The sequence below is a fragment of the Actinosynnema sp. NPDC002837 genome (assembly GCF_040295345.1).
In the GTDB taxonomy this organism is placed as follows: domain Bacteria; phylum Actinomycetota; class Actinomycetes; order Mycobacteriales; family Pseudonocardiaceae; genus Actinosynnema.
Genome location: NZ_JBEOVG010000048.1, coordinates 1 through 55089, shown reverse-complemented (window position 1 = coordinate 55089; position 55089 = coordinate 1). Strand labels below are relative to the sequence as shown.

At 71.6% G+C, this 55089-nt stretch carries 62 protein-coding genes and 1 pseudogene (1 of these 63 only partly in view); 13 read left to right on the top strand and 50 right to left on the bottom strand.

Annotated elements, in window-relative coordinates; genetic code table 11:
- The 18 genes from nuoN to ABTZ99_RS27865 form a co-directional block, all read right to left on the bottom strand.
- On the bottom strand, positions 1–533 hold the beginning of the coding sequence (gene nuoN, locus ABTZ99_RS27950; protein WP_498776433.1) for an NADH-quinone oxidoreductase subunit NuoN. It extends 1039 nt beyond the left edge of the window; 533 of the gene's 1572 nt are visible here — the first part of the coding sequence; its start codon is at positions 531–533; the stop codon falls past the left edge of the window.
- A gap of 1 nt (position 534) precedes the next feature.
- Entirely contained in the window at positions 535–2097 is a 1563-nt protein-coding gene (locus ABTZ99_RS27945; protein WP_498776431.1) for an NADH-quinone oxidoreductase subunit M, read from the bottom strand.
- Positions 2094–4028: an NADH-quinone oxidoreductase subunit L gene (nuoL, locus tag ABTZ99_RS27940; protein ID WP_498776429.1), complete on the bottom strand. Its 1935-nt coding sequence runs from the start codon at positions 4026–4028 to the stop codon at positions 2094–2096. The genes ABTZ99_RS27945 and nuoL overlap by 4 nt, the downstream gene beginning before the upstream one ends.
- A gap of 10 nt (positions 4029–4038) precedes the next feature.
- Entirely contained in the window at positions 4039–4338 is a 300-nt protein-coding gene (gene nuoK, locus ABTZ99_RS27935) for an NADH-quinone oxidoreductase subunit NuoK (protein ID WP_053715303.1), read from the bottom strand.
- Entirely contained in the window at positions 4335–5177 is an 843-nt protein-coding gene (locus tag ABTZ99_RS27930) for an NADH-quinone oxidoreductase subunit J (RefSeq protein ID WP_498776427.1), read from the bottom strand. Before ABTZ99_RS27930 ends, nuoK begins: the two co-directional genes overlap by 4 nt.
- A complete protein-coding gene (gene nuoI, locus ABTZ99_RS27925) occupies positions 5174–5740 on the bottom strand; it encodes an NADH-quinone oxidoreductase subunit NuoI (RefSeq protein ID WP_499615255.1) in 567 nt (188 codons plus the stop codon). The genes ABTZ99_RS27930 and nuoI overlap by 4 nt, the downstream gene beginning before the upstream one ends.
- Positions 5727–7058, bottom strand: a complete 1332-nt coding sequence (gene nuoH / locus ABTZ99_RS27920) for an NADH-quinone oxidoreductase subunit NuoH (RefSeq protein ID WP_498776423.1) — start codon at positions 7056–7058, stop codon at positions 5727–5729. The genes nuoI and nuoH overlap by 14 nt, the downstream gene beginning before the upstream one ends.
- Positions 7055–9568, bottom strand: coding sequence for an NADH-quinone oxidoreductase subunit G (locus ABTZ99_RS27915; RefSeq protein WP_499615251.1), 2514 nt, complete (start codon positions 9566–9568; stop codon positions 7055–7057). The genes nuoH and ABTZ99_RS27915 overlap by 4 nt, the downstream gene beginning before the upstream one ends.
- Complete coding sequence (nuoF, locus tag ABTZ99_RS27910; protein ID WP_498776419.1) at positions 9565–10863, bottom strand: NADH-quinone oxidoreductase subunit NuoF; 1299 nt, start codon at positions 10861–10863, stop codon at positions 9565–9567. The genes ABTZ99_RS27915 and nuoF overlap by 4 nt, the downstream gene beginning before the upstream one ends.
- Before the next feature lie 14 nt (positions 10864–10877).
- On the bottom strand, positions 10878–11600 hold the full coding sequence (gene nuoE, locus ABTZ99_RS27905; RefSeq protein ID WP_499615247.1) for an NADH-quinone oxidoreductase subunit NuoE: 723 nt from the start codon (positions 11598–11600) through the stop codon (positions 10878–10880).
- Entirely contained in the window at positions 11597–13000 is a 1404-nt protein-coding gene (locus ABTZ99_RS27900) for an NADH-quinone oxidoreductase subunit D (RefSeq protein ID WP_498776415.1), read from the bottom strand. The genes nuoE and ABTZ99_RS27900 overlap by 4 nt, the downstream gene beginning before the upstream one ends.
- Positions 12997–13695 (bottom strand): NADH-quinone oxidoreductase subunit C, encoded by a 699-nt coding sequence (locus ABTZ99_RS27895; protein WP_498776596.1) that lies wholly within the window; start codon positions 13693–13695, stop codon positions 12997–12999. The genes ABTZ99_RS27900 and ABTZ99_RS27895 overlap by 4 nt, the downstream gene beginning before the upstream one ends.
- 125 nt (positions 13696–13820) lie before the next feature.
- Positions 13821–14369 carry a NuoB/complex I 20 kDa subunit family protein gene (locus ABTZ99_RS27890; RefSeq protein WP_498776413.1) on the bottom strand — a complete coding sequence of 183 codons (549 nt, stop codon included), beginning with the start codon at positions 14367–14369 and terminating at the stop codon, positions 13821–13823.
- A gap of 11 nt (positions 14370–14380) precedes the next feature.
- A complete protein-coding gene (locus ABTZ99_RS27885) occupies positions 14381–14746 on the bottom strand; it encodes an NADH-quinone oxidoreductase subunit A (RefSeq protein WP_053715312.1) in 366 nt (121 codons plus the stop codon).
- Between the two features lie 345 nt (positions 14747–15091).
- A complete protein-coding gene (locus ABTZ99_RS27880) occupies positions 15092–16369 on the bottom strand; it encodes a geranylgeranyl reductase family protein (RefSeq protein ID WP_499615243.1) in 1278 nt (425 codons plus the stop codon).
- Between the two features lie 78 nt (positions 16370–16447).
- Positions 16448–17152, bottom strand: coding sequence for a demethylmenaquinone methyltransferase (locus ABTZ99_RS27875; protein WP_499615240.1), 705 nt, complete (start codon positions 17150–17152; stop codon positions 16448–16450).
- A 65-nt stretch (positions 17153–17217) separates the two neighbouring features.
- Positions 17218–18384 carry a glycosyltransferase family 4 protein gene (locus ABTZ99_RS27870; RefSeq protein WP_499615237.1) on the bottom strand — a complete coding sequence of 389 codons (1167 nt, stop codon included), beginning with the start codon at positions 18382–18384 and terminating at the stop codon, positions 17218–17220.
- Positions 18385–18431: 47 nt separating this feature from the next.
- Entirely contained in the window at positions 18432–19535 is a 1104-nt protein-coding gene (locus ABTZ99_RS27865; protein ID WP_499615234.1) for a glycosyltransferase family 4 protein, read from the bottom strand.
- Positions 19536–19679: 144 nt separating this feature from the next.
- Here ABTZ99_RS27865 and ABTZ99_RS27860 point away from each other — a divergent pair, with 144 nt between their 5' ends.
- The gene (locus ABTZ99_RS27860) at positions 19680–20507 is read left to right on the top strand and encodes an inositol monophosphatase family protein (protein ID WP_498776403.1); all 828 of its coding nucleotides are present in this window, start codon (positions 19680–19682) and stop codon (positions 20505–20507) included.
- A 167-nt stretch (positions 20508–20674) separates the two neighbouring features.
- On the opposite strand, the gene ABTZ99_RS27855 is transcribed toward ABTZ99_RS27860, so the two are convergent.
- The 7 genes from ABTZ99_RS27855 to ABTZ99_RS27825 form a co-directional block, all read right to left on the bottom strand.
- On the bottom strand, positions 20675–21289 hold the full coding sequence (locus ABTZ99_RS27855) for a hypothetical protein (protein WP_499615231.1): 615 nt from the start codon (positions 21287–21289) through the stop codon (positions 20675–20677).
- Positions 21290–21306: 17 nt separating this feature from the next.
- Positions 21307–22341, bottom strand: coding sequence for a 1,2-phenylacetyl-CoA epoxidase subunit PaaE (gene paaE / locus ABTZ99_RS27850; RefSeq protein WP_498776399.1), 1035 nt, complete (start codon positions 22339–22341; stop codon positions 21307–21309).
- Positions 22341–22832 carry a 1,2-phenylacetyl-CoA epoxidase subunit PaaD gene (gene paaD, locus ABTZ99_RS27845; RefSeq protein WP_498776397.1) on the bottom strand — a complete coding sequence of 164 codons (492 nt, stop codon included), beginning with the start codon at positions 22830–22832 and terminating at the stop codon, positions 22341–22343. Before paaD ends, paaE begins: the two co-directional genes overlap by 1 nt.
- Positions 22829–23716, bottom strand: coding sequence for a 1,2-phenylacetyl-CoA epoxidase subunit PaaC (paaC, locus tag ABTZ99_RS27840; protein WP_499615228.1), 888 nt, complete (start codon positions 23714–23716; stop codon positions 22829–22831). Before paaC ends, paaD begins: the two co-directional genes overlap by 4 nt.
- A gap of 63 nt (positions 23717–23779) precedes the next feature.
- Positions 23780–24064, bottom strand: coding sequence for a 1,2-phenylacetyl-CoA epoxidase subunit PaaB (paaB, locus tag ABTZ99_RS27835; RefSeq protein WP_053715320.1), 285 nt, complete (start codon positions 24062–24064; stop codon positions 23780–23782).
- Positions 24061–24996 carry a 1,2-phenylacetyl-CoA epoxidase subunit PaaA gene (gene paaA, locus ABTZ99_RS27830; RefSeq protein ID WP_498776393.1) on the bottom strand — a complete coding sequence of 312 codons (936 nt, stop codon included), beginning with the start codon at positions 24994–24996 and terminating at the stop codon, positions 24061–24063. The genes paaB and paaA overlap by 4 nt, the downstream gene beginning before the upstream one ends.
- Before the next feature lie 42 nt (positions 24997–25038).
- On the bottom strand, positions 25039–25488 hold the full coding sequence (locus tag ABTZ99_RS27825) for a DUF3592 domain-containing protein (protein WP_498776391.1): 450 nt from the start codon (positions 25486–25488) through the stop codon (positions 25039–25041).
- A gap of 63 nt (positions 25489–25551) precedes the next feature.
- Between ABTZ99_RS27825 and ABTZ99_RS27820 the strand changes: the two genes are divergently transcribed.
- Positions 25552–26781 carry an isochorismate synthase gene (locus tag ABTZ99_RS27820; protein ID WP_498776389.1) on the top strand — a complete coding sequence of 410 codons (1230 nt, stop codon included), beginning with the start codon at positions 25552–25554 and terminating at the stop codon, positions 26779–26781.
- A 5-nt stretch (positions 26782–26786) separates the two neighbouring features.
- Here the strand turns inward: ABTZ99_RS27820 and ABTZ99_RS27815 are convergent, their stop codons facing one another.
- From ABTZ99_RS27815 to ABTZ99_RS27805, 3 genes and pseudogenes are all read right to left on the bottom strand, one after another.
- Positions 26787–26981, bottom strand: coding sequence for a DUF397 domain-containing protein (locus ABTZ99_RS27815; RefSeq protein ID WP_498776387.1), 195 nt, complete (start codon positions 26979–26981; stop codon positions 26787–26789).
- On the bottom strand, positions 26962–27591 hold the full coding sequence (locus ABTZ99_RS27810; protein ID WP_499615275.1) for a DUF5753 domain-containing protein: 630 nt from the start codon (positions 27589–27591) through the stop codon (positions 26962–26964). Before ABTZ99_RS27810 ends, ABTZ99_RS27815 begins: the two co-directional genes overlap by 20 nt.
- A gap of 66 nt (positions 27592–27657) precedes the next feature.
- A pseudogene (locus tag ABTZ99_RS27805) lies at positions 27658–27774 on the bottom strand (helix-turn-helix domain-containing protein); the annotation flags it as partial.
- A gap of 35 nt (positions 27775–27809) precedes the next feature.
- Between ABTZ99_RS27805 and ABTZ99_RS27800 the strand changes: the two are divergent.
- Positions 27810–28028 (top strand): hypothetical protein, encoded by a 219-nt coding sequence (locus tag ABTZ99_RS27800; RefSeq protein WP_498776383.1) that lies wholly within the window; start codon positions 27810–27812, stop codon positions 28026–28028.
- A 64-nt stretch (positions 28029–28092) separates the two neighbouring features.
- On the opposite strand, the gene ABTZ99_RS27795 is transcribed toward ABTZ99_RS27800, so the two are convergent.
- Positions 28093–29589, bottom strand: coding sequence for a M1 family metallopeptidase (locus ABTZ99_RS27795; protein WP_498776381.1), 1497 nt, complete (start codon positions 29587–29589; stop codon positions 28093–28095).
- Between the two features lie 56 nt (positions 29590–29645).
- Positions 29646–31268, bottom strand: coding sequence for a 2-succinyl-5-enolpyruvyl-6-hydroxy-3-cyclohexene-1-carboxylic-acid synthase (gene menD / locus ABTZ99_RS27790; RefSeq protein WP_498776379.1), 1623 nt, complete (start codon positions 31266–31268; stop codon positions 29646–29648).
- Positions 31269–31363: 95 nt separating this feature from the next.
- On the opposite strand from menD, the gene ABTZ99_RS27785 reads away from it, so the two are divergent.
- From ABTZ99_RS27785 to ABTZ99_RS27770, 4 genes are all read left to right on the top strand, one after another.
- Complete coding sequence (locus ABTZ99_RS27785; protein WP_498776377.1) at positions 31364–32275, top strand: 1,4-dihydroxy-2-naphthoyl-CoA synthase; 912 nt, start codon at positions 31364–31366, stop codon at positions 32273–32275.
- Positions 32275–33339: an o-succinylbenzoate--CoA ligase gene (menE, locus tag ABTZ99_RS27780; RefSeq protein ID WP_499615221.1), complete on the top strand. Its 1065-nt coding sequence runs from the start codon at positions 32275–32277 to the stop codon at positions 33337–33339. The genes ABTZ99_RS27785 and menE overlap by 1 nt, the downstream gene beginning before the upstream one ends.
- A 127-nt stretch (positions 33340–33466) precedes the next feature.
- Positions 33467–34663: a DUF8814 domain-containing protein gene (locus tag ABTZ99_RS27775; protein WP_498776373.1), complete on the top strand. Its 1197-nt coding sequence runs from the start codon at positions 33467–33469 to the stop codon at positions 34661–34663.
- A 54-nt stretch (positions 34664–34717) separates the two neighbouring features.
- Positions 34718–35590: a 1,4-dihydroxy-2-naphthoate polyprenyltransferase gene (locus tag ABTZ99_RS27770; protein ID WP_498776371.1), complete on the top strand. Its 873-nt coding sequence runs from the start codon at positions 34718–34720 to the stop codon at positions 35588–35590.
- Between the two features lie 152 nt (positions 35591–35742).
- Here ABTZ99_RS27770 and ABTZ99_RS27765 read toward each other — a convergent pair whose 3' ends face one another.
- Together ABTZ99_RS27765 and cds1 are read right to left on the bottom strand one after the other, a co-directional pair.
- Entirely contained in the window at positions 35743–36141 is a 399-nt protein-coding gene (locus tag ABTZ99_RS27765) for a hypothetical protein (RefSeq protein ID WP_499615218.1), read from the bottom strand.
- A gap of 74 nt (positions 36142–36215) precedes the next feature.
- Positions 36216–37265 (bottom strand): L-cysteine desulfhydrase Cds1, encoded by a 1050-nt coding sequence (gene cds1 / locus ABTZ99_RS27760; protein WP_498776367.1) that lies wholly within the window; start codon positions 37263–37265, stop codon positions 36216–36218.
- A gap of 68 nt (positions 37266–37333) precedes the next feature.
- On the opposite strand from cds1, the gene ABTZ99_RS27755 reads away from it, so the two are divergent.
- Positions 37334–38326 carry an ADP-ribosylglycohydrolase family protein gene (locus tag ABTZ99_RS27755; protein WP_498776365.1) on the top strand — a complete coding sequence of 331 codons (993 nt, stop codon included), beginning with the start codon at positions 37334–37336 and terminating at the stop codon, positions 38324–38326.
- A gap of 33 nt (positions 38327–38359) precedes the next feature.
- On the opposite strand, the gene ABTZ99_RS27750 is transcribed toward ABTZ99_RS27755, so the two are convergent.
- Positions 38360–39361: an aldo/keto reductase gene (locus ABTZ99_RS27750; RefSeq protein ID WP_499615215.1), complete on the bottom strand. Its 1002-nt coding sequence runs from the start codon at positions 39359–39361 to the stop codon at positions 38360–38362.
- Positions 39362–39511: 150 nt separating this feature from the next.
- On the opposite strand from ABTZ99_RS27750, the gene ABTZ99_RS27745 reads away from it, so the two are divergent.
- Both ABTZ99_RS27745 and ABTZ99_RS27740 read left to right on the top strand, forming a co-directional pair.
- Entirely contained in the window at positions 39512–39829 is a 318-nt protein-coding gene (locus ABTZ99_RS27745; RefSeq protein ID WP_498776361.1) for a PadR family transcriptional regulator, read from the top strand.
- On the top strand, positions 39826–40137 hold the full coding sequence (locus ABTZ99_RS27740; RefSeq protein WP_499615211.1) for a hypothetical protein: 312 nt from the start codon (positions 39826–39828) through the stop codon (positions 40135–40137). Before ABTZ99_RS27745 ends, ABTZ99_RS27740 begins: the two co-directional genes overlap by 4 nt.
- Before the next feature lie 4 nt (positions 40138–40141).
- Here ABTZ99_RS27740 and ABTZ99_RS27735 read toward each other — a convergent pair whose 3' ends face one another.
- Together ABTZ99_RS27735 and ABTZ99_RS27730 are read right to left on the bottom strand one after the other, a co-directional pair.
- Positions 40142–40399 carry a DUF4229 domain-containing protein gene (locus ABTZ99_RS27735; RefSeq protein WP_498776357.1) on the bottom strand — a complete coding sequence of 86 codons (258 nt, stop codon included), beginning with the start codon at positions 40397–40399 and terminating at the stop codon, positions 40142–40144.
- Between the two features lie 11 nt (positions 40400–40410).
- Entirely contained in the window at positions 40411–40878 is a 468-nt protein-coding gene (locus tag ABTZ99_RS27730; protein WP_073886017.1) for an Lrp/AsnC family transcriptional regulator, read from the bottom strand.
- A gap of 149 nt (positions 40879–41027) precedes the next feature.
- Between ABTZ99_RS27730 and ABTZ99_RS27725 the strand changes: the two genes are divergently transcribed.
- Together ABTZ99_RS27725 and ABTZ99_RS27720 are read left to right on the top strand one after the other, a co-directional pair.
- Positions 41028–41246: a BldC family transcriptional regulator gene (locus ABTZ99_RS27725; RefSeq protein WP_241828460.1), complete on the top strand. Its 219-nt coding sequence runs from the start codon at positions 41028–41030 to the stop codon at positions 41244–41246.
- 52 nt (positions 41247–41298) lie between these two features.
- On the top strand, positions 41299–41478 hold the full coding sequence (locus ABTZ99_RS27720) for a hypothetical protein (RefSeq protein WP_053715371.1): 180 nt from the start codon (positions 41299–41301) through the stop codon (positions 41476–41478).
- Positions 41479–41515: 37 nt separating this feature from the next.
- On the opposite strand, the gene ABTZ99_RS27715 is transcribed toward ABTZ99_RS27720, so the two are convergent.
- The 4 genes from ABTZ99_RS27715 to ABTZ99_RS27700 form a co-directional block, all read right to left on the bottom strand.
- The gene (locus ABTZ99_RS27715) at positions 41516–42949 is read right to left on the bottom strand and encodes a MinD/ParA family ATP-binding protein (protein ID WP_498776354.1); all 1434 of its coding nucleotides are present in this window, start codon (positions 42947–42949) and stop codon (positions 41516–41518) included.
- Positions 42950–43104: 155 nt separating this feature from the next.
- Positions 43105–44049: a c-type cytochrome biogenesis protein CcsB gene (gene ccsB, locus ABTZ99_RS27710; protein ID WP_498776352.1), complete on the bottom strand. Its 945-nt coding sequence runs from the start codon at positions 44047–44049 to the stop codon at positions 43105–43107.
- Positions 44049–45542 (bottom strand): cytochrome c biogenesis protein ResB, encoded by a 1494-nt coding sequence (resB, locus tag ABTZ99_RS27705; RefSeq protein ID WP_499615272.1) that lies wholly within the window; start codon positions 45540–45542, stop codon positions 44049–44051. The genes ccsB and resB overlap by 1 nt, the downstream gene beginning before the upstream one ends.
- 50 nt (positions 45543–45592) lie before the next feature.
- Entirely contained in the window at positions 45593–46369 is a 777-nt protein-coding gene (locus ABTZ99_RS27700; protein ID WP_498776350.1) for a cytochrome c biogenesis CcdA family protein, read from the bottom strand.
- Positions 46370–46629: 260 nt separating this feature from the next.
- On the opposite strand from ABTZ99_RS27700, the gene ABTZ99_RS27695 reads away from it, so the two are divergent.
- Positions 46630–47595, top strand: a complete 966-nt coding sequence (locus ABTZ99_RS27695; protein ID WP_499615204.1) for a M64 family metallopeptidase — start codon at positions 46630–46632, stop codon at positions 47593–47595.
- A gap of 31 nt (positions 47596–47626) precedes the next feature.
- Here ABTZ99_RS27695 and ABTZ99_RS27690 read toward each other — a convergent pair whose 3' ends face one another.
- From ABTZ99_RS27690 to hemB, 11 genes are all read right to left on the bottom strand, one after another.
- Positions 47627–48211: a TlpA disulfide reductase family protein gene (locus tag ABTZ99_RS27690; protein WP_499615201.1), complete on the bottom strand. Its 585-nt coding sequence runs from the start codon at positions 48209–48211 to the stop codon at positions 47627–47629.
- Positions 48208–48837 (bottom strand): histidine phosphatase family protein, encoded by a 630-nt coding sequence (locus ABTZ99_RS27685; protein ID WP_498776344.1) that lies wholly within the window; start codon positions 48835–48837, stop codon positions 48208–48210. The genes ABTZ99_RS27690 and ABTZ99_RS27685 overlap by 4 nt, the downstream gene beginning before the upstream one ends.
- On the bottom strand, positions 48834–50123 hold the full coding sequence (gene hemL, locus ABTZ99_RS27680) for a glutamate-1-semialdehyde 2,1-aminomutase (protein ID WP_499615198.1): 1290 nt from the start codon (positions 50121–50123) through the stop codon (positions 48834–48836). The genes ABTZ99_RS27685 and hemL overlap by 4 nt, the downstream gene beginning before the upstream one ends.
- An 11-nt stretch (positions 50124–50134) precedes the next feature.
- Complete coding sequence (locus ABTZ99_RS27675; protein ID WP_498776340.1) at positions 50135–50482, bottom strand: hypothetical protein; 348 nt, start codon at positions 50480–50482, stop codon at positions 50135–50137.
- Between the two features lie 31 nt (positions 50483–50513).
- Positions 50514–50951, bottom strand: a complete 438-nt coding sequence (gene mce1N / locus ABTZ99_RS27670; protein ID WP_498776338.1) for a transport-regulating membrane protein Mce1N — start codon at positions 50949–50951, stop codon at positions 50514–50516.
- Between the two features lie 22 nt (positions 50952–50973).
- Complete coding sequence (locus ABTZ99_RS27665; protein ID WP_499615194.1) at positions 50974–51510, bottom strand: hypothetical protein; 537 nt, start codon at positions 51508–51510, stop codon at positions 50974–50976.
- Entirely contained in the window at positions 51507–52118 is a 612-nt protein-coding gene (locus ABTZ99_RS27660) for a hypothetical protein (protein WP_498776334.1), read from the bottom strand. Before ABTZ99_RS27660 ends, ABTZ99_RS27665 begins: the two co-directional genes overlap by 4 nt.
- 17 nt (positions 52119–52135) lie before the next feature.
- On the bottom strand, positions 52136–52537 hold the full coding sequence (locus tag ABTZ99_RS27655; RefSeq protein WP_498776332.1) for a hypothetical protein: 402 nt from the start codon (positions 52535–52537) through the stop codon (positions 52136–52138).
- On the bottom strand, positions 52534–53094 hold the full coding sequence (locus tag ABTZ99_RS27650; RefSeq protein ID WP_499615190.1) for a hypothetical protein: 561 nt from the start codon (positions 53092–53094) through the stop codon (positions 52534–52536). Before ABTZ99_RS27650 ends, ABTZ99_RS27655 begins: the two co-directional genes overlap by 4 nt.
- 172 nt (positions 53095–53266) lie before the next feature.
- Entirely contained in the window at positions 53267–53797 is a 531-nt protein-coding gene (locus ABTZ99_RS27645) for a hypothetical protein (protein ID WP_498776328.1), read from the bottom strand.
- The gene (gene hemB / locus ABTZ99_RS27640) at positions 53794–54771 is read right to left on the bottom strand and encodes a porphobilinogen synthase (protein ID WP_498776326.1); all 978 of its coding nucleotides are present in this window, start codon (positions 54769–54771) and stop codon (positions 53794–53796) included. The genes ABTZ99_RS27645 and hemB overlap by 4 nt, the downstream gene beginning before the upstream one ends.
- Positions 54772–55089: the final 318 nt, after the last annotated feature.

Genomic DNA, 55089 nt, shown 5'->3' with positions numbered 1-55089 from the left:
AGCACTTCCAGCGCGATGAACATGGTGAGCAGGTCGTTCGCCGCGACGAAGGTCATCATCCCGCCGAGCGCGAACAGCGTCAGCGGGAAGACCTCGGTCTGCATCTCCCGGCGGCGCAGCTGCTCGCGCACGCCGACCGGCGCGCCGGGCAGGATCGAGGCGTCCGCGACGAACGCGCCGCCCGGCTCGACCGACCGGTCCGCGATGAGCAGCACCGCGCCGAGGCCCAGGAGCAGCAGCGTGCCCCACAGGAAGATCACCGGGCGGTCGACCGCGATCGTGCCCGACAGCGTCAGTTTGCCCTGCTCGAGGGTGCTCTCCGCGGACGCGTACCAGGCCAGCCCGGCGCCCGCCGCGGCGAGCGTGAGCAGGGTCAGCACGACCTGCGCCGCCCACCGCTGCGCCTTGGGCAGGAACGCCTCGAACAGCACGCTGAGGCAGGCCGCGCCGAGCACGATCAGCAACGGTGCGACGGCCCCGTAGTCGATCTCCGGGGCTTGCAGCCGCTCCACTTGCGAGAGGAACGTCGTCACGTCACTTGCCTTCCTGCGCGACCGGGTCGGCCACCCCGACCTCGCTGAGCGTCGCCCCGACGGACGGGGTGATCACGTCCAACACCGGCTTCGGGTAGAAGCCGAGCACCAGGATCAGTGCCACCAGCGGCGCGAGCACGGCCAGTTCGCGCTTGTTCAGGTCCGGCACGGCGGCCTTCTCCGGGTCGACCGCCGCACCGGGGCCGCCGACCAGGTTGAGCATCGCGGTGCCGCGCACGGGGCCCTGGAAGACCCGCTGGTACAGCCACAGGACGTACAGCGCGGCCAGGACCATGCCGACGGCGGCCAGGATCGTGTAGACCGGCTCGTTCGGGTAGGAGCCGATGAGCACCAGGAACTCGCTCACGAACGAGTTGGTGCCCGGCAGCGCCAGCGACGACAGGCCGGCCACGAAGAACAGCCCGCCGAGCACCGGGGTCAGCTTGGCCATGCCGCCGTAGTCCTCGATCAGGCGCGAACCGCCGCGGGCCATCACCATGCCGACGACCAGGAACAACATGCCGGTCGAGATGCCGTGGTTGACCATGTAGAGCACCGCGCCCGCGCCGGCCTGCGAGCTGAACGCGAAGATGCCCAGCGCGATGAAGCCGAAGTGCGCGATCGAGGTGTAGGCCACGAACCGCTTCATGTCGGACTGGCCCACGGCGAGCAGCGAGCCGTACAGGATGCCGACCACGGCCAGGACCAGCACGACCGGCGCGAGCTCCTTGCTGGCCGCCGGGAACAGCGGCAGGCAGTAGCGCAGGAAGCCGAACGTGCCGATCTTGTCCAGGATGCCGACCAGCAGCACGCCCGCGCCGACCGGCGCTTCCGCACCGGCGTCGGGCAGCCAGGTGTGCAGCGGCACCAGCGGCGCCTTGATCGCGAACGCGACGAAGAAGCCGAGGAACAGCCAGATCTGGGTGGACAGCGGCAGGTCGCGGGTGACCGTGACCAGCGTGGCCCAGTCGAACGTGCCCTGGCCGATCTTGTCCGCGCTGACCACGTACAGGCCGATCACCGAGGCCAGCATGATCAGGCCGCCGAGCAGCGAGTACAGGAAGAACTTCATCGCCGCGTACTGCCGGTTCGGCCCGCCGAAGCGGCCGATCAGGAAGTACATCGGGACGAGCACGGCCTCGAAGAACACGTAGAACACGAACACGTCGGTGGCCGCGAAGACACCGACCATGCCGGTCTGCATGGCCAGCAGCAGCGCGAAGAACCCGCCCGCGCTGCGGCCCTCGGGCAGCTTGTCCGCCCACGAGCCGCCGATGACGACCGGCACCAGGAACGCGATCAGCGCGATCATCACCAGCGCGATGCCGTCCACGCCGAACGACAGGTGCACGCCGAAGGCCGGGATCCACTCGGCCGAGCTGGTCAGCTGCAGCCGGTCGCCGCCCGGGTCGAACGCCGTCCACGCCAGCACCGCCAGGCCCAGCTCCACCAGCGAGAACGCCAGCGCGACCGACTTGGCCAACCGGTCGTTGCCCCGCAGGAACGCCACCACCAGGCTGCCGACGAGCGGCAGCAGGAGCAGCGCGATCAGCGTCCAGCTCACGAGAACCTCACCATCAGCAGCGCGCCCAGGACGAAGACCGCACCCAGGAGCATGGAGAGCGCGTACGAGCGCACGAACCCGGTCTGCAGCCTGCGCAGCCGGCCCGAGCTACCGCCCAGCAGCGCCGCCGACCCGTTGACCAGGCCGTCGACGCCCTTGTTGTCCACGAACACCAGCGCGCGGGTGAGCCAGGTGCCCGGCCGCGCGAACAGCGCCTCGTTCAGCGCGTTGCCGTACAGGTCGGCACGCGCGGCGCGGACCGGGAACGACACCCGCGCCGGCCGTTCCACCGGCTGCTCCCCGCGCAGGAAGAGCAGGAAGCCGAGCGCGGCGCCGAGCGCCGACAGGGCCAGCACCAGGATGTTCACCACGCCGTGGTCCAGCACGCCGTGCTGCTCCTGCAGCTCGCCCAGCGACGGCGTGAGCCAGCCCGCCAGGTTGTGGCCGGAGGAGAAGAACCAGCCCGCGCCGACCGAGCCGACCGCCAGCACGATCATCGGCAGCGTCATGCTGACCGGCGACTCGTGCGGGTGGTACTCGCGGCCGTCCGCGGAGCGCAGCTCGGTGTAGCGGGGCTTGCCCAGGAACACCAGGACGAACAGGCGGGTCATGTAGAACGCGGTCAGGCCCGCGCCCAGGGCGGCCACGCCGCCGAAGACCCAGCCGCGCCACCCCTCCATGCTGAACGCCGCCGCGATGATGGCGTCCTTGGAGAAGTAGCCGGACAGGAACGGGAAGCCGATGAGGGCCAGGTAGCCGAGCGTCCAGGTGACGAAGGTGATCGGCATCTTCTTCATCAGCCCGCCCATGCGGCGGATGTTGCCCTCGTCGTTCATGCCGTGCATGACCGAACCGGCGCCGAGGAACAGCCCGGCCTTGAAGAAGCCGTGCGTGAGCAGGTGCATGATGCCCAGCGCGTAGCCGATGGGGCCCAGGCCGACGGCCAGGATCATGTAGCCGATCTGGCTGACCGTCGAGTAGGCCAGCACCTTCTTGAAGTCGTCGTACGCGCAGCCGATGATGCAACCGATCAGCAGCGTGACGCCGCCGATGATCATCACGACCAGGCGGCCGTCGGCCGACAGGTTGTAGATCGGGTTGGAGCGGGCGATCAGGTACACGCCCGCGGTGACCATCGTGGCCGCGTGGATGAGGGCGGAGACCGGCGTCGGGCCCGCCATCGCGTCCGGCAACCACGCCTGGAGCGGGAACTGGCCCGACTTGCCGCACGCGCCGAGCAGCAGCAGCAACGTGATCGCCAGCACCTCGGCCGAGGAGAACTCGCCGACGCGGGCGAACACCTCGGTGTACTGGGTCGTGCCCAGGGTCTTGAACATGAGGAAGATGGCGATCGCCAGCCCCAGGTCGCCGACCCGGTTCATCAGGAACGCCTTCTTCGCGGCCGACGCCGCCTCCGGCTTGTGCTGGTACCAGCCGATGAGCAGGTACGACGCGAGGCCGACGCCCTCCCAGCCGAAGTACAGCGTCACGAAGCCGTTGCCGAGCACCAGCAGCAGCATCGCGGCGACGAAGAGGTTCAGGTAGCCGAAGAACTTCCGCCGCCCGGCCTCGTGCGCCATGTAGCCGATCGAGTAGATGTGGATCAGCGACCCGACACCGGTGATCAGCAGCACGAACGTCAGCGACAGCGGGTCGAGGCGCAGGCCGAACTCCACGTTCAGCGCTTCGACCGGGATCCAGTCGAACAGGTGCACCTCGGTGGTGCGCGCGTCCGGCGACAGCGCGACCGTGTCGAAGAACAGCGCGACCCCGTACGCGAACGCGGCGATCACGGTGGCGCAGCCCAGCAGGTGACCCCACTTGTCGGTGCGCTTGCCACCCACGAGCAACACGAGCGCGCCGAAGGCCGGCAGGGCTAGCAACAACCAGGCGAGACTGCCGATCCCGCTGGCGGCAACAGGTTCCGTCACCGTGGACCTCTCAGTACTTCAGCAGGTTGGAATCGTCGACCGAGGCCGAGCGACGCGTCTTGAAGATCGCCATGATGATCGTCAGACCGACCACGACCTCGGCCGCCGCGACGACCATCACGAAGAACGCCATCACCTGGCCGTCCAGCCCGCCGTTGATCCGGGCGAACGTGACCAGGCTGAGGTTCACCGCGTTGAGCATCAGCTCGACGCACATGAACACCACGATGGCGTTGCGCCGCACCAGAACGCCGACCGCGCCGAGGCTGAACAGCAGCGCGGACAGCAGCAGGTAGTACGTAGGGGTCACGACGACTCTCCCTTGAGCGCGTGCGCGTCGGGCTCGTGCCCGCTGCCGGACACCTCCGCGACGTCGTCCTCGAGAGTTTCCTTGGCGGTCGTCTCGATCAGCTCGGACAGGGACTCGGCGGCGACCGAGCCGTCCGGCAGCAGGGCGGGCGTGGCCACCGAGTTGGCGGTGGCGAACACGCCGGGGCCGGGCAGCGAGCCGGGGCGGTCGCCGCGGAAGCGCTCCTCGACCAGCTGCTTCTGGGTCTTCTTGGCGTCCTTGCCGGTGCGCGAGGTGAACGCGAGCACCATCGCGCCGACCGCCGCGGTGATCAGCAGCGCCGACGTCAGCTCGAACGGGAACAGGTAGTCGGTGAACAGCGCCTCGCCGATGTTGGCGACGTTCCCGCCGTTCCGCGTGTTCTGCGCGGCCAGGCCGACCGGCTCGACGTCGGTCAGCGCGCGGGCGACCGAGGCGACCACGATGCCGGCGAAGCCGACGCCGATGACCGCCGCGGCGAGCCGTTGGCCGCGCAGCACCTCGACCACCGAGTCGGAGCTGTCCCGGCCGACGAGCATCAGCACGAACAAGAACAGCATCATGATCGCGCCGGTGTAGACGATGATCTGCACGAAGCCGAGGAACGGCGCCTGCTGGACCATGTAGAGCACACCGAGGCTGAGCATGGTGAGCACGAGCCACAGCGCCGAGTGCACCGCGTTGCGCGCGAAGAGCATGCCCAGCGCGCCGGCGAGGGCGAGCGGGCCGAGGATCCAGAACGCGACCGCCTCGCCGGTGGTGACGGTGTCGACCACCCGCTGGACCTCGTCGGGCTGCTGGAGCAGGAACGAGAGGCTCACCTGCCCGCCTCCTCGGGCCCGGTCTCCACGATCGCGCCGGCGGGCACGCCCGCCTCGCGGGCCAGCTTGGGCCCGTTCACGTAGTAGTCCTGCTCGTTCTCGCCCAGCCGCATGGGGTGCGGCGGCTGCTCCATGCCGGACAGCAGGGGCGCGAGCAGGTCCTCCTTGGTGAAGATCAGCTTCTGCCGGTTGTCGTCGGCCAGCTCGTACTCGTTCGTCATGGTCAGCGAGCGGGTCGGGCACGCCTCGATGCACAGGCCGCAGCCGATGCACCGCAGGTAGTTGATCTGGTAGTCCTTGCCGTAGCGCTCACCGGGCGAGTAGCGCTCGTCCTCGATGTTGTCGCCGCCCTCGACGAAGATCGCGTCCGCCGGGCACGCCCACGCGCACAGCTCGCAGCCGACGCACTTCTCCAGCCCGTCCGGGTGCCGGTTGAGCTGGTGGCGGCCGTGGAACCGCGGCGCGGTGACCTTCTTGACCTCGGGGTACTCCTCGGTGACGACCTTCTTGAACATCGTGCCGAAGGTGACGCCGAAGCCCTTGACGGGATCAAACACGCCCATCGCTGGCCTCCTTGTGTGAAGCTGCGGGTACCGCGGCCGGTTCCTGCGTCTGGTTCTCGGCGCCGGGCAGCTCGGCCACCCGCACCTGCCTGCGCGGCGGCGGCTTGGGGACCTTCAGGTCCAGCGGCGGCACCGGGTAGCCGCCACCGGTGACCGGCACGGCGTCGGGGTCGTGCGGTTCCCGCTTGTCCGGCAGCAGGAACGCGATCAGCAGCACCACCGCGAGGAACCCGCCGATCACGATCAGCGCTGTGCTGGTGTCCAGGCCGCTGTTGGCCTCCCACTCCTGGCGCAGGTAGCGGGCGACCGCCACCGCGACGAACCAGACCAGCGCGATCGGGACCAGGAACTTCCAGCCCAGCCGCATGAACTGGTCGTAGCGCAGGCGGGGCAGCGTGCCGCGCAGCCAGATGAACAGGAACAGGAAGCCGAGCGTCTTGACCACGAACCAGAGCAGGCCGAACCAGCCGCTGTTGAGGACGTGGTCGTCGCCGACGAACGGGAACCGCCAGCCGCCCAGGAACAGGGTGGTGGCCAGCGCCGAGACGGTGACCATGTTGACGTACTCGGCGAGGAAGAACAGCGCGAACTTCAGCGAGCTGTACTCGGTGTGGAAGCCGCCGACCAGCTCCGACTCGGCCTCGGGGAGGTCGAACGGCGCGCGGTTGGTCTCGCCGACCATCGAGCAGACGTAGATGAGGAAGCTGACCGGCAGCAGGTAGAAGTACCAGCCGCCGCTCTGCGCGTCGACGATGTCGGCGGTGGACAGCGAGTGCGAGTGCATGACGACCGCGATGATCGACAGGCCCATCGCGATCTCGTAGGAGATCACCTGCGCGGCCGAGCGCAGCGCGCCCAGCAGCGGGTACGGCGAGCCGGACGCCCAGCCCGACAGCACGATGCCGTAGACGCCGAGCGAGGAGCAGGCCAGCACGACCAGCACGCCGACCGGCAGGTCGACCAGCTGCAGCGCGGTGCGCTCGCCGAAGATCGAGACCTCGCCGCCGAGCGGGATCACCGAGAAGGCGACGAACGCGGGGATCGTGGAGATCACCGGCGCCAGGAAGAACACCCACTTGTCCGCCAGGACCGGGCGGATGTCCTCCTTGAACGCGAGCTTCAGGCCGTCGGCGAGCGACTGGAGCCAGCCGCCGGGGCCGACCCGGTTCGGTCCGGGACGCTGCTGCATCCGGGCCACGACCTTGCGCTCCCAGTTGATCATGAACAGGGTCATGACCACGAGGAACGCGAAGATGCCGACGACCTTGACGACGATCAGCCAGAGCGGATCGTCGGCCAGGAGTTCAGCGCTGCTCATGCCTTGCCTCCAGCGGGCGACGTGATCTGCTCAGCGGAGCCCGTGACGTGCGGGGAGACGGCCACCACGGACCCGTGGCCGGCGACGAGGTTGCGCCGCACGGTGACCGCGCCGGAGTTGCCGGGCAGCCACACGACGCCGTCGGGCAGGTCGGCCGCCTCGACCGGCAGCACCACCTCGCCCCGATCGGTGGCGACCGTGATCTCGCCACCGGGTTCGACACCGAGGTGCGCGGCGGTGGCGGCGGACAGCTTGGCCACCACCGGGCGCGCGGTGCCCGCCAGGTTCGGCTCGTCGTCCTGCAACGAGCCGTTGTCCAGCAGCCTGCGCCAGGTCGCGAGCACGGCCTGGCCGGCCTTGGGCTGCGACAGCAGCGGCGCGGGCACGGTCGGCGCGGGCACGGTCGGCGCGGACGCCGTCACCGCGGCGGAACCCAGTCGCGCCAGGTCGGCCGCCGCGGCGGCCGGGGTCTGGGTGAACAGGTCCGCGTCCATCTCCACGGCGAGCGTGTCGAGCACCCGGCCGTCCGACAGCGCGCCGGTGCCCTCGATCGTGGTGCCGAAGGGGCGCGGGCGGCCTTCCCAGTTCAAGTAGCTGCCCGCCTTCTCCACCGCGGGCGCGACCGGGAGCACCACGTCGGCGTGCGCGGTGACCGCGCTGTGCCGCAGCTCCAGGCTGACCACGAAACCGGTGAAGTCCAGCGCGCGCTCGGCCAGCGCCGGGTCCGGCAGGTCGAACGGGTCGACACCGCCGACGACCAGCGCGTCCAGCCCACCGCTCGCGGCGGCGGTCAGGATGCCCGTGGTGTCGCGGCCCGCCTCGGCGGGCAGCGCGCCGGGCTCCAGGCCCCACGCCTGCTCGACCTCGGCCCGCGCGGCCGCGTCGCCCACCAGGCGACCGCCCGGCAGCAACGTCGGCAGCAGGCCTGCCTCCAGCGCGCCGCGCTCACCGGCGCGCCGCGGGATCCAGGCGACGTTCGCGCCGGTCCGCTCGGCCAACGCGGCGACCGCGGAGAACAGGCCAGGCACCTCGGCGGCGCGTTCGCCGACCAGGATCACCGAACCCGGCTTCGCCAGCTCCTCGACCACGTCGGCGGCGTGCTCGGGCAGCGCGTTCACCGCGGCGGGCTCGCCGCCGGGCACGCACGCGAGCAGCACGCCGTTCGTCTTCTCCACCGCGGGCGTCGTGAACTGGCCCAGGTGGTAGACCTTCGTCCGGTTCTTGCGGGCCGCCTTGCGCAGCCGCAGGAACACGATCGGCGACTCCTCCTCCGGCTCGAACGCGACCAGCAGCGCGGCCGGCGCGGACTCGATGCCCGCGTAGGTGACGCCGCCGTTGTCGGGGTTCCGGCCGAGGACCGCGCCGGTCAGGAACTCCAGCTCCTCGGCCGAGTGGGCGCGGGCGCGGAAGTCGACGTCGTTGGTGCGCAGCGCGATCCGGGCGAACTTCGAGTACGCGTAGGCGTCCTCGACGGTGAGGCGACCGCCGGCGAGCACGCCGACGCCCTTGCCGTCACGCGCCTTCGCCAGGCCCTCGGCGGCGTGCTGCAGCGCCTCGGTCCAGGACGACTCGCGCAGCTCGCCGCTGGCCTTGTCGCGCACCAGCGGGCGGCGGATCCGGTCACCGGCCGTCGCGTAGGTGAACGCGAAGCGGCCCTTGTCGCAGGTCCACTCCTCGTTGACCTCGGGCGCGTCGCCCGCCAGCCGCCGCTGCACCTTGCCGCGCCGCCAGTCGGTGCGCGTCGAGCAGCCCGAGGAGCAGTGCTCGCACACGCCGGGCGTGGACATCAGGTCGAACGGCCGGGCGCGGAACCGGTACGCGGCGCTGGTCAGGGCGCCGACCGGGCAGATCTGGATGGTGTTGCCGGAGAAGTACGACTGGAACGGCTTCTCCGGCGCGACACCGATCTGCTGCTGCGAGCCGCGCTCCAGCAGCTCGATGAACGGGTCGCCGGCGATCTGCGCGGAGAACCGCGTGCAGCGCTGGCACAGCACGCACCGCTCGCGGTCCAGCAGGACCTGCGTCGAGATCGGGATCGGCTTCGGGAACGTCCGCTTGTGCTCGTGGAACCGCGAGTCCGAGCGGCCGTGCGCCAGCGCCTGGTTCTGCAGCGGGCACTCGCCGCCCTTGTCGCAGATCGGGCAGTCCAGCGGGTGGTTGATGAGCAGCAGCTCCATCACGCCCTGCTGCGCCTTGTCCGCCACCGGCGAGGTCAGCTGGGTCTTGACCACCATGCCGTCGGCGACCGTCATGGTGCAGGAGGCCTGCGGCTTCGGCATCGGCCGGCCGCCCATCTCCACCTCGACCAGGCACTGCCGGCAGGCGCCCGCGGGCTCCAGCAGCGGGTGGTCGCAGAACCTCGGGATCACGGTGCCGAGCCGCTCCGCGGTGCGGATGAGCAGCTCGCCCTTGGGCGCGACGACCTCGACGCCGTCGATGACGAGCTTCACGTGGCCCTCGGGGACCACGAGCTCCGTGCTCTTCTCGGGTGCGGTTGCCTCGATGGTCATGCGCTTGCTCCCGCCAGGGCTGCTGCCTGATCCTTCTCGGGTGAGTTCTGGTCGCACAAGGCCAGGAACTCGTGCTTGAAGTACTTGATGCCGCTGGTGATGGGGCTGACCGCGCCGTCGCCGAGGGCGCAGAACGAGCGGCCCAGGATGTTGTCGCAGACGTCCAGCAGCGTGTCGATGTCACTGGCCGTGCCCTCGCCGCGCACCATCCGCTGGAGGATCTGCACGAGCCAGTAGGTGCCCTCGCGGCACGGCGTGCACTTGCCGCACGACTCGTGCTTGTAGAACTCGGTCCACTTCATGACCGCCCACGGCACGGACACCGTCTCGTTGAAGATCTGCAACGCGGTGGTGCCCAGCATCGAACCGGCCTCGGCCGCGCCCTCGAAGTCCAGCGGCACGTCCAGGTGCTCGGCGGTGAACAGCGGGGTGGACGAGCCGCCCGGCGTCCAGAACTTCAGCGGGATGCCGTCCTTCATGCCGCCCGCCAGGTCGAGCAGCTCGCGCAGCGTGACGCCCATCGGGGCCTCGTACTGGCCGGGGCGCTCCACGTGGCCGGACAGCGAGAAGATCTTCGGGCCCGGCGACCGCTCGCGGCCCATGGTGCGGAACCAGTCCGCGCCGCCGTTGACGATGTAGGGCACGCTGGCGATCGTCTCGACGTTGTTCACCACGGTCGGCGAGGCGTACAGGCCCGCGGTCGCCGGGAACGGCGGCTTGAGCCGGGGCTGGCCGCGCTTGCCCTCCAGCGAGTCCAGCAGCGCCGTCTCCTCGCCGCAGATGTAGGCGCCCGCGCCCGCGTGCACGACCACGTCGAGGTCGAAGCCCGAGCCGAGGATGTCCTTGCCCAGGTAGCCCGCCTCGTACGCCTCGCGCACGGCCGCGTGCAGCCGGCGGATCACGTGCAGCACCTCGCCGCGCACGTAGATCGCGGCGAAGTTCGCCCGGATCGCGTACGAGGTGATGATGATGCCCTCGATCAGCGAGTGCGGGTCCGCCATCATCAGCGGGATGTCCTTGCAGGTGCCCGGCTCGCCCTCGTCGGCGTTGATGACGAGGTAGTGCGGCTTGCCGTCGTTCTGCGGGATGAAGCCCCACTTCATGCCGGTGGGGAAACCCGCGCCGCCGCGACCGCGCAGCCCGGAGTCCTTGCACTGCTGGATCAGCTGGTCCGGGTGGGCCTTGAGCGCCTTGCGCAGCGCCGTGTACCCCTCCAGCTGCTCGTAGGTCTTCAGCGTCCACGAGCGCGGCGACAGCCAGCGCTTCGTCAGGACGGGAGTCAGGTTGTCGACCACGTCAGCTCCCCTACCTACTTCTTCTCCGGCAGCGGCGGGAACTCCGCGTTGTCCGGCATGGCCGGCGCGGTCCAGCCGCGTTCCGCGGCGATCTTGGCCCCGCGCACCGTCTCCGGTGCGGCCGACGGGCCGTCCAGGTCCGCGTCACGACCCTCGAAGAACCCGGCCAGCTGCAACTCGGCCTGGCGGAAGTCGGTCAGCGGCGCGCCCCGCGTCGGGTGGGGCTTGTCCCCCGCCTGCAGGGATTTCACCAGCTCCAGCGCGCCCTCGGGCGTCTGGTTGTCGAAGTACTCGTAGTTGACCTGGAGCACCGGGCCGAGGTCGCAGGCCGCCAGGCACTCGGCGTGCTCCAGCGTGATCGAGCCCGGCGTGCCCGGCTCGCCCGCGGTCTCCTCGTGGCCGACGTCCAGGTGGTCCTTGAGCTTGGCGTAGATGGCGTCACCGCCGAGCGCGGCGCACAGCGTGTTCGTGCAGACGCTCACCAGGTGCTCGCCGCACGGGCGGCGCTTGTACATGGTGTAGAACGTCGCGACCGCGCTGACCTCGGCGTTGGTCAGGTCGAGCTGGCCGGCGCAGAACGTGATGCCCGCCTGGCTGACGTACCCCTCGACCGACTGCACCAGGTGCAGCATCGGCAGCAGCGCCGACCGCGCCTGCGGGTAGCGCGCGATGATCGCCTGCGCCTTGTCCACGATGGACTGGTCGAACAGGTCGGTGGGTTCCTGCGTCTGCGTCATCGGTCACAACCACCCATCACCGGGTCGATAGAGGCCACCGAGGCGATGACGTCGGCGACCATGCCGCCCTCGCACATCGCGGGCATCGACTGGAGGTTCACGAAGCTGGGTTCGCGCACGTGCACGCGCATCGGCCGGGTGCCGCCGTCGGAGACGACGTGGTAGCCGAGCTCGCCGCGCGGCGACTCGATCGGCACGTACACCTGGCCCGCCGGCACCGCGAAGCCCTCGGTCACCAGCTTGAAGTGGTGGATCAGGGACTCCATGGACTGGCCCATGATCTTGCGGACGTGCTCGAGCGAGTTGCCCATGCCGTCCGCGCCGATGGTCAGCTGCGCGGGCCACGCGACCTTGGCGTCGGCCACCATGACCGGGCCGGGCGTCAGGTTGTCGACGGCCTGCCGGACGATCTTGAGCGACTGGTGGATCTCCTCCAGCCGCAGCAGGTAGCGGGCGTAGGAGTCGGCGGCGTTGGACGTGGGCACGTCGAACTCGTAGTTCTCGTAGCCGCAGTAGGGGTCGACCTTGCGCAGGTCCCACGGCAGGCCCGCGGAGCGCAGGATCGGCCCGGTGATGCCCAGCGCGAGGCACGCGTCCACCGGCAGGTAGCCGACGCCCGCGAGGCGGTTGCGCCAGATCGGCTGGCCCGACAGCAGCTTGTCGTAGTCCGGCAGCCGGGAGTCCATCACCTTGATGAAGTCCTTGATCTTCTGCTCGGCGCCGTCCGGCAGGTCCTGCGCCAAGCCGCCGGGCCTGATGAACGCGTGGTTCATCCGCAGACCGGTGAGGAACTCCAGCAGGTGCAGGACCTCTTCGCGCTCGCGGAAGCCCGCGGTCATGCCGGTCAGCGCGCCGAGCTCCATGCCGCCGGTGGCCAGCGCCACCAGGTGCGAGCTGATCCGGTTGAGCTCCATGAGCAGCACGCGGATCGTCTGCGCCCGCTGCGGGACGGTGATGCCGAGCAGCTTCTCGACCGACATGCAGTACGCGGCCTCGTTGTGCAGCGGGGCCAGGTAGTCCATGCGCGTCACGAACGTGACGCCCTGGGTCCAGTTGCGGTACTCGACGTTCTTCTCGATGCCGGTGTGCAGGTAGCCGATGACGCTGCGGGCCTGGGTGACGGTCTCGCCCTCCAGCTCCAGCACCAGGCGCAGCACGCCGTGCGTGGAGGGGTGCTGCGGGCCCAGGTTCATGACGATGCGCTCGTCACCCGCGGCCTCGGCCAGCACCTCGTCCCAGTCGCCGCCGGTCACCGTGTAGACGGTGCCCTCGGTCGTCTGGCGCGAGCCGGCGTACGCGTCGGTGTCCGGCGTGGTGCGGCCGGCGTCGTGGGCTTCGCTGTCACGGCCCGCGGCACTGGTGTCGGTGCCGGTGGTCACGTCGGAAAGTCGCTCGGTCATGAGTAGGACCGCCTCTGGTCTGGCGGGGGGATCTCCGCGCCCTTGTACTCCACCGGGATGCCGCCGAGCGGGTAGTCCTTGCGCTGCGGGTGGCCGTCCCAGTCGTCCGGCATGAGGATCCGGGTCAGCCCCGGGTGGCCGTCGTAGACGATGCCGAACATGTCCCAGGCCTCGCGCTCCTGCCAGTCCGCGGTCGGGTAGACCGAGACCACGCTGGGGATGTGCGCGTCGTCCACGTCGACCGCGACCTCCAGCCGGATGCGCCGGCGGTAGGTCATCGACGTCAGGTGGTAGACCGAGTGCAGCCGCTGCGGCGCGTCGGCGCCGTAGTCCACACCGGACACCGAGCTGCACAGCTCGAACCGCAGCGCCGGGTCGTCGCGCAGGATGCGCGCCACGTCCACGAGGTTCTCGCGGCGCAGGAAGAAGGTGATCTCGCCGCGGTCGACGGTGATCTGCTGGACCGTGTCGGCGGGCAGGCCCTTCTCCCGGATCGCGGCCAGCAGCTCGTCGGCGACCTCGTCGAACCAGCCGCCGTAGGGCCGCTCGGACGGCGCGGCGACGTGGGCGGGCAGCCGCAGGCCGCCGAAGCCGGAGGTGTCGCCGGTGCCGGAGATGCCGAACATGCCCTGGCGCGCCTTGCCCGCGACCATGCCGCCGCGCGCGAGGTGCTCCTCGTGCTGGGCCTCGTTCATGCTCGCGGAGCTGAGCGCCTCGGGGTTGCCCTCGGTCTGCGGGGTGCCCGCGCCGGGGGCCTTCTCGACGTCTTTGCCCTGCTCAGCGCCGGTTCCGCCTGGGCTGCTGTCGTTTGCCATGCCGCTCACTTCTTCGCAAAGCGCTCGGAGGACGGGATCATGGCCGTCTGGTGGCCGGACTCGGCCAGCAGCGCGGCGCGGTTCGCCCCGAGCGGTTCGTCCATGATCTTCGCGTGGATCTTGAGGATCGCGTCGATCAGCATCTCCGGCCGCGGCGGGCAGCCGGGCAGGTACATGTCGACCGGCACGACGTGGTCCACGCCCTGCACGACCGCGTAGTTGTTGAACATGCCGCCGCTGGAGGCGCACACGCCCATGGCGAGCACCCAGCGCGGCTCCGGCATCTGGTCGTAGATCTGCCGCAGCACCGGCGCCATCTTGTTGGTCACCCGGCCCGCGACGATCATCAGGTCGGCCTGGCGCGGCGAGGCGCGGAAGACCTCCATGCCGAACCGCGCGAGGTCGTAGCGCGGGCCGCCGGTGGTCATCATCTCGATCGCACAGCACGCCAGGCCGAACGTGGCGGGCCACAGCGAGGACTTGCGGGTCCAGTTGACCAGCTTCTCCACGCTGGCGAGCAGGATGCCGTTCGGGAGCTTCTCTTCGAGACCCACTGGTTTCCCCCTCAGTTCCAGTCGAGGCCGCCGCGACGCCACACGTAGGCGTACGCGAAGCCGACCGTCGCGACGAACAGGGCGATCTCCACCAGGCCGAACAGGCCGAGCCGGTCCGCGGAGACCGCGAAGGGGTAGAGGAACACCATTTCGATGTCGAACAGGATGAACAGCATCGCCGTGAGGTAGTAGGCGACCGGCATGCGGCCACCGCCCACCACGGGTTGCGGCGACGGCTCGATGCCGCACTCGTAGGCGTCGAGCTTCGCGCGGTTGTAGCGGCGGGGACCGATGTACGGCGCGGCCGTCACCGAGAACAGCGCGAAGGCCCCGGCGAGGACGAACATCAATACGAGGGGGAGGTAAGGGTCCAGCACTCTCCGTCGTCCTTTCCTCGCGTCGCGGTGGTGGTGCACCGCCGACCGTTGCGCACCCTAAAGGGTGTTCTTGCGGCCTCCGGAGGTTAGGCGTGCCTAACAATCCGCAGGTCGCTTGTGAAACACTTCACAAGGCATCTCAGCCGGTTGTGAACTGATTCACAAGACCTGAGGGTCAGTGTAGAACGTCACACAGAGGCGTGACGGGCACCCCCGTCATAGGCACTGACCTGCACTTTCACGGTGCAGATCAACAGTTGGCTGACCCGTCGGTGAACGGGAGCACACCGAAAACGAAACAGCGCCGACTCTCAAGTCGGCGCTGCGTCGGTTAGCGGAGGCCCGTTAGGCCGTTGGGGCGAGTTTCGTGGCCGCGGTGATGATGCGGTCGAACGAGTCGCCGTCCTTGGGGTCGTAAAGGCCCGCGAGCAGCTTCAGGACCAGCTTCATCAGGGTCTTGCGCGGCAGCCCGTACTTGGTGGCGGTGCGCATGACCGTGGGGTTGCCGATGAGCTTGCTGAAGACGTTGCCGAGCCGGTAGTAGCTGCCCAGGGCCTGTTCGATGCGCACGGGGTAGCCGTGCAGCGCGCGTTCGCGGCTCGCGCCCTGGCGGGCCAGGCCCTGCACCGCGGTCTCGGCCGCGATCCGGGCCGACTCCATGGCGTAGCCGATGCCCTCGCCGTTGAACGGGTTGACCATGCCGCCCGCGTCGCCGACGAGCAGCAGGCCGTCGCGGTAGTGGGGCTTGCGGTTCAGCCCCATCGGCAGGGCCGCGCCGCCGATCTTGCCGGTGGCGTTCTCCTCGCGGAAACCCCACTCCTCGGGGGTGCCGTCGAGCCAGCTCTTGAGCAGCGCGCGGTAGTCCGTGGTGCCGTAGGCCTTGGAGGTGCTGAGGATGCCGAGGCCGACGTTCACGGTGCCGTCGCCCATGCCGAAGATCCAGCCGTAGCCGGGCAGCAGGACGTCGTTGGCGCGGTCCCACAGCTCCAGGTGCGACTCCAGGTAGTCGTCCTTGGTGCGGGGGCTGGCGTAGTAGCGGCGGACCGCGACGCCCATCGGCTTGGCGTCGTCCTTCTGGATGCCGACGCTGAGGGCGAGGCGGGCGCTGACGCCGTCGCAGGCCAGGACGATGGGCGCCCTGTAGGTGACGGGGGTCTTGTCCGGGCCCTGCTTGGCCTCGACGCCGACGACCCGGCCGTTCTCGACCACCGCGCCGGTGACGGTGGTCTGCTGGTGCATGCGGGCGCCCGCGGCGACGGCGGTGTTCGCCAGCATCTCGTCGAAGTCCTGCCTCGGGCGGACCAGGCCGTAGGGCGGGAACGTGGCCAGCTCGGGCCAGTCCAGCTCCAGCGTGACGCCGCCGCCGACCACGCGCAGGCCGCGGTTGTGCAGCCAGCCGGCTTCCTCGCGGGTGTCGATGCCCAGGTCGATCAGCTGCTTGACCCCGCGCGGGGTCAGGCCGTCACCGCACACCTTCTCGCGCGGGAAGGTGCTCTTCTCCAGCAGCACCACGTCCAGGCCCGCGCGTGCCAGGTAGGTGGCCGCGGTGGAGCCCGCGGGCCCCGCGCCGACCACGATCACCTCGGCGTCCTCGCCTGCCTTGCGGCGGCTGGGAGTCGTCATCCCCGCTCCTTGTGCCCGTGTTCACAAAGTCCAGGGCGAGTCTACTTGCGCGTTGCTGAGGCTTTGCGCGCTCGAGGGCTACGAGGCCTGGGGCGGTGCGGGCTTCGTGCCGCGGTGCAGCGCGACCATGCCGCCGGTGAGGTTCATCCAGGCGACGTCCTCCCAGCCGGCGCGGGCCACGATCTCGCCGAGCGCGCGCTGGTCGGGCCACGTGCGCATGGATTCGGCGAGGTACTTGTAGGCCTCCGGGTTGGAGGAGACGAACCGGGCGATGAGCGGCAGGATCCGCAGCAGGTGGCGCATGTAGACGAAGCGGAACGGGCGGAACGTCGGCGTGGAGACCTCGCACACCACGAGCCGTCCGCCGGGCTTGACGACGCGGGCCATCTCGCGCAGCGCGGCCTCGGTGTCGTTGAAGTTGCGCAGGCCGAAGGACACCGTGACGGCGTCGAAGGCGTTGTCCGCGAAAGGCAGGCGCAGGGCGTCGGCAGCCACCTTCGGCACCGGCCGGTGCGCGCCGCCCAGCAGCATCCCCAGCGAGAAGTCGGCCGCCACGCACCACGCGCCCGAGGCCGCGTACTCCACCGTGGAGACGGCCGTGCCCGCCGCCAGGTCCAGCACCTTCTCGCCGGGCTTGGCGTCCAGGACCCGCCTGCTCCACTCCCGCCAGCGCCGGTCGAACCCCAGGGTCATGACCGAGTTCGTGCGGTCGTAGCCCTTGGCCACGCCGTCGAACATCTTCGCGACCTCGCGGGGGTTCTTGTCCAGACCTGCACGCGCCATGCCGGAAGCCTAGGTGACGCCCTCAACCCCGCCACCCGAACCCTGAGCCCCGGCCCGGCCGACCCTCAGCCCCGCGTGTCCCCCTCCGGAACGCGCGTGTCCTGGAGGTCGGACACGCGGGGGCAGGTGGCGCGGAGGGCGGTCAGCATGCCGGTGACGGCGGCTTGCCAGGGGTACTCCTCGGCGCGGGCACGGGCGGCGGAACGGCGGGTCGGCTCGGGGTGGTCCAGCAGGCTGGTCACGGCGCCGGCGAACGCCGGGGCGTGGTCGGGCACGGCGGCGCCGCAGGACGGGCGGACGATCTCGCGCAATGCCGAGGACGCCGAGACGACCACCGGGGTGCCGGAGGCCAGCGCTTCCAGGGCGGCCAGGCCGAACGTCTCGTGCGGGCCCGGCGCCAGGGAGACGTCGGCGGTGGCGAGGAGGTCGGCGACGTCCGTGCGCCGGCCGACGAACCCCAGGAAGGTGACCGGCAGACCGGCGGCACGGCGTTCCAACGCCTCCCGGCGCGGACCGTCGCCGGCGATGACCAGCCGCACGTCGTGCCCGGCCGCGTGCAGCTCCGCCGCCGTGTCGACGCTGCGCTCGACGTGCTTCTCCGCCGACAACCGCCCGCAGTGCACGAGCAGCGCGTCGGCGCCCCGCGCCAGCTCCGCCCGCAACGACCGGTCGTGCCGGGTCGGCGTGAACGTCCGCAGGTCGACGCCCAGCGGCACGCGGGCCACGTTGCGCGCACCGATCCGGTCGAACTCCTCCCGCGCGAACTCCGTCGTGCACACCACCGTGTCGTAGGACGCCGCCATCCGCGCGTTGGCCCGGTCCGCAACCCGCCGCGCCAACGGCGTGGGCAGCAGGAACTGCTCCAGCAGCCGGTCCAGCCGCTCGTGCGAGATCACCACGCTCGGCACGCCGCGCGCCGCCGCCCACCGGCCCATGCCGCGCAGCGTGAGCCGGTCCGACACCTCCAGCCGGTCGGGCGACAGGTGGTCGAGCAACGCCCGCACGCGCCACGGGTCCACCGCCCGGTACCCGCCGGTGCCGGGGATGCGCGGCGCGGGCAACGTCACCCGCCGGACGCCCGGCGACAGCTCCTCGTCGGCGTGCGCGGCGCCCGGGACGACCAACGTGACCTGGTGCCCGTTCGCCGCGTAACCGTCGCCGAGGTGGTGCAGCGCCGTGCGCAGGCCGCCGGAGCGCGGACCGTAGAAGTTGGCCAGCTGGACGATCCTCATGCGTGCCCGACCTTCATGCCTGCCCGATGTTCATGCCTGCCCGATCCTCATGCTGCACGGCGTTCCGGCAGGTCCAGCACGGCCGCGTAGTGGCCCAGCAGCTCGTCGCACACGGCCGACCAAGTGCGCCCGCGCACCCAGCGCCGGGCCGCCTGCCCGAACCGGCGGCGGCGCAGCGGGTCGCCCAGCTCCACCACGGCCCGCCTGAGCTGCCCGTCGTCGGCGAACAGGTAGCCGGTGCCGGGTTGCACCAGGTCACGCGGCCCGCCGGCGTCCGGCGCGACCACCGGCACACCGCTGGCCAACGCCTCCTGCACGGCCTGGCAGAACGTCTCGTGCGGGCCCGTGTGCACGAACACGTCCAAGCTCGCGTACGCCGTGGCCAGGTCCGCGCCGCTCTTGAACCCGAGGAACGCCGCGCCGGGCAGGTCGTGCCGCAACTGCGCCTGCTCCGGCCCCTCACCCACCACCACCAGCCGCACGCCGGGCAGGTCGGCGAGCGCCGCGAGCCGGTCCACCCGCTTCTCCGGCGACAGCCGGCCGACGTACCCGACGAGCAGCTCGCCGTTCGGCGCCAACGAGGCGCGCAACGCGTCGTCCCGCCGGGACGGGTGGAACAGCTCGACGTCCACGCCACGTCCCCACCTGTGCACGCGCGGCACGCCGTGCTCCTGGAGCGCGTCGACGGCCCAGGTCGACGGCGCGAGCGTGCGGTCGGCCTGCGCGTGCAGCCGGCGCGTCCACCGCCAGGCGGCACGGGCGGTGAGGCCGAGGCCGTAGTGGCCGGCGAACCCGGCGATGTCGGTCTGGTAGACCGCGACGGTCGGGATGCCGAGCCTGCGTGCGGCGGACAGGCCGCGGGCGCCCATCACGAACGGGCTCGCCAGGTGCACGACGTCCGGCCGGAAGTCGGCCAGCGCGGTCAGCACCTTGCGCGTCGGCACCCCGACGGGCAGCGAGCTGAACCTCGGCAGGTCCACCGCCGGGACGCGCACGACCGGCGTGCCGAGGTGGTGGTCGGCACCCGCGCCGGGAGCCACCACCAACGCCTGGTGACCGCGCGCCCGGAGGTGTTCCAGGACCCGCAGCACCGAGTTGGTGACCCCGTTGACCTGGGGCAGGAAGCTCTCGGTGACGATCGCTACGCGCACGCCGATCACCATGCGGTGCGAAGGACACGGCGGCGTGACACCTCCGCGAACGCGCGCCGAACACCTCGCGTCGCGGTCGACGTTGGCCACGGGTTCACCTGGAGTACGTGGCGCGGTCACTCTGTGCGGTGACACTAGGTCGGCATGACCGTCTTGTCGTCCCGACCCGCGCAGCCCGTCGATCCCGGCCTGGTGTCGATCGCGCTGGAGATAGCGGGCCGACTCGCCAACGACGCGTCCGACGTGATCATGGCGACCGCCGGGCGCGGCGCGCGACCCGATGACGAGACCTCGCCGTTCGACTGGGTGACCGACACGGACCGGACGTTGGAGCGGCACACGCGGCGGGTGCTGACGGCCGAGTTCCCGCACATCCCGGTGTTCTGCGAGGACACCGACAGCGACGTGGTGAGCGACGCGGAGTTCCGCTGGGTGGTCGACCCGGTCGACGGGACCGCGAACTACGTCGCCGGTGTGCCCTGGTGCGCGTACAGCCTGGCGTTGATCGACCGGTGGGGTCCGGTCGTCGGGGTGGTCGCGGACCCGTACCGGGCCCAGATCTACGCCGCCGCGCGGGGTCGCGGCATGCGGGCGAACGGCACGCCGGTGCGGCTCGGCGACCAGGCGGTGAGCTCCATCGTGTGCACGGAGATGACGCGGACCGGCCCGTGGCCGGGGATGGGCGAGTTCATCTCGCGGGCCGCCGTGGCGGGCACGGGCGTGCGGGTGCTGGGCTCGAAGGCCCTGGCCGTCGCCCAGGTGGCCCTGGGCCACGCCGCCGCCGCCGTCCTGGACAGCTACCACGAGTGGGACGTGGCCGGCGCGGTCGCCCTGGCCGTCGAATCGGGCGCCGCCGTGCTGGACCGGCGGGGCGAGGACGCACCCCTGCCGGTGGACGGCCTGCTCGTCGCCATGCCGGAGGTGGCGGAGGAGGTCCTGGCCTGGTGGCAGGCGTCGTCCACGCCTCGTTAGGCCGTTTGGCGGATCAACGCGCTCTGTGTACAGTCGGTCACGCCAGGCCCAGTAGGGCCTGGAAGTGAACCCGGTTCACCGTCCGGACGGTCGGTTGCCGGGTTTCGCGCTGTTCAGGGCAGCCGGAGCGCGCTGGACGCCTTCGATCAGGGCCGCCACCCGACGCTCTAACCATTGCCCATGTGCGGCAGTTGTTGTTCCAGGACTTCCAGGTGGGTGCGGACCGCGTCCAGGGACGTCTGGTCCAGGAGTCGGAGGGCCACGCGGCCCACCTCGTCCTCGAACGACGTGAAGTCGTGGACGGCGGCGGTCAGGCGGTCGGTCACCGGGTGGGACTGGTCGGCGGCCAGGGCTCGGCCCAGGTCGGCGATCCGGCGCACGTCCGGCAGCTCGGCGGCGAACTGCGCGGCGATCCGCTCCAGCCACGCCCTGGCCGGTGACGCGGGCACGGTGGCCACGGCGGCGCCCACCCGCTGCACGGCCAGCTCACAGCGGCCCACCATCGCCGACCAGCGGTCGTTCACCGGAGTCGGGACGGGGAGCGGGGGTGGTGGGGGTGGCAGCTGGACCGGGGGCCGGGAACGGCGGCGGATGGCTCCGACCACGACGCCGACCACCGTGCCCGGGACGCCTCCCAGGACCACGCCGACGATCCCGGACGCGACCAGGGACGCCAGGAACGGCGCGGAGTCGTCACCGGACGGCACCGCCAAGGTGACCATGAACAGGACCGTCATCAGCGTCGTGCCGATGAGCAGTCCCCAGAGCGCCGACCGTGCCATGGGCACAATGTGCCAGATCAGGCGTCGTAATCCACGGTAACCGCCGAGGTCACGGCAACGGACTGGCAGGTCAGCACGAAACCGGCCTCCACCTCGCGCGGCTCCAGCGCGTAGTTCCGCCGCATCTCCACCTCACCGGACACGACCAGCGCGCGGCACGTCCCGCACACGCCGCCCTTGCACGCGAACGGCAGGTCCGCGCGCACCCGCTGGGCCGCGTCGAGGATCGGCACGTCCGCCGGCAGCGGCACCTCGGTGGTCCGCCCGTCCAGGATCACCGTGGCGGTGGCCGAAGCGGAAGCCGACGGTTCCGCGCGGCGCGGCGGAGGCGGCGGCTCGTCCACGTAGAACAGCTCGTGGTGCACGGCGGACGGGGGGACGCCCAACGCACCCAGCACGTCCTCCGCGTCCCGCACCATCCCGTACGGCCCGCACAGCCACCACGCGTCGACGTCCGCCCACGGCACCACCGTCGAGAACAGCGCCCGCAGCTTCGCCGCGTCCAACCGCCCGCTGAACAGCTCGACGTCCCGCGGCTCCCGCGACAGCACGTGCACCAGCTGGAACCGCGCCGGGTAGCGGTCCTTCAGGTCCGCCAGCTCCTCGGCGAACATCACCGTGTCCGCACGCCGGTTCCCGTACAGCATCGTCACCCGCGCCCCGCCGGCCAGCACCGACGCCGCGATCGACAACGCGGGCGTGATGCCGGACCCGGCCACCACCAGACCGTGGTGCGACCCGCCGGACGGCGTGAAGTTGCCCTGCGGCGGCAGCACCTCCAGCACGTCGCCGCGCTGCAACCGGTCCACCAGCAGCGTGGAGAACAGCCCGCCGTCCACCCGCCGCACCCCGATCCGCAGCGGACCGCCGGCAGGCGCGCAGATCGAGTACGAGCGCCGCTCGTCGCCGTTGCGCAGGGTCACGTACTGCCCTGGGGCGAACGCGAAGTCCGCGGCCAGCGACGGCGGCACCTCGAACGTCACCGCGACGGCGTCCGGGCACAGCTGCTCGACCGACGCGACGGTCAGCTTGTGGAACACCGGCCGTGCCATCAGATCTCCTTCACGTGCTCGAAAGGCTCGGCGCAGTCCGCGCACCGGCGCAGCGCCTTGCACGCCGTGGACCCGAACCGCGACACCTCCGCGGTCCGCGACGACCCGCACCGCGGGCAGGTCACCCGCCGCGACGGCGGCGTCAGGTTCAACGGCACCGGACCGACCGCGCGCGGTCCCAGCCGGGACGGCGGCGCGATGCCCGCCTCCCGCAGCTTGCGCAACCCGGCCTCGCTGATCCAGTCCGTGGTCCACGCGGGCGACAGCGACAGCCGCACGTCCACCGCCGCGTACCCCGCCGCCAGCAACGACCGCCGCAGGTCGGCGGCCATCTCGTCGATCGCCGGGCACCCCGAGTAGGTGGGCGTGATCGTCACCGACACCCGACCGCCGGACTCGGTGACCTCGCGCAGCACGCCGAGGTCGGCCAGCGTCAGCACCGGCAGCTCCGGGTCGCGGACGCGCGCGGCGACTTCGAGGGCGGTGCTCACCACGACGCCCCCGGCAACGACCGGTGCAGGTGCTGCATCTCGGCCAGCAGGTAGCCGAACGCCTCGGTGTGCACGCCGTCGCGCCCGGCCAGCCCGTTGACCCGCGCCGCGGGCACGTCCGCCGGCCGCGCCAGCCCCGCCGCCGCCAGCACCGCGTCCAGCACACCGTCCACTTCGGACCGCAGCTCGGCGGGGTCGACCGCGACACCGGGCAGCCGCAGCTCGACCGGGTGCGGGGTGAACAGCTCGGCCAGGAACGGCCACACCCGCGCCAACCCGGCCCGCATCCGCCGGTGCGACTCCTCGGTGCCGTCGCCGAGCCGCACGACCCACTGGGCGGCGTGGTCGCGGTGGTAGGCCAGCTCCTTCAGGCCCTTCGCCGCCACGGCCGCCAACACCGGGTCGGCGCTCGCCCGCAACCGCGAGTACTGCGCGAGCTTCCACGACGAGAACACCAGCAGCCGCGCCATGGTCGTGGCGAAGTCGCCGCCCGCGAACGGTCCGCACTCGATCTCCGCCAGGTGCACGTTGCGGAAGTCCCGCTCGTCGCGCAGGTACGCCAGCGCGTCCTCGTCCCGGCCCGCGCCCTCGACCTCGCCCGCCCTGGTCAGCAGCATCCGGGACTGGCCGAGCAGGTCGAGCGCGATGTTGGCCAGCGCGACGTCCTCCTCCAGCTCCGGCGCGCGGGAGCACCACTCGGCCAGCCGCTGGGACATGACCAGCGCGTCGTCGCCGAGCATCAGGCAGTACGCGGCCAGGTCGGCGCGGTCGACGTCGGGCACCTCGCGGTCCACCCCGGCCAACGGCTCGGAGAACCCGGTCCCGAACGCCCAGTGCGCGTCCTCGTGGTCGATCAAAGATTCGTACGCGTTGTCAAAGCTCATCGCGTCACCGCACGTTCGTCGGGGGCCGTTGTCACTGTGTTCTGCGGGACACCCGCACCCGGGTCACAGGTGCGGCACGTCCTCGGGGATCTCGTAGAACGTCGGGTGCCGGTAGACCTTGTCCCCGCTCGGCTCGAAGAACGGGTCCTTCTCGTCCGGCGACGACGCGGTGATCGCCGTCGCGGGCACCACCCAGATCGACACGCCCTCGTTGCGCCGGGTGTAGACGTCACGCGCGTTGCGCAGCGCCATCTCGGCGTCCGGCGCGTGCAGCGACCCGACGTGCACGTGGTTCAACCCGCGCTTGCCGCGCACGAACACTTCCCACAGCGGCCACGACGCACTCATGCCACACCTTCCTCGACAGCCGCGTGCTTCGAAGCGTGCGCCGCAGCCGCCGCACGCACCCACTCGCCGTCCTCGTGGGCCTTGCGCCGGTGCTCGACGCGCTGCGCGTTGGTCGGCCCGTTACCGCCGACGACCTGCCAGAACTCGTCCCAGTCGGGCTGGCCGAAGTCGTGGTGCCCGCGCTCGGCGTTCCACCTCAGCTCCGGGTCGGGCAGCGTCACGCCCAGCTTCTCCGCCTGCGGCACGGTCATGTCGACGAACTTCTGCCGCAGCTCGTCATTGGTGTTGCGCTTGATCCGCCACTTCATCGACTGCTCGGTGTTGGACGACTCGGCGTCCGGCGGGCCGAACATCATCAGCGACGGCCACCACCAGCGGTTCACCGACTCCTGCACCATCGCGCGCTGGGCGTCGGTGCCGGACATCATCGTCATCAGCAGCTCGTAGCCCTGCCGCTGGTGGAAGGACTCCTCCTTGCAGATGCGGATCATCGCCCGCGCGTACGGCCCGTAGGACGTGCGGCACAGCGGCACCTGGTTGCAGATCGCGGCGCCGTCGACGAGCCAGCCGATCACGCCGACGTCGGCGTAGGACAGCGTCGGGTAGTTGAAGATCGAGGAGTACTTCTGCCGGCCCGAGATCAGCTTCTCGGTCAGCTCGCCGCGGTCCGCGCCCAGCGTCTCGGTCGCCGCGTACAGGTACAGCCCGTGCCCGGCCTCGTCCTGGACCTTCGCCAGCAGGATCGCCTTGCGGCGCAGCGACGGCGCGCGGCTGATCCAGTTGCCCTCGGGCTGCATGCCGATGATCTCGGAGTGCGCGTGCTGCGCGATCTGCCGGATCAACGTCTTCCGGTAGCCGTCGGGCATCCAGTCGCGCGGCTCGACGCGCTGCTCGGCCGCGACGGTGCGCTCGAACTGCGCCTCCAGGTCCATGCACCCGATGTTACACCTGGAGGCTGATTTACGGCAGAACTGTCACAACCTGCCGTGCTTGCCTCTCCGGGTCACCCACCAGAGCAGCGGCAGCAGCACCGCCCACACCGCGAGCAGGAAGGTGCCGATCGGCAGCAGCGCGAGCACGGCCGTGCGCCCGGCGACCCGCGCCACCTCGGGGTCGGCCGTGTCGTACTCGATGCGCACCAACTGGCCCGGCTCCAACCCCTCCGGGTACAGCAGGCCCTGGGACGGGCTGTGCACCGCGCCGTCCGGCGTGGCGAAGCGCACCACGGTCCGCTGGAACGAGACGGACACCACCTCGGCGGTCGCCTTGCCCAGTCGCTCCTCGATCATCAGGTCGTCGCGCCAGCACGCCGCGAGCAGGATCACCCCGATCAGCGTCACCACCGCGCCCAGCAGCACCAACGCCCGGCTGACCAGGAGCCGGGCCTTGGGGCGGGCACCTGTCCGCACTGCGTCGTCCACCACAACTGAGGAGTCTAGGGCGGCCTCCGCGCCGGATCTCAGCGATGAGTCCATACCCTCGACGCCGTGACCTCAGCTCCTGCCTCGCGGACCCGACAACGGCTGCGCGTGCACACCAGGCGCGTCGCGGGCGACAACCTGCTGGGCGGGCTACCCGCGCCGACCGGTGCGCTGAGTTGGGTGCGGGACGGAACGGGCCTGGTCGGATGGGGTGAGGCGGCCCGGTTCGAGGTGTCGGGACCGGACCGGTTCGCCGCCGCCGACCGCTGGTGGCGCGAGTTCACCGACGACCTCGTCGTGGACGACGAGCTCGGCGTGCCCGGCACCGGACCGGTGGCGTTCGTCAGCATGGCGTTCTCCGACCGACCCGGCCACTCGGTGCTCGTGGTGCCCGAGGTCGTGCTCGGCCGCCGCAACGGGCACAGCTGGCTGACCACGATCGGCGGCGGCGGCAAGCGACGGGTCGAGCCGGTGCGCAAGCCGTCGGAGGTGCGCTACAGCGACGGGCAGGTGTCCGTCACCGGGTACCGCGAGGCCGTGCGCGCGGCGGTCGAGCGGATGCGCGCGGGCGAGCTGGACAAGGTCGTGCTGGCACACGACCTGCTCGCGGTCGCGGACGTCGACATCGACCACCGGTTCGTGCTCGAAGGCCTGGCCCGGCGGTACCCGGAGTGCTGGGTGTACGCCGTGGACGGCCTGATCGGCGCCACGCCCGAGCTGCTGCTGCGGCGCAGCGGGTCCGTGGTCGACTCACGCGTGCTCGCCGGCACGACGTGGCCGCACGACGGCATGTCGGACGACGAGCTGGCCGCCGCGCTGCTGTCGTCGGGCAAGAACCTCGACGAGCACGAGTACGCGGTGGCGTCGCTGGTGCAGACGCTGCAGCCGTTCTGCGACACCATGTCGGTGGAGGGGCCCTCGGTGCTGCGGCTGCCGAACGTCTCGCACCTGTCCAGCGACGTCATCGGCACGCTCAGCGGCACGCCGTCGCTGCTCGCGCTGGGCGAGGCGCTGCACCCCACGGCGGCCGTCGGCGGCACGCCGCGCGCGGACGCCATCGCGATGATCGAGGAGCTGGAGGGCATGGACCGCGGTCGCTACGCGGGCCCCGTCGGCTGGATCGACGGCAACGGCGACGGCGAGCTCGGCATCGCGTTGCGCTGCGCGCAGGTGGACGGCCGCACGGCGCGGCTGTTCGCCGGCTGCGGCCTGGTCGCCGAGTCGGACCCGGACTCCGAGGTCCACGAGGCGCACGCCAAGATGCTGCCCTTTCGGGAAGCCCTCGAAGGCCGATAACCGGGTTATCGCGCTTTCAAGCCCGCCACGAACCCCGACCAGGCGGCGGAACCGACCCACAACGCGCCCGCGCCCGGGTTCTTGGAGTCGCGAACACCGACGCCGTGGTCGGCGGTGATGCGGCACTCCACGCACGCGTCGCTGGCGGGGGCGCTGTAGGTGCTCTTGAACCAGCCCGTGTCACGCGGTGAGTCCGGCATGGTCACCCTCCAGTAGCCGCCTGTGGATCAACTCGATCGTATCCGCGTGGCCACGGGCAAGGCCTTGGACTTTCCTGAACGCCCGCAACAGGTTCGCGGTGTCGACCGGGTCGTCGAAGTACGTGGACGGCCCGTAGATCGTCGGGGCGAACGCGACATTCGGCGCGGTGCCGTCGAAGTCGAGCACGATCAGCCCGCCGCTCGGAACGGGGTTCCTGAGGTCGCCCGACCTCACTACCTGCATGGTGATGTCCGGGTGCTGTTCGGCCAGCTGGAGCAGGTGTTCGAGCTGTTCACGCCTGGTCTCCGCGCTTCCTCCGCCACACTCGACCGCGTCCTCGGTGAAGACGAATTCGAGCTTCTTCGGCTCGTCCGACTCCAAGATCCTCGCCTGTCGGTCCCGGCGGAACGTGTAGCGGGTTTCGACCTCGGTCTCCGACGGCTCCCAGAACACGCCGTTGGCCGAGCTCATCCCGGCGCGGATGTAAGCCGGAGATTGGAGCATGCCCGGGATCACGCCGGAGTCGTAGCAGTAGATCGCCGTGGCGTCCGCTTCCATGTCGGCGAGCCGTTGGAACGAGCCGGGAAGCGTGTCGGTGTACGGCTGCACGTCCTTCGCGCTGCGGCGCAGGCGTTTGCGAGCGCGGGCGCCGAGTTCGAGGACGGTCTCGCGTTCGGCGCCGTGCACGTCGAGGAAGTCGAGCGCCTGCGCGAGCTGCTCGGTGGTGAGCGTGGCGGTGCCGTCCTCGACCTTGCTGATCCGCGAATCGCTCACCCCGACGATCGCGGCGACCTCGGCCTGGGAAGCAGTAAGACCAGGAGGTGCCCGTGATCAGTGCCGGCGGTACCGACGTCGAGGCGTGGGTGAAGGTCGACGACGACTGCGACATCGTCTGCGAGTTGGACGCGGAGGAAGGGGAGGCCCAGTTCAAGTTCGGCGGCAAGCGCTCGTTCGCCCTGGAGCTGATCTTCACCGAGCGGGGCCTGGAGAACCTGAGCCGGACGAGCACGGAAGCGTTGCGCAGGTTGCGATCGGGCGAGGCTTGAAAGGTGGACGCACGCGGGGCCGCCCCCGGGTCGAGGACGGCCCCGCGTGTGACGTTCGACTTGCTCAGTGCTGGTGACCCGCGAGCAGCTCGCGCGTCTCCTGGATCTTCTTGAACGACTTCGGCTCGGTCACGGTCGCGGCACGTGCCGCGAAACCGGCCGCGCCCGGCGCGACCGCCGGCTTGCCCGGCGTGAACAGCCAGGTCTGGAACAGCTCGTCGAGCTGCTTGCCGGACAGCGCCTCGGCGAACGCGATGAACTCGTCCGTCGTCGCGTTGCCGTTGCGCTTCGCCGCCGGCCACTCCCGCAGCAGCTCGAAGAACGCCTCGTCGCCGATCTCGCCGCGCAACGCGTGCACGGTGAGCGCGCCGCGGTCGTACACGGCGCTGTGGAACTGGTTCGACGCGCCCGGGTCACCCGGCAGGACCTGCCAGAACGGGCTGTCGGCCGGGTAGGAGGCGTAGACGAAGTCCGAGTTCTCCTGGACCGTGCCCTCGCCGACGTGCTCGGACCACAGCCACTCCGCGTAGCTGGCGAAGCCCTCGTTCAGCCAGATGTCCTTCCAGCCCTGCACCGACACCGAGTCGCCGAACCACTGGTGCCCGACCTCGTGCGCCACGACGTAGGTGTTCGCGCCGCGGCGGAAGAACGCGGTGTCGTAGGTCGAGCGGGTCTGGTTCTCCAGCGCGAAGCCGATGCCCGGCGTCGCCACGCCGCCCTGCGCCTCGAACGGGTACGGCCCGAACTGCGTCTCGAGGAACTCCGTCACCTCGGGCGTGCGCTCGATGCTGGCCACGGCCGCGCCGTAGTCCGCGCCGAGCCGCTCCGAGTAGGCGTTGAGCACCGGCTGACCGTTCGGCGCGGTCGACTGGCGGATCTCGAACTGGCCGATCGCGATGAACGCCAGGTAGGTGGCCATCGGCTCCAGGCTGCGGTAGCGCCAGCGGGTCCAGCCGTTGATCTGCTGGGCGGTGCCGCCGAACGTGCCGTTGGAGATCACCTCGACGCCGGTGGGCACGGCCACCGAGATGTCGAACTTCGCCTTGTCGGTCGGGTGGTTGTTGCTCGGGAACCACCACGGCGCGATGTCGGGCTGGTCGATGGCCAGCGCGCCGTCCGGCGTCCGCTTCCACGACGTGTAGCCGTCCACGGCGTGCGTGGAGGGCACGTCGGAGTACGTGACGACGACCGTCACGTTCGAGCCCTCGCGCAGCGTGCCGCGCGGGTCGACCACGAGCTCGCCGCCGGACTGCGAGAACGCGGCGACCTTGTTGTTCACCCGGACCGAACTGACCTTCAACAGGAAGTCCAGGTTGAACCGGCTCAGGTCCTGGGTGGTTTTGGCCAGGATCGTCGTGGTGCCGGAAAGGGTGTCGTCACCGGGCCGGTAGTTGAGCCTGATGTCGTAATGGGAAACGTCGTACCCGCCGTTGCCCGCATTCGGGTAGTACGGGTCGCCGATGCCGGGTGCTCCCGGCTCGGCCGCCGTCGCCGTGCCGGCCAGCAGGAGCAGGGACGCCGCGGCGGCGGTACCGAGGGTCAGCTTCGCTCTCAGGGACATGCGGCGAAGCTAGTCGCGGCCACCGGCGGGCTGTACCCCCGTCGGTAGGATTCCCACTATTGGAATGCGGTTGACACGGCGTCCTTCAACCGTCGGTGCAGATCGCGCAATTCGTGGCGTTCAGCCCGGATTTCCACCACCCGGATTCCGCTCGGCCGGTCGAGCGCTCGTCTCAGCTGGTCCGGTGTCGAGGCTTCGGTGTGCGGCACGTGGTGCGCCGCGCACAGCGACTTCAGGTCGACGCCGTGGGGCGTGCCGAAAACGCGTTCGAAGGTCCGCTCGTGCTCTTTCGCGCCCTGCTCCAGCAACGCGAAGATGCCGCCGCCGTCGTCGTTGAGCACGACGACCGTCAGGTCGGGTCGCGGCTCGCCGGGACCGATCAGCAGGCCGTTCGCGTCGTGCAGGAACGTCAGGTCGCCGATCAGGGCGTAGGTCGGGCCGCGGGTGAGCGCGATGCCGGCGGCGGTGGAGACGCTGCCGTCGATGCCTGCCACGCCCCGGTTGGCGTAGGTGCGCACGTCGCGGCGCGGCCCGGCGACCAGGTCGACGTCGCGGACCGGGTTGGACGAGCCGAGGAACAGGTTCGCGCCCGGCGGCAGCGCGGCGACCAAGTCGCGGGCCACGTGCAGGCCGGTCGGCCAGGGCTCCTCCGCCAGCAGGCCGTCCACCACGTCGGCGACCGCCTTGTCCGCGTGCTGCCAGGCGGTGAGCCAGTCGTCGTCCACGTCGTGCTCGCCCAGGACCAGGTCGGTCGACGTGTGCGTGGCGGTGAACTGCGGGTCCGGCCAGTCGAGCTCGTCGGACAGCACGTGCACGACCGGGGTCCGCGCGATGAGCTTGAGCACGCCGCGGGAGAGGGTGGCGCGGCCGACGACGACCACGGCCTGCGGCACGAGGTGGTCGGGCAACCCGCCCGCGTTGAGCAGGAGCGAGCCGTGGCGCAGGCCGTGGCCGGTGGGTTCGGCGACGACCGGCCAACCGGCGCGTTCAGCCAGGTCGGAGAGGTCGTGCTCGGTGTCGCCGACGATCACCAGGGTGCGCGGGCCGAGGTGGTCGGCGACGTGCGTGGAGGTGGTCGTGCGGCGGGCCGCGCGGGTCCACGGCATGTCGAACGGGCGGCCGTCCAGGCTCTCCGGCCAGTCGTCGTCGCCGTCGGGCACCAGCGGCTCGCGGAACGGGACGTTGACGTGCACCGGGCCCTGGTCGCGCGCGGTGGCGACGGCGCGGCACACCAGCGAGCGCCACAGGCCGTTCTGGTTCTCCCGGCGTTCGGCGATGGGGAACTGGAGCGTGTCCAGGCCGAAGACGCGCTGCTGGTCCACGGTCTGGCTGGCGCCCGTGCGGTAGAGCTCGACGGGTCGGTCCGCGGTGAGCGCGATGACGCCGACGCCCGCGTGCCGGGCCTCCAGCACGGCGGGGTGCAGGTTCGCCACGGCGGTGCCGGACGTGCAGGTGACGGCGGTGACCTCGCCGCCGCCCTTGGCCAGGCCGAGGGCGAGGAAGCCCGCGGTGCGCTCGTCCACGCGGACGTGCAGGGTGAGCCGGCCGGCCGCGGCTGCCTCGTGCAGGGCGAAGGACAGCGGCGCGTTGCGCGATCCGGGGCTCAGCACGACGTGCCGGACGTCGTTGCGGATCAGCTCGTCGACGAGCACCCTGGCCTGCGCGGTGGACGGGTTCACCCGCACATTGTCGCTCAGCCCGCGACCAGGTGATTCCACGCGCTGAGCCGGACCGGACCGCCTCTCAGCCGCGGCGCGGGCCTATTGTCCCTGGCGTGGCAGATCAGGACGTTTCCGAGCTGTTCGACCCCGCCCGCTGGAAGGCGGTCGAGGGGTTCGACTTCACCGACATCACCTACCACCGCGCGGTCGACCAGGGCACGGTGCGCATCGCGTTCGACCGGCCCGAGGTGCGCAACGCGTTCCGGCCGCACACGGTCGACGAGCTGTACCGCGCGCTGGACCACGCCCGGATGAGCTCGGACGTCGGGTGCGTCCTGCTCACCGGCAACGGCCCGTCGCCGCGTGACGGCGGCTGGGCCTTCTGCTCGGGCGGCGACCAGCGCATCCGCGGGCGCAGCGGCTACCAGTACGCGTCGGGCGAGACGGCGGAGACCATCGACCCGGCCCGCGCGGGCAGGCTGCACATCCTGGAGTGCCAGCGCCTGATCCGGTTCATGCCGAAGGTCGTCATCGCGGTCGTGCCCGGCTGGGCGGCCGGCGGCGGGCACAGCCTGCACGTGGTGTGCGACCTCACGCTGGCCGGCGCCGAGCACGCGAGGTTCAAGCAGACCGACGCCGACGTCGGCAGCTTCGACGGCGGCTACGGCTCGGCGTACCTGGCCCGGCAGGTCGGCCAGAAGTTCGCCCGCGAGATCTTCTTCCTCGGCCGGACCTACTCCGCCGAGGAAATGCACAGGATGGGCGCGGTGAACGCGGTCGTGCCGCACGCCGAGCTGGAGTCCACGGCGCTGGAGTGGGCCAAGGAGATCAACGGCAAGTCGCCGACGGCGCAGCGGATGCTGAAGTACGCGTTCAACCTGATCGACGACGGCCTGGTCGGGCAGCAGATCTTCGCGGGCGAGACCACGCGCCTGGCGTACATGACCGACGAGGCGGTGGAAGGCCGGGACGCCTTCCTGGAGAAGCGCCCGCCGGACTGGTCCGACTACCCCTACTTCTACTGATGGTCACCCTCGACCAGCTGAGGGCCGCGCTGACCTCCGGCGGCGGCCCGGTGACGGCACAGCCGGGGGACCTGCCGCCGTTGCGCGGTTGGGAGACCGGAGCCGCGCTCGCGGTCACGACGTCGGGCTCCACCGGCGAGCCGAAGACCGTGCTGCTCGGCGCGGACGCGCTCACCACGTCCGCCGAGCTGACCCACGCCCGCCTCGGCGGGCCCGGCCGGTGGCTGCTCGCCCTGCCGACCACGCACATCGCGGGCATCCAGGTGCTGGTGCGGTCGGTCGTGGCGGGCGTCGAGCCGGGCGTGATGGACCTGGCCCCCGGTTTCCGCGCCGCCGACTTCGCCGTGGCGTCCCGGCCGGTGCTGGCCACGCCGGGACGGCACTACACCGCCCTCGTGCCGACGCAGCTGGCCCGCCTGGTGGCTGCCGACGGCCCGGGGCTGGCCGCCGCACGGCAGTTCGACGCCGTGCTGATCGGCGGTGCGGCCACCCCGCCCACCCTCCTCGAACGCTCGCGGCAGCTCGGCGTCCGGGTGGTCACCACCTACGGGATGAGCGAGACGTCCGGCGGCTGCGTCTACGACGGGCTGCCGCTGGACGGCGTGCGCGTGCGGCTGGTCGACGGCCGGATCGAGGTCGGCGGCCCGGTGCTGGCGCTGGGCTACCAGGGCGGCGAGCCGTTCGGCGAGTGGTTCCGCACCGGCGACCTCGGCCGCGTCCGCGCCGACGGCACGGTGGAGGTGCTCGGCCGGGCCGACGACGTGATCATCAGCGGCGGCGAGAACATCGCCCCCACCAGGGTCGAACGGGTGCTGACGGCCCAGCCCGGCGTGCGGGAGGCGTGCGTGGTGGGGCTGGCCGATCCCGAGTGGGGCCAAGTGGTGGCGGCGGCCGTGGTGCCGGAAAATCCGGATGAACCGCCCGACGTGGACGAGCTGTGCGCGGCGGTCGGCGACGTGGTGGGGCGGTTCGCCATGCCGAAGCGGGTCGTGTTCGTGGCGGAGCTGCCGTCGCGCGGACCCGGCAAGGTCGATCGGAGGGCGGTCGCTAGCTCGTTTGGGTGAGTTTCTGTCTTATTAGCAAGATTGTTGGTTGACAGCTAACCACGCCAGGCGATTGGCTCGCAGCGCCGAGGCGCGCGGCCCTGCCGCGGTCACCACCGCACCGCGCGCCCGGACGAGGAGTGCTGCGATGACCAGGCGCTACCTGATACCGCTCGCCGTCGCCACCGTCCTGACCGCCGGGCTCGCGTCGCCCGCCGCGGCCGCGGCCGACGTCGAGTGGCGAGCCGACCTGTCCACAGTGGACGCCGACGACAACGGCGTCACGACGCACGACGGCGCGGTGCGGCTCGACCGCGCCGCACCGACGCCCGCGAGCGCGCGGGCCGCCATCCGCACCGGGTTCCTGCAACTCGAACCGCGGACGTTCGACGCGCCGGTCAACGCCGTCGCCGCGACCGTGAAGAGCAGCGTCCCCGCCGGCGCGGAGGTCGCCGTCGACGTGCGCGGCGCGGTCGGCGACGAGCAGTGGACCGAGTGGGTCGAGGCGCGTCCCGACGCGCCAGCCGTGCTGCCGACCTCCGTCACCACCGTGCAGGTCCGGTTGGCGCTGACGGCCGAGAAGGCGTCGCCCGCCGTGAGCCAGGTGGACCTGCGGGCGTTCACGACGACCGCCGCGTCGGGGGTCGTCGCGCAGGCCGCGGGCCTGTCCTACCGGGTCTACGCGACCCGTGAGGGCCTGGTCGGCGGCACGACCGCGAACGGGCACGTGATCGTCAGCCGGGACCACTTCGTCGCCCTGCCGTCGCGGCGCGGCCTGTCGGCCAAGGGCACCGGCACGTACAGCGTGCGGGTGTGCGCGTCGAACGGCCGCTGCGAGTGGGCGCCGGTGTGGGACGTCGGCCCGTGGAACACCAAGGACGACTACTGGAACCCGTCGGCCACCCGGGAGATGTGGAAGGACCTGCCCCAGGGCAAGCCCGAGGCGCAGGCCGCCTACCAGGACGGCTACAACGGCGGCAAGGACCAGTTCGGCCGCACCGTGGCCAACCCGGCGGGCATCGACCTGGCCGACGGCACGTTCTGGGACGGCCTGAAGCTGACCGACAACGCGTGGGTCACCGTCACCTACCAGTGGACCGGTTCGGGCCCGGCGGGCTTCGTCCGCACCGCGGGCGACCCGCTGAACGTGCGCAGCGGCGCGACGTCGACGGCCTCGCAGGTCGGCTTGGCCGCGAACTACGCGCAGGTGCGGGTCGAGTGCCAGGTCACCGGCCAGTCCGTGACGGGCTCGCAGGGCACCTCGAACATCTGGTTCCGGATCGCGACGGGCAAGTTCGTCGCCCGGGCGTACGTGTCGGGCGTGTCGGGCGCCACCGCCTGCTGATCACGCGACCACCCGGGAGCGGGTCCCCGTTCACCATGTCGGAGGATGTCCGGCATGGCCACAGTCGCCCAGTGGGTATCGGGGACCCGCCCCCGCACGCTGCCGAACTCGATCGCGCCGGTGCTGGTCGGCGCGGGCGCCGCGCACCACATCGACGGCTTCGACCTGACCCGGGCGGCGCTGGCGCTCGTGGTGGCGGTGGCGTTGCAGGTCGGTGTGAACTACGCCAACGACTACTCCGACGGCATCCGGGGAACGGACGCGAACCGCGTCGGCCCGTTCCGGCTGGTCGGCTCGGGTGCGGCCGATCCGCGTGCGGTGCGCACGGCGGCGTTCGCGGCGCTGGGCGTGGCCGCGGTGGCGGGCCTGGTGCTGGTGGTGCTGTCGGGCCGGTACTGGATGGTGGCGTTCGGCGCGGTGTGCATCGCGGCGGCGTGGTTCTACACCGGTGGCCGCAAGCCGTACGGGTACTCGGGTCTCGGCGAGCTGGCCGTGTTCCTGTTCTTCGGGCCGGCGGCGGTGCTCGGCACGCTGTACGTGCAGACCGGCGAGGTCACCGGCATCGGCATCGGCGGCGCGGTCGCCATGGGCGCGTTCTCGACCGGCGTGATGATCGCGAACAGCCTGCGCGACATCCCCACCGACATCCAGGCGGGCAAGCGGACGCTGGCCTCCACCCTGGGCGACCGCGACTCCCGAAGGCTCTACCTCGCCCTGGTCTCGATCCCGTTCCTGATCACGCTGGCGATCGGCCTGCGCGTGCCGCTGGCCCTGATCGGCTTCCTGGCCCTGCCGCTGGTCGTCCTGGGCGCGCGACGGGTGCTGAACGGCAGCAAGGGCCGCGACCTGATCCCCGTGCTGCGCGACACGGGCCTGGCGATGCTGGTGTGGGGCATCGCCGTGCCCGCCGCGCTGGTGCTGGGCTGAGCCCTGGCCCATTCCTGGCCGGTCCTGGACCACCGGGGCGCGCTGCCCGCGCTCCGGGCGCCAGACCGGTCGGGTGCGCGGGCTGAGGCTGTTCGGATCGCTGCGCGCGGGCGTGGTCGCGCCCTCGGTGTGCCCGCGCCAGTGCTCGCCCGCTACCAGGCGTCCTCGGTGAACGTCATCGGCTCGTCGTCGTCACGCGGTGCGGGCTTCGGCGATTCGACGCGTGGTTCCTCGCCGCGGCACAGCGCGGCCAGGGCGTCGCGGTCCGCCTCCAGCGCCGCCTTCACGCCGCGGTCGTCGGCGGCCTCGCCCATGAGCACCTGGCGCCAGCTCAGGTAGCCGCCCGCGATCCGGCGCTGCAACGCCTGCAGCTCCGGCGTCGCCGCGTTCGACTTCGCGTACTGCATCACCCGGCGCACGTCGTCGGCCGACGGCTCGCGCTGCGGGTACCGCAGCTTCGCCGCCTCGCGCATCGCCTTGTCGGCATCGGCGACCGACCTGGCCAGCACGTCCTCCGCCGTGAGCACCTCCGCCGTCCGCCACGCGCTCACCGCACACCCCTTCCCACGCGCCGATCCCCGCTGCGACGCACGGCACGCCCCGCGCGTTCCCATGAAAGCAGGAATCACCGGCCCCACATGCCGGTCGAGCGGAACCTCGCCAACGCGGCCAGGTGCGGTTCCAGGTCCATGCCCTGCGCGGCCACCCACTCGTCGTCGTAGTACGTGTGCGCGTACCGCTCGCCGCCGTCGCACAGCAGCGTCACGACGCTCCCGCGCAACCGCGACGCCCGCATCTCCGCGATCAGCTGGAACGCGCCCCACAGGTTCGTGCCGGTCGACCCGCCCACGCGCCGCCCGAGCACGTCCTCGACGTGCCGGATCGTCGCCACCGACGCCGCGTCCGGCACCTTGATCATCCGGTCGATCACGTTGCCGATGAACGACGGCTCCACCCGCGGTCGCCCGATGCCCTCGATCCGCGACCCGCGCGTCCCGGTCAACGACGGGCTCCCGTCGCGCCACGCGTCGAAGAACACCGAGTGCTCCGGGTCCACCACCGCCAACCGGGTCCGCAGCTTCCGGTAGTGGATGTAGCGGCCGATGGTGGCGCTCGTGCCGCCGGTGCCCGCACCCACCACGACCCACTCCGGCTCGGGCGCGGACTCCAGCGCCATCTGCTGGAACACCGACTCGGCGATGTTGTTGTTGCCGCGCCAGTCCGTCGCCCGCTCGGCGTGCGTGAACTGGTCCATGAAGTGCCCGTTCAGCTCGGCCGCGAGCCGCCGGGACTCGTCGTAGATCGCGCCCGGCTCGTCGACGAAGTGGCACCGCCCGCCCTGGCGCTCGATCAGCGTCACCTTCTCCTGGCTGGTGGAACGGGGCATCACCGCGATGAACGGCAACCCGAGCAGGCGCGCGAAGTACGCCTCCGACACCGCCGTGGAGCCGGACGACGCCTCGATCACGGGCGTGCCGCCGACCACCCAGCCGTTGCAGATCGCGTAGAGGAACAGCGAGCGCGCGAGCCGGTGCTTGAGCGAGCCGGTGGGGTGGGTCGACTCGTCCTTCAAGTACAGGTCGATGCCCCACTCCGGTGGGAGGGGGAAGTGCAGCAGGTGCGTGTCGGCGCTGCGGTTGGCGTCCGCTTCGATGATGCGGACGGCCTCGCACACCCATTCCCTGGTCCGGGAGCTACATCGGTCTACCGAAGTCGTCACGCCGGCACGATAACTTCTGCGACGTGACCTCACTTCCGATCGGCCCACTCCGCGGCAGCCTCCTCGCCGGCGCCGTCGGCGACGCGCTCGGCGGTTCGATCGAGTTCGACCGGATCGACCGCATCCGGGGCCGGTTCGGTCCATCGGGCCTCACCGACTACGCGCCCGCCTACGGCCGGCTCGGCGCGATCACCGACGACACGCAGATGACCCTGTTCACGCTGGAAGGCCTGCTGCTGGCCCGCAAGCGCGGCAGCGACCCGGTGCACGAGGTGCGGGTGGCGTACGCGCGGTGGCTGCGCACGCAGGGCGGCCCGGAGGTCAGACCGGACGGGTGGCTGCTGGACGTGCCCGAGCTGCACGACCTGCGCGCGCCCGGCAACACGTGCCTGACCGCGTTGCGCTCGGGCGTGCTGGGCACGGTGGACGCGCCGATCAACGACTCCAAGGGCTGCGGCGCCGTGATGCGCGCGGCGCCGGTGGCGTTGTGGTCCGACGACGTGCGCGAGGTGTTCGAGCTGGCCGCCGCGACCGGCGCGCTGACCCACGGCCACCCCAGCGGCTACCTGTCCGCGGGCGTGCTGGCCGTGCTCGTGGGGCAGCTGCTGGCGGGCGCGCCGCTGCCGGCCGCGATCGAGGTGGCCCGCGCCGAGCTGATCAGGTGGGACGGCCACGAGGAGCAGCTGGCCCTGCTGGACCTCGCCGTCGAACTGGGCGTCGGCGGCGTGCGGCCGACGCCCGAGGTGATCGAGACGGCGTTGGGCGGCGGGTGGGTCGGTGAGGAGGCGCTGGCGATCGCGGTGCTGACCGCGCTGGCCGCGCGCGACCTGGCCGACGGGCTGCTGCTCGCGGTCAACCACTCCGGGGACAGCGACTCGACCGGCGCGCTGTGCGGGAACCTGCTCGGCGCCCGGGACGGCGTCGAGGCCATCCCGGGGCACTGGCTGGAGGCGCTGGAGCTGCGGGACGTGATCGAGCGCCTGGCCGACGACGCGGCGGTGGCGTTCGCGCGGTGACCGGACGCGCCGCCGCGGACCCGTCCGCTCCGATCAGGACGGCCGGCGCACGAACTGCGGCAGGCGCTGCAGGCCGTACGGGTAGGGCAACGGCCGGCTGCTGACGTCGGTCAGGCGCTCCAGCCGGTCGTCGTCGAGCGACCAGCCGGTGGCGCCGAGGTTGTCCCGGAGCTGCTCCGGCGTCCGGACCCCGATGATCGGGGCGGTCACCCCGGGCCGCTGGAGCAGCCAGCGCAGGGCGACCTGGGACGGCGTCCTCCCGACCTCGGCGGCCACGGTCGAGACCGCCTCCACGACCTGCCAGGTGCCCTCGGTCGCGTCCTCGTGCACCGACTGCCGCCGATCGGCCAGCCTGGTGCCGGCCGGGGCCTCGGTCATCTCGCGGGTGTACTTGCCGGTCAGCCTGCCGCCACCGAGCGGGCTCCACGGGATCAGGCCGAGGCCCTCGTTGCGGCAGATCGGCAGCAGTTCGTGCTCCACGTCGCGGTCGAGCAGGTTGTAGAGCGGCTGCAGGCTGACGAACGGCTCCCAGCCGTGGTGACGGGCGAGGTCGATCGACTTCTGCAGCTGCCAGCCGGTGTAGTTGCTGGCGCCGACGAATCGCACCTTGCCGCTGCCGACCAGTCGGTCGAGGGTGGACAGGGTCTCCTCGATCGGGGTGGCGTCGTCGAAGACGTGGATCTGGTAGAGGTCGACGTAGTCGGTGCCGAGCCGCCGGAGGCTCGCCTCCACGGCCCGCACCAGGTGCTTGCGGCCGGCGCCGTTCACCGGTGCGCCGGCGGCCATCTCCCCGTACGCCTTGGTGGCGATCACCAGGTCGTCGCGGTTCCGCGAGCGCAGCCAGCTGCCGAGGATCTGCTCCGAACCGCCGTGCTGGTAGGTGTCGGCGGTGTCGACGAAGGTGCCGCCGGCGGCGGTGAAGTCGTCGAGGATCCGGTGGGCGGTCGGCTCGTCGGTCTGGCTGCCGAAGGTCATGGTGCCGAGCGCGAGTTCGCTGACCTCGAGCCCGGTTCTTCCGAGGAATCGCCGTTGCACGGGTCGAACAGTGGCACGGGTCGCGGCCGGGGACCGGGCCAATTCCCGGCGGGAATCCCGCGCCGATTCGCCGCCGGGCCGGACCGTCGGGGACGACGGGCGGACCCCGCCTGGTGGACAACTCTTAATCTACATAGGTAGGCTTGAGGCGTGGAACCGCTCGCACGCATCGGAGGCGCCACCGTCGACGTGCTGGAGGTGCTCCTCGGGAGCGACCAGCCGCGCTGGGGCCTGGAGATCATCAAGCTGACCGGGCGCCCGTCCGGCAGCGTCTACCCGCTGCTCGACCGCCTGGAACGGGCCGGGTGGGTCACCTCGTCGTGGGACGACGACAGCGAACGCCGGGGCCCGCGCCGCCGGATGTACGTGCTCACGCCCGAAGGCGCCCAGGAGGCGCTCAAGGTGTGCGCGAAGGCCGCGAGCCGAACGAAGGCCAAGCCCGTCACCCGACCGGAGGTCGCCCGATGAGCAGACTCACGACCCGACTGGCCCTCGCCGTGGTCCGCGCCGCCGCCCTGCGGCTGCGGCGCGAGCAGCGGGACCGCTATCTGGAGCAGTGGCGCGCCGACGTCGAGGGCGCGCGGGAGCTGGGCCTGAACCCGCTCGGCGTGGCGTTCGGCGCGGCCCGCATCGCGAACCGGGAGCGCAAGCCGGTGCTGCTGCCGATCGGCCCGCTGGCGCTGGCCCTGCGGCTGCGCGAGAGCACGAACATCGGCGCCGTGCTGGCCGTGATGGTGCTGGCCAACGTCGGCGGGGCGATCCTGCTGGTGCTGTGAGGCGCTAGGCGGCGTCGCCGCGCAACTGGGCGCGCAGCTTCTCGCGTTCGGCGCGGCGCACCGCCTGCTTCTCCTCGAGGCCCTGCGCGACCCGCTTGCGCAACCCGCCGAACACGAACAGCGACAGCGGCAGGGCCACCACCACGCCCACGGCGAGGGCGACCAGCAGCGGCACGTTCACGAGCACGAGCAGCGCGGTGACCGCGGCGACCATGCCAAGGCGCGCGCCGATGTAGAGCGTCACATCACGACCCAGGTGCACGGTTACCCAGGTTACGCGTCGTCCGCGGGACCGGCCGCCGCGGTGTTCGGACGGCCCTCGAACCGGGTGGACAGCACCACCGTGGTGCGCGTGCGCGCGACGCCCTGGATGCGCCGCAGCCGGCCGAGCGAGCGTTCCAGGTCGTCCACCGTGGCGACCCGCACCTTCACGATGAACGACTCGTCGCCGGCCACCCGGTAGCACGACTCGACCTCGACCAGCTCGGCCAGCGCGACGGCCAACTCGTCGTCGTCCGCGGTGTCGGTGGGGTGGATGCTGACCAGGGCGGTCACGCCGAGGCCGACGGCGCTCGGGTCGACCACCGCGTGGTAGCCGACGATCACGCCGGTGGCTTCCAGCTTGCCGACCCGTTCGTGCACGGCGGAGGCCGAGAGGCCCACCTTGCGCCCCAGGTCGGCGTAGGTGGCCCGGCCGTTCTCCCGCAGCGCGGCGATGATCTGTCGATCAAGAGCGTCCACCGGTCACAGGGTAGGCCCACCGACCTCGATGTCCGAACCGCGCGCTTCGTCCCTTACTACCTCTTTACCATCACCCAAGCGTTCGAGTACCCGATGGGTGGGGTGCCACGATGCGTCCGGTACGTCTGATCGCCATCGGGGAGGATGCCGTGACCGTGACGCAGGGACACCAGGGGGAACGCCTGCTGACACCGGGTGAGGTCGCGAACTTGTTCCGGGTCGACCCGAAGACGGTCACCCGCTGGGCCACCGCCGGTCGGATCGGATCGATCCGCACGCCGGGCGGGCACCGCAGGTTCCGGGAGTCCGAGGTGCAGCAGCTGTTGTCCCAGCTGACCACGGAGGCGACGGAGCCGGTTCGGCACTGACGACGTGCACCTCCGCGACACGGGTAATCTCGTGGCAAAGGAGGTGGCGACCATGCTCTACCTGCTCGCGGTGATCGGTGCGCTCACCATCGCCGTGCTGCTGTGGCGTGCGTTCGGACCGAACCGGGTCGATACCGCCCCCAGTCGTCGGATCGTGGCGCCGGACGACGACCCGGACTTCCTGCGCAAGCTCGGTGAGCAGCGCAAGAAGAAGCCGGACGACGAAGAGTGACAACGGTGGGGCCTCGCACCGAGGCCCCCTCGTCGCGTCAGTTGTTCGGGAAGTCGTCGGCCACGGTGGCGGCGAGCTCCAGCAGCGCGAGCCGGGTGTCCGGTGCGAGCTTGTCCAGCTCGATCTCCGCACCCTCTTCCAGGTGCGTGTCGAACGGGATCCGCACCACGGCGCGGCACCGCTGGGCGAAGTGCGCGGCCAGCTTGTCCAGGTCGACCTTGCCCGAGCCCGGCCGCACCGAGTTGATCACCGCGACGGACTTCGCGACCAGGTCGCGGTAGCCGTGGGCGTCCAGCCAGTCCAGCGTCGCCGCCGAGGTCTGCGCGCCGTCCACCGAGCCTGAGGACACCAGCACCAGCGAGTCGGCCTGGTCCAGCACGCCCTTCATGGCCGAGTGCATCAAGCCGGTGCCGCAGTCGGTGAGCACGATGTTGTAGAAGAGCTCCAGCAGCCCCATCGTGCGCAGGTAGTCGAGGTCGCTGAACGCCTCCGACACCGCCGGGTCCTGCTCCGACGCCAGCACCTCGAGCCGGCTGGGCGACTGCGAGGTGTACGCGCGCACGTCGCTGTACCGGGTGATCTTCGAGGCGTCGCGCAGCAGGTGCCGCACGGTCGCCGTGGTCTCCCTGGGCACCTTCAGCGCCAGCGTGCCGCGGTCGGGGTTGGCGTCCACCGCGATGACCCGGTCGCCGCGCAGCGAGGAGAACGTCGAGCCGAGCGTGGTCGTCGTCGTGGTCTTGCCGACGCCGCCCTTGAGGCTCAGCATGGCGATCTTGTAGCAGCCGCGCAGCGGCTGGTTGATCCGGCCGATCAGCTCACGCCTGCGGACGTCCGCGGGGCTCTCGCCGAAGTTGACCAGACCGCCGGTGACCGAGTGCACGGTCTTGCGCCAGCCGGACTGCGGCTTGCGCTTCGCGCGCTTGATCAACTGCTGCGAGGACACGTCGTTGGCGTTGGCCGCCCGCTGCGGTTGCTGGTGCTGCGGCTGGACGCTCTGCGGGAAGTTGTTGGGGAACCCGCCCTGGTACTGGTGCGGTCCCGACTGGTTCGGTCCCGGCTGGCCGGGGTACGGGCCGGACTGGCCGCCGGAGACCTGGTAGGCGCCCGACTGGCCGCCCGCCACCTGGTAGGCGCCCGACTGCTGCCCGGAGACCTGGTACGCGCCGGACTGCTGGCCCGAGACCTGGTACGGCCCGGACTGCTGACCCGACACGGGGTAGGGGCCCGACTGCTGGCCCTGCACCGGGTACGGCCCGGACTGCTGGCCCTGCGCCGGGAACCCGCCCGACGGGGGGCCGGTCACCGGGCCGGACTGCGCCGGGTCGAGGTAGACGGTCTGGGGGTCGACGTAGTGGGCACCCGATCCCGGCTCGACCTGGTAGCCGCCCGACTGGTTCGGGTTGGGCTGCTGCCCGTCCGCTCCGGTCGACTGCTGCCACGACGGCTCAGGATTCTCGTAGCGACCGGTCACCGCTGGGGTCCTCCCTGAGCGAAGCGGATCGAGACCTCCCCGACCCCACGCGTCCGACGGTAGTCGGCCACCAGTGGTTCCACGACACTGGGTGCTCGCTCCCCCGAGCATCGCGGACGGGGCCGCGAACACCGCGTTACACGTGGTCTACGGCATCAGCCGACGCCCGCGTACGAGTGCATCCCAGTCGTTACGAGGTTGATGAAGAACAGGTTGAACACGGTCAGCGCGAAGCCGAGCGAGTTGATCCACGCGGCGGGCCTGCCGCGCCACCCCGCCGTGGCCCGCGCGTGCAGGTACGCCGCGAAGACGACCCACGAGACGAACGCCACGGTCTCCTTCGGGTCCCAGCCCCAGAACCGGCCCCACGCCGCCTCGGCCCAGATCGCGCCGCAGATGATGCCGATGGTGAACAGCGGGAACGCGAACACCGTGCTGCGGTAGGCGAGCCGGTCGAGCACGTCGGCGTCGGGCAGCCGGGTGAACCGCGCGCGGCCGGAGGTCTTCAGCAGGTACAGCACGCTGGCCACGCCGGGCACCAGCAGCACGCCGCTGGACACCGAGATCACCGACACGTGCACCACGAGCCAGTACGACTGCAACGCGGGCTGCACGGGCGCGGCGTCGGCGTAGAGCACCGTGCCGCCGAGGAACATCAGGATCACGATCGGCACGAGCACGAAGCCGCCGAGCTTGCGGACGTCGAACGTGCGCGACAGCACGAGCCACGTCACGACGGCGGCCAGCGTGAGCAGCGAGCCGTACTCGTACATGTTGCCCCACGGCGCGCGCTCGGTCGCGAACCCGCGCAGCACCAGGGACGCGGTCTGCAGCACCGCGCCGAGCACGGTCAGCGCCACGCCCATGCGGCCCAGGCGTTCGGCGCGGGACCGCTCCGGCTCGGTGACCCGGCCGGGCGTCCACGTGCCGTCGGCCCGCGTGCCGCCCGACACGACGGCCGCCGCGGCCGGTTCGCGGGTCTTGGCGGGTCGGGCGAACGCCGCCTCGCACAGGTACAGCACGGCGGCGAAGAAGTAGATCGCCACGGCCGCGCCGTAGGTCCAGTCGCTGTAGGTCGCCAGCGCCGTGTTGACCGGCATCAGCTCTCCTCCTTGTGGGCGAGCAGGTCGCGGGAGAGCTCGGTGAACTCCTCGCCGTACCCGGCCTGATCAGTGCGCGCGAGGCCGCCGACCTCGACAACGGTACGCCCGTCCGGCCCCGGTGCGGCCCGCACCCAGACGCGGCGGCGCTTGATGCTCAGCGAGACGGCCAGCCCCAGGATGACCAGCACCGAGAACACGAGCACCCACACCTGCGTGGGGTCGTGGGACACCTGCAACGACACCCAGTCGCGGACGCCGTCGAAGCGGATCACGGTGCCGTCGTCGAGCGTCAGCTGCTCGCCCTGCATGAGGTTCTGCCGGGCGACCTTGGTCAGCTTGCCGTCGCGGACCATCTTCTGGTCGATCGAGAAGATGGACTGGCCGCGACCGGAGTCGGTGCCCAGGTCGCCGCGGTAGACGTCGATCGCGACCGCCGGGTCGTTCGCGGCGGGGAACGCGGAGTCGAGCAGCTCGCCCTGGAAGACGGCGGTCGGCGCGAGCAGGCCGGTGATCGCGAGCTGGCTCTTGCGGCGCTGCTCGGCGTCCGGCACGTTCGGCGGGTCGAACTTCGTCGCGCCCTCCGAGGCGAGCGTGACCTGGTCGACCGGGCGCCACTGGGTCGCGCCGGAGCGGGTCTCGCCGTTGGGGAAGGTGACCGTGAACAGCGGCGTGTAGCCGTGGCCGAGGAGGTAGACCCGGTCGCCCGCCGTGCGCAGCGGGCTGTTGACCTCCAGCGGGTACGGCCGCCACGCGCCGGTCCGCAGGTCCGCGCCCGACTGGTACTGGATGGCCGCGTGGAAGCTCTCCGCCTGGCCGTTGTGCAGGTAGGTGGCGTCGAAGTCGTCGACCCGCACGCAGAACTGGTTGAGCCGCGTGCCGTCCACGCGCAGGCCGGGGCGGAACGTGTCGTAGTTGTAGACGCCCGAGTTGCAGAACTGGCCGCCGTTCGCCTGCACGATGACCTGGCCCTCGTAGCCGAACATCTTGCCCAGCGCGAACGCGACCAGCAGGCCCAGCAGGGAGAAGTGGAACACCAGGTTGCCGGTCTCGCGGAGGAACCCGCGTTCGGCGCTGATCGTGCGGGCGCCGTCCGCCTCGTCGCGGGTGACGGTCCGCCAGCCCTTGAGCCGGCGTTCGGCGTGCTCGATGACGGCTCGCGGGGACGAGGTCGTGTCGGCGGCGGCGTGGTGCGGCATCCGGGCCAGGTTGCGCGGCGTGAGCACCGGCTTGGCCCGCATCTGCTTGAAGTACTCCCACGTGCGCGGCAGCAGGCAGCCCACCAGCGACACGAACAGCAGCACGTAGATCGCGGAGAACCAGAAGCTCGCGTAGACGTCGAAGAACTGCAGCCGGTCCAGCAGCCGGCCCCACCAGCCGTTGTCGGCGATGTACTCGTCGACCTTGAAGGAGTTCAGCGAGCGCTGCGGCAGCAGCGCACCCGGCATCGCGCCGAGGGCGAGCAGGAAGAGCAGGGTCAACGCGGTGCGCATGGCCGTCAGGCCGCGCCACGTGTTGCGCAGGAAGGCGAGGAGGGCGCGCACTACAACGGCAGTTTCAGGTCGTTGACGACGGCGTCGCGCAGCCAGGCGACGAAGTCGCCCCACAGGCCGGTGACCAGGGCGACGCCGACGGCCATCAGCAGCACGCCGCCGAACACCTGCACCTGGCGGACGTGCGAGCGCAGCCAGCCGGTCGTGCGGACCGCCCAGCGCGCGCCGAGCGCGATCAGGACGAACGGCAGGCCGAGGCCGAGGCAGTAGGCGAGCACGAGGACCCCGCCGCGGGCGGTGACCGAGCCGACCTCGGTGCTGCGGGTCAGCGCCAGCACGCCCGTGAGCGTCGGGCCCAGGCACGGCGTCCAGCCGAGCGCGAACACCCCGCCGAGCAGCGGCGCGCCGAGCAGGCCCGCGCGCGGCGTGCGGTGCAGGCGGATGTCGCGCTGGAGGCCGGGGACGAGCCCGATGAACACCAGTCCCATGGCGATCGTGATGACGCCGCCGACGCGCTGGAGCACGTCGCCCTGGACCCAGAACAGGTCGGTCAGCCCGAGCACCACGAACGACATCAGCGCGAACACGATCGTGAAGCCGAGCACGAACAGCAGCGCGGCGCCCGCGACCCGCCAGCGGCCGGTCTTCCTCGCCTCGTCGTCCTGGACCGCCGGCGCTTCCGCGCCGACCAGGCCCGCGAGGTAGGCGAGGTAGCCGGGCACGAGCGGGACCACGCACGGCGAGGCGAACGAGATCGCACCGGCCAGGACCGCCACGCCGGTCGCGAGCAGGATCGGGCCGGAGGTGGCCAGATCGGTCGGATTCACGCCGTCCAGGGTAGGTATCGACTACTTGACGGCTCCCACCGGCATCTGTGTTCGAGGCCACTGCTCCGCAGATGGCGGGCTCGGTCGCCTGGAAGTCGACCGCTCGCGCCTGAATTCCCGACGATCGAAAAGCGTGATCGCCGGGAAATGAGTCGCGAACGATCGACGCGACCTCGCGGCGGCTGTACCCGTCTCAGTGAATGTTTAAACCCGACCATCAACCCTTGTGGGTTAGCGGGCAACTCCATAGCGTGACTGCCATGCGCGCACACCGGCTCACCTTGCCCGTGCTGGCCGTCGCCTTCGCCGTCGTCGCCGCTCCCCTGCCCGGCGGCGCCGCGGAGGCCGGCGGTCCCGGCGTGGAGTGGGTGGAGGTCTTCTCACCGGACGGCACGATCTCGCGGACGCCCGTGGCGGTCACCGTCGAGACCAGGGCCGCGCCCGAGGCGGTGGCCGCCGACGTGGTGGCCATCCAGGAGACCGGCGCGCCGGACCAGCGGTTCGACCTGGTCTTCGTCGGCGACGGCTACACGGCGGGCGAGCTCGGCGTCTTCCACGACCACGTGGTGAGCAAGTGGACGGAGCTGTCCGCGGTCGAGCCGTTCAAGTCCTACCGCCAGTACTTCAACGTCTGGCAGGTCAACGTCGTGTCGAACGAGTCGGGCGTCGACCACGACCCGACCCTGGGCACGGCCCGCGACACGGCTCTCGACATGGGCTTCTGGTGCCAGGGCCGCGACACCCAGACCGAACGCCTGCTGTGCGTGAACCAGACCAAGGCGGGCCAGTTCGGCGCCCTCGCGCCGCAGGCCGACCAGGTCATCGCGCTCGGCAACACGGCCAAGTACGGCGGCGCGGGCGGTGGCGTGGCGACCGCGGCGGGCGCGAACGACCAGGCCGGGCAGATCGCCGTGCACGAGCTCGGCCACTCGATCGGCAAGCTCGCCGACGAGTACGACTACCCGTACGACCAGTACAGCGGCGAGGAGCCGACCGAGGTCAACGTGACCGCGGACCCGACCGGTGCGAAGTGGTCGGCCTACCTGGGCCAGGCGTCGCCGGACGGCGGCGTGGTCGGCGCGTTCGAGGGCGCCCGGTACTACAAGCTCGGCCTGTACCGGCCGACCGAGAACTCGATCATGCGCACGCTCGGCCGCGAGTTCAACCTCGTCGGGCGGGACGCGATGATCGACGCGTTCAAGGCCAAGGTGCCGGAGCTGCGCTGATCCCGGCCGTGATCCCGAGCCGCGGTCACCGTCAGGACTCCGCGGCCAGGTCCTTGACCAGCCCGACCAGGTCCGAGGCGATCACGGCGCCGAGGAACGCCGCCGCCACCCGGTGCTGCTTGTCCAGCACGAACGTGGACGGCACGGCGTTGGGCGGCACCCCGCGGAAGGCCAGCATCGCCCGCCCCGACTCGTCGTAGATCGACGGGTAGGTCAGCTGCCGGTTGGCCATGAAGTCCCGCGGCGCCTCGGTCGAGCTCTCCTTGACGTCCACGCCGATGACCTGCACGCCGAGCGGCCCGGTCTCGTCCTGCACCTTCTGCAGCTCCGGGGCCTCGGTCCGGCACGGCCCGCACCACGCGCCCCAGACGTTGACGATCACGACCTTGCCCGCGTAGTCGTCCAGGGAGACGGTCTTGCCGTCCTCCATCAGGCTCGGCCCGGACAGCCCCGTGACCTTCTTGCGCTCGTCGCCGTCGTAGCGCAGCTTCGTCTCGCCGTTGGGCGCGACGAGCTGGAACTCCGAACCGGCCACCACCGCGTCGTCACCGGTCGAGCAGCCGGTGACGAGCAGGAGCGCGACCGCGAGGCCCGAGAGGGCGGAACGGGGCCTCATGCCCCGGTCACCCTCGGGTTCGTCGCGCCGACCGGCTCGGTGTAGACCACGCGCACCAGCTGCTCGCCCTCGAACACGAGGCTGGTCAACGACGCCAGCGAGCACTCGCGGCGACGGGGGTCGTGCCACATCCGCTTGCCCTCCAGGAACCGCCGCAGCGTCCAGATCGGCAGCTGGTGCGACACGCACACGGCCTCGTGGCCCTCGGCCTCGGACCGGGCCCGCTGCACCGCGCCGAGCATCCGGTGCGCGATCGCCAGGTACGGCTCGCCCCACGACGGCCGGAACGGGTTGACCAGCTTCGGCCAGTGCTTGGGCGAGCGCAGCGCGCCGTCGCCGACGGCCACCTTCAGGCCCTCGAACTTGTTGTCCGCCTCGATCAGCCGCTCGTCGGTGTCCAGCTCGAGCCGGTGCGAGTCGGCGATCGGGGACGCGGTCTGCTGCGCCCGGTCCAGCGGCGAGGCCACGACGTGCGCGATGTCGTGGTCGGCCAGGTGCTCGGCCACGGTCAGGGCCTGCTTCTGGCCCCGTTCGGACAGCTTGAAGCCCGGCAGGCGGCCGTAGAGGATGCCGGTCGGGTTGTGCACCTCGCCGTGCCTGAGCAGGTGGACGACCGTGCGGCTCACTGGGTCGCCTCCGCGGCGGCGCGGGCGGCGTGCGGCAGGGCGTCGGCGATGACCTGGAAGTCGTCGTCGGTCATGGCCGCGTTGACGAACCACGCCTCGAAGGCGCTCGGCGGCGCGTACACGCCGCGGTCGAGCAGGGCGTGGAAGAACGCCGGGAAGCGCCACGTCTCGGCGCGCTGGGCGCCCGCGTAGTCGGTGACCTCGGTGTCGGTGAAGAACACGCTGACCAGGTTGCCGGCGAACTGGACCCGGTGCGCGACGCCCGCTTCGGTGAGCGCGGTGGTGAACAGCGCGCCCAGGCGCGTGGCGTTGGCGTCGAGGGTGCGGTAGACGTCGTCCGTGGCGGCGCGCAGCGTGGCCAGGCCCGCCGCCACCGCGACCGGGTTGCCGGACAGCGTGCCCGCCTGGTAGACCGGGCCGGCGGGCGCGAGCTTCGACATCACGTCGGTCCGGCCGCCGAACGCCGCCGCGGGCAGGCCGCCGGACATGACCTTGCCGAACGTGTAGAGGTCGCCCTCGACGTTCTCCAGGCCGTACCAGCCGGCGCGGGACACCCGGAAGCCGGTCATGACCTCGTCCATGATCAGCAGCGCGCCGTTGTCCTGGCAGAGCTGCCTGAGCTCGGCGTTGTGCCGGGGCGCGATCGCGCCCATGTTGCCCGCCGCGGCCTCGGTGATCACGCAGGCGATCTCGCCCGGGTTCTCGGCGAAGGCCAGCTTGACGGCCTCGACGTCGTTGTAGGGCAGCACGAGGGTGTCGGCGGCCTGCGCGCCCGTGACGCCGGGCGAGGTGGGCAGGCCGAGCGTGGCGACGCCGGAGCCGGCCTGGGCGAGCAGCGCGTCCACGTGGCCGTGGTAGCAGCCGGCGAACTTGACGACCTTGCGGCGGCCGGTGAAGCCGCGGGCCAGCCGGATCGCGCTCATGGTGGCCTCGGTGCCGGAGTTGACCAGGCGGACCTGGTGCACCGGCGCGACCCGGTCGATGATCTCCTCGGCCAGTTCGACCTCGCCCTCGGTGGGCGTGCCGAACGACAGGCCGTGCACGGCCGCCTCGCGGACGGCGCGCACCACGTCCGGGTGGGCGTGCCCGAGGATCATCGGGCCCCACGACGACACCAGGTCGACGTAGCGGTTGCCGTCGGCGTCCCACAGGTGCGGGCCCTCGCCGCGGACCATGAACCTCGGCGTGCCGCCGACCGAGTAGAAAGCCCGCACCGGGGAGTTCACGCCACCGGGGATCACCGCCGCCGCGCGCTCGAACAGTGCCTGGGATCGCGTCGCTGTCACGCCGTCCAGTCTCACACGTCCGGTTCGGCGACCTGCTTCCGACCACGGGTGCGCACGGCGAGCACGGTCTGGCGCACGGCGTCGAGCAGCAGCACGCCCGCGACCGTGACGAGGCCCACGGACGCGCCGATCCAGTTGCCCCGGAAGCGGGTGGACTCGAGCGGCGGGTGGTCGGGCACGGGGTAGCTGTAGTGCACGACGCCCCGGTTCCAGCACCACACGGCGAACGGCACGAGCAGGGCGATGAGCACCACCTCACCGACCGCGATGAGCGCGCGTTTCGGCTGGTGCAGCGCCGGCCCGCCGGGTTCGGGCTCGGGTTCCGGCGCGGTCTCGGTCTCGACGGTGGCCGCAGTCACGTCGGTCAGCCTCTCATGCCCGCGCGGCTCGTCACCCATGTGCGGTCAGCAGCTTCGCGATCTCGGCCCGGAGCGCGTCGGCGTCCCGCGCCCAGCCCATCACCACCGAGCCGTCGGTGAGCCGGATCGGCACCGCCTCCGTGCCGCGGGGCAGGGACCAGCCGCCGCCGAGCACCTTCGCACCCGACCGGGGCTCGACGCCCTCGACCTCGTCGATCTCGCGCAGCGGCAACTCCTCGCGGCCCTGGTGCAGGGCGACGGGCGTGAGGCGCACGGCGAACAGGCGACGGCGGCCCTGCACCCAGAGCGCCGTGGGCAGCAGCAGGAGCAGTGCGACGACGAACCACAGGAGCGGGCGGGTGGAGCCGGTCAGCGCCTCGACGGCGAACCCGAGCACGGCGAACACCGGGCCCCACAGCAGCGGCCACCAGGACGTGCCCGGTTCGGTGTACAGGGTCGGCTGGTCCACGGTCGGCTGCTCCTCGTCCGCCCTAGCCCGCGTTCCCGGAGAAGTACTGCCGCGTGCCGGGCAGGAAGCTGAACACCGACGCGGCGGCGGGCAGCGTGAGCCGCAGCACGATCACCACCCAGGACAGCGGACCGGTGTCACCGTCGCGGGCCGCGACGATCGCGGCGGCCAGGGCGAGGACGCCGATGACCAGCGCGCCGCCGCACAGGCCGAGCCGCGCGTGGTAGCTGCCGCCGAGGAGCAGGACCGCGCCCCAGACGCACGCGACGGCCAGGCACGCGCTGGTGAACAGCGCCATGATCGGGCCGAACCCGGCGATCGCGCCGTCCTCGGCGAGCGTGCGCGCGACCGAGCCGACCGGCCAGGACAGGGCGGTCAGGACCCAGAGGACGAAGGAGACGACCACGGCGGTGGGTCGGGCCAGCGCGGCGGTGTGCTGGTCCACGTCGCGCATCTGCCCGGGGTACGGGGACTGGTACGGCGGCTGCGGGCCCGCCTGCGGGTACTCGACGGGCCGCATCGGCTGCCCGCCGTACGGGTCGAACGGCGGCTGCGTCATCTCGTCACCGACCTGGTGTACGCGTTCGAAGCGGGCAGGTACATCGCCACGAAGCCGAGCGCGCAGACGCCGAGGAACGCCCACGACCACCCCACGCCGACCAGCCAGTCCACGTACGTCACGCCGGAGGCGAACATCAGCATCGCGACGATCCCGAACGCGCCGACGGGCAGGCTGAGGACGGTGAGCAGGATGCGCGCCCAGTTCCGGCCCGAGCGCAGCTTGGCCGCGGCGAGCACGAACGGCACGGACAGCACCGCGAACCCGAGCGCGAACAGCACCGGCGTCACCCTGGCGGCCACCTCCGCCTCGCCCCTGGTCAGCGCGTCGGGCTCGGCGGCGGAGTCGTGCACGAGGTCGTCGGCGAACGCGTCCAACCCGGTGTAGAACAGGCCGGGCAGCGCGAGCACCACCAGCACCGCGCCCGCGATCCAGCTCCACGAGGCGACGGTCGCGGTGACCGGGCGACGCGGCGCGTACTCGGCCGGGCCGACCGGCGGCATGGGCGCGGGCAGCTGGAAGCCGGGCGGCAGGGGCGTGTTCGACTGCTCCTGCCCCGGCAGCTCCACGTGGTGGAAGGGCGAGGCGAACGGATCCGGTTCCGGCATGGGGTTCTCCGCAGGGGTCAGTGCTGCTTCACCCACTGTGCCGTACCGGGCAGCCAGGTGAACGCCAAACCGACACCGATCAGCAGCAGCGTCACGACGTTCACGGCGCTGGCGCCCGGCAGCACGATCCACAGCACGTGCAGCACGGCCACGCCGGTGAGCACACCGCGTGACCACCGCCTGCCGCGTCGCAGCAGCCACCCGAACAGGCCGTAGCCGATCGTGAAGGCCACCGCCACGACGGTCAGCTGGGCCAGCAGCCCCGGCACCGCCGCCGGGTCGTCGCCCGCGCGGGCGGCGGCCTGCTCGAACTCGTCCCGGCGCAGCCACAGCACCACGTTCTCCAACAGCAGGAACGCGCCGAGGGCGAGCCACACGGCGACCGCGCCGCGCACCACCGCGGGCGGCTGCGCGCTCATCCGGCTCGTTTCACCGAGTCGAAGTAGGCCTTCGAGGCGGGCAGGTACAGGGTCACCACGGCGGCGGCCACGACGAGCACGATGACCAGGCCCACCAGCGAGAACCCGACCAGGTGGTAGAGGAACACCGCCGCGCCGAGCACGGTCAGCGCGATGCGCGCCCAGTTGCGGCCCGCGCGGGCCTTCAGCGCGAAGAACATCATCAGCCCGGCCAGCACCACGCCCATGATCACGAGGAACACCAGGATCGCGGTGACGGTGGACTCCAGCTGCTCCACCGTGATGCCCGGCGTCGGCGGGGCCTTGCGCGCCTCTTCGAGGGCGGTCTCGCGCTGGGTGAGCACGAGCGCGGACGACACGACGAGCAGGATCGCGCTCGCGAGCCAGAGGAAGAAGGACAGGCGGACTTCCTTCGGCTCCGGCACGGCGTGCGCCTGCCCGCCGGATCGGGCCAGCTCCGACTCGCTCAGCGGCGGCGGCGCCGGGGTGTAGGGCTGCTGCGGCGGCGTGTACGGCTGCTGGGGAGGCCGGTTCTCAGGGTCCTGTGGGGTGGTCACGCCTCGAGACGCTAGGGCCCGGTCAAGGTCGTTGTCCACCGCGACAGGCGGTGGGTGCAGACCTGTGACCTGCGACCTCGGGGGTGCGAGGACCGCCAGGTCAGGGGATGCGCGAGCCTGCGGGTCAGGGGATGCGACGGCCGGCGGGTCAGCGGATGCGAGAGCCGGCGGGTCAGGAGCTCCCGGGCGCGGGGCGGGTAGTGAAGTAGCGCGAGACGGAGCTCTGGTACATCAGCACCACGGCGGCCGCGTCGATCAGCATCGTGACCACGCCGAACGCCAGGTCGACGCCGCTGACGGCCAGCCCGAACGCCGCCGCGAAGCCGGACGCGGCCGCGACCAGCCGGACCACGCCGAGGAAGATCCCGACGCCGGCGATGACGGTGAGCACGATCCGCGCCCAGTTGCGGCCGCCGGCCATCCGGTTCGCCAGCAGCGTGTAGACCAGGATCAGGCCGACCGCGATCACCAGCCCGAACACGATGCCGCCGGTCGCGGCGGCGTCCAGGTCGTCCTGGCTCAGGTTCGGCTGCTGCACGCGCAGCTCGCGGATCAGCATCTCGCGGTCGGCGAGCTGCACCATGAACCGGACCACGCCGACCGCGGCGCTGAGGATGAACAGCCAGCGCGCGATGTCGACCAGCTTGGGCGGGGTCGGCTTGGGCGGCTTGGGCGGGGTCGGCCTGTTCAGCGCGTTCGTCATTCCCGGTCCAGCCAACCCGCGGCTTCGACCGCCCAGTAGGTGAGCACGATGTCCGCGCCGGCCCGGCGGATCGACGTGAGCATCTCCAGCACGGTCCGCTCGCGGTCGATCCAGCCGTTGCGGGAGGCGGCCTCGACCATCGCGTACTCGCCGGAGATCTGGTACGCCGCGACCGGGACGTCGGAGACCTCGGCGACGGCCTTGAGGACGTCGAGGTAGGGCAGCGCGGGCTTGACCATGACCATGTCGGCGCCCTCGGCGAGGTCGAGCGCGACCTCGCGCAGCGCTTCCCGGGCGTTGGCCGGATCCTGCTGGTAGGTCTTGCGGTCGCCCTTGAGCTGGGACTCGACCGCGTCGCGGAACGGGCCGTAAAGGGCGGACGCGTACTTGGCGCTGTAGGCGAGGACGCCGGTGTCGGTGTGGCCGGCTTCGTCCAGCGCGGCGCGGATGAACCCGATCTGGCCGTCCATCATGCCGCTCGGGCCGACGACGTGCGCGCCCGCGTCGGCCTGGGCGACGGCCATCTCGCCGTAGACCTCGAGGGTGGCGTCGTTGTCCACGGCGCCGTCGGGGGTGAGGACGCCGCAGTGGCCGTGGTCGGTGAACTCGTCCAGGCAGCAGTCCGACATGAGGACGGTCGAGTCGCCGAGTTCCTGGCGGAGGTCGCGCAGGGCGGCGTTGAGGATGCCGTCCGGGTCGGTCGCGCCGGAGCCGACGGCGTCGCGCTCGGCGGGCACGCCGAACAGCATGATCCCGCCGACCCCGGCCTGTACCGCTTCCGCGGCGGCCTTGCGCAGCGACTCGCGGGTGTGCTGGAAGACGCCCGGCATGCTCTGGATCTCGGTCGGCGCGGACGCGCCTTCCTTGACGAACATGGGCAGCACCAGCTGACGCGGGCGCACGGTGGTCTCGCTGACCAGGCGGCGCATGGCCGGCGTGGTGCGCAGGCGGCGGGGGCGGTGGGATGGGAACACTGCGGCACTTCCCTGGTGGTCGGTCTGCTTTGTCGGTGCCCTGTGGTTCGGTATGCGCAAGGGGTGCTGCGGGTGGGGGTACGCCTGTTTTGTTGTAAGGGTCGGGGCTGGGCCGGTTGGGGCTAGTGCGGTGCGATCGAGCCCAGGTCCGGGTCCGGTCAAGTCCGGGTCCGGGTCCGGTCAAGCCCAAGTCCGGTCAAGTCCGGGCCCGGTTCGGCTCTGGCCGGCTCGATTTGACATGGGGCCCTTACGGGCACCCCAGGCAGGCCGTAGCCGGCAGGCCCGGCGGGGAAAAGCGTCCCGCCAGGCCTGCCGGCT

Coding starts and splice junctions, on each gene's coding strand:
- paaC (WP_499615228.1), bottom strand. CDS start 23,716: ATGAGCTTTGACAACGCGTACGAATCTTTGATCGACCACGAGGACGCG.
- ABTZ99_RS27660 (WP_498776334.1), bottom strand. CDS start 52,118: ATGCCGGAACCGGATCCGTTCGCCTCGCCCTTCCACCACGTGGAGCTG.
- ABTZ99_RS27690 (WP_499615201.1), bottom strand. CDS start 48,211: ATGAGGCCCCGTTCCGCCCTCTCGGGCCTCGCGGTCGCGCTCCTGCTC.
- nuoH (WP_498776423.1), bottom strand. CDS start 7,058: ATGAGCAGCGCTGAACTCCTGGCCGACGATCCGCTCTGGCTGATCGTC.
- ABTZ99_RS27770 (WP_498776371.1), top strand. CDS start 34,718: ATGGCCACAGTCGCCCAGTGGGTATCGGGGACCCGCCCCCGCACGCTG.
- nuoE (WP_499615247.1), bottom strand. CDS start 11,600: ATGACGCAGACGCAGGAACCCACCGACCTGTTCGACCAGTCCATCGTG.
- ABTZ99_RS27915 (WP_499615251.1), bottom strand. CDS start 9,568: ATGACCATCGAGGCAACCGCACCCGAGAAGAGCACGGAGCTCGTGGTC.
- paaB (WP_053715320.1), bottom strand. CDS start 24,064: ATGAGTGCGTCGTGGCCGCTGTGGGAAGTGTTCGTGCGCGGCAAGCGC.
- ABTZ99_RS27775 (WP_498776373.1), top strand. CDS start 33,467: ATGACCAGGCGCTACCTGATACCGCTCGCCGTCGCCACCGTCCTGACC.
- ABTZ99_RS27720 (WP_053715371.1), top strand. CDS start 41,299: ATGCTCTACCTGCTCGCGGTGATCGGTGCGCTCACCATCGCCGTGCTG.
- ABTZ99_RS27815 (WP_498776387.1), bottom strand. CDS start 26,981: ATGCCGGACTCACCGCGTGACACGGGCTGGTTCAAGAGCACCTACAGC.
- ABTZ99_RS27895 (WP_498776596.1), bottom strand. CDS start 13,695: ATGAACGAGGCCCAGCACGAGGAGCACCTCGCGCGCGGCGGCATGGTC.
- ABTZ99_RS27665 (WP_499615194.1), bottom strand. CDS start 51,510: ATGACGCAGCCGCCGTTCGACCCGTACGGCGGGCAGCCGATGCGGCCC.
- ABTZ99_RS27695 (WP_499615204.1), top strand. CDS start 46,630: ATGCGCGCACACCGGCTCACCTTGCCCGTGCTGGCCGTCGCCTTCGCC.
- nuoI (WP_499615255.1), bottom strand. CDS start 5,740: ATGGGCGTGTTTGATCCCGTCAAGGGCTTCGGCGTCACCTTCGGCACG.
- ABTZ99_RS27740 (WP_499615211.1), top strand. CDS start 39,826: ATGAGCAGACTCACGACCCGACTGGCCCTCGCCGTGGTCCGCGCCGCC.
- paaE (WP_498776399.1), bottom strand. CDS start 22,341: ATGGCACGGCCGGTGTTCCACAAGCTGACCGTCGCGTCGGTCGAGCAG.
- ABTZ99_RS27900 (WP_498776415.1), bottom strand. CDS start 13,000: ATGACCGAGCGACTTTCCGACGTGACCACCGGCACCGACACCAGTGCC.
- menE (WP_499615221.1), top strand. CDS start 32,275: ATGGTCACCCTCGACCAGCTGAGGGCCGCGCTGACCTCCGGCGGCGGC.
- ABTZ99_RS27655 (WP_498776332.1), bottom strand. CDS start 52,537: ATGAGCGCGCAGCCGCCCGCGGTGGTGCGCGGCGCGGTCGCCGTGTGG.
- ABTZ99_RS27795 (WP_498776381.1), bottom strand. CDS start 29,589: ATGTCCCTGAGAGCGAAGCTGACCCTCGGTACCGCCGCCGCGGCGTCC.
- ABTZ99_RS27860 (WP_498776403.1), top strand. CDS start 19,680: ATGACCGTCTTGTCGTCCCGACCCGCGCAGCCCGTCGATCCCGGCCTG.
- ABTZ99_RS27645 (WP_498776328.1), bottom strand. CDS start 53,797: ATGACGAACGCGCTGAACAGGCCGACCCCGCCCAAGCCGCCCAAGCCG.
- resB (WP_499615272.1), bottom strand. CDS start 45,542: ATGCGCACCGCGTTGACCCTGCTCTTCCTGCTCGCCCTCGGCGCGATG.
- ccsB (WP_498776352.1), bottom strand. CDS start 44,049: ATGCCGGTCAACACGGCGCTGGCGACCTACAGCGACTGGACCTACGGC.
- ABTZ99_RS27855 (WP_499615231.1), bottom strand. CDS start 21,289: ATGGCACGGTCGGCGCTCTGGGGACTGCTCATCGGCACGACGCTGATG.
- ABTZ99_RS27870 (WP_499615237.1), bottom strand. CDS start 18,384: ATGAGGATCGTCCAGCTGGCCAACTTCTACGGTCCGCGCTCCGGCGGC.
- ABTZ99_RS27880 (WP_499615243.1), bottom strand. CDS start 16,369: ATGACGACTCCCAGCCGCCGCAAGGCAGGCGAGGACGCCGAGGTGATC.
- ABTZ99_RS27875 (WP_499615240.1), bottom strand. CDS start 17,152: ATGGCGCGTGCAGGTCTGGACAAGAACCCCCGCGAGGTCGCGAAGATG.
- paaA (WP_498776393.1), bottom strand. CDS start 24,996: ATGGACCTGGAGGCGCAGTTCGAGCGCACCGTCGCGGCCGAGCAGCGC.